This is a genomic window from Pseudomonas sp. B21-012 (assembly GCF_024749305.1).
In the GTDB taxonomy this organism is placed as follows: Bacteria; Pseudomonadota; Gammaproteobacteria; order Pseudomonadales; family Pseudomonadaceae; genus Aquipseudomonas.
The window spans coordinates 1,098,007-1,155,677 of record NZ_CP087197.1 but is presented as its reverse complement, the minus strand read 5'-3'; the positions used below and the strand labels follow the sequence as shown (position 1 = coordinate 1,155,677).

50 protein-coding genes and 1 pseudogene (2 of these 51 only partly in view) are annotated in these 57,671 nt (G+C 63.4%); 28 read left to right on the top strand and 23 right to left on the bottom strand.

Annotated features, from left to right (window positions below; all coding sequences use genetic code 11):
• The 3 genes in view from LOY37_RS05260 to zwf are tightly spaced (at most 17 nt apart) and all read right to left on the bottom strand, a layout consistent with a single transcriptional unit that may run on beyond the window.
• Positions 1–424, bottom strand: the 5' portion of a protein-coding gene (locus LOY37_RS05260) for a bifunctional 4-hydroxy-2-oxoglutarate aldolase/2-dehydro-3-deoxy-phosphogluconate aldolase (protein ID WP_258609616.1). Its footprint begins 251 nt before the window's first position; 424 of the gene's 675 nt are visible here — the first part of the coding sequence; it begins with the start codon at positions 422–424; its stop codon lies off the left edge, out of view.
• Positions 425–441: 17 nt separating this feature from the next.
• Positions 442–1,155: a 6-phosphogluconolactonase gene (pgl, locus tag LOY37_RS05255; RefSeq protein ID WP_258716409.1), complete on the bottom strand. Its 714-nt coding sequence runs from the start codon at positions 1,153–1,155 to the stop codon at positions 442–444.
• On the bottom strand, positions 1,142–2,611 hold the full coding sequence (gene zwf, locus LOY37_RS05250) for a glucose-6-phosphate dehydrogenase (protein WP_258716408.1): 1,470 nt from the start codon (positions 2,609–2,611) through the stop codon (positions 1,142–1,144). The genes pgl and zwf overlap by 14 nt, the downstream gene beginning before the upstream one ends.
• Before the next feature lie 213 nt (positions 2,612–2,824).
• On the opposite strand from zwf, the gene hexR reads away from it, so the two are divergent.
• A complete protein-coding gene (gene hexR / locus LOY37_RS05245) occupies positions 2,825–3,685 on the top strand; it encodes a DNA-binding transcriptional regulator HexR (protein ID WP_176794343.1) in 861 nt (286 codons plus the stop codon).
• On the opposite strand, the gene LOY37_RS05240 is transcribed toward hexR, so the two are convergent.
• The 10 genes from LOY37_RS05240 to edd form a co-directional block, all read right to left on the bottom strand.
• On the bottom strand, positions 3,678–4,532 hold the full coding sequence (locus LOY37_RS05240) for a D-hexose-6-phosphate mutarotase (RefSeq protein ID WP_045196451.1): 855 nt from the start codon (positions 4,530–4,532) through the stop codon (positions 3,678–3,680). The genes hexR and LOY37_RS05240 overlap by 8 nt on opposite strands.
• Positions 4,533–4,675: 143 nt before the next feature.
• The gene (locus LOY37_RS05235) at positions 4,676–6,022 is read right to left on the bottom strand and encodes a carbohydrate porin (protein ID WP_258716407.1); all 1,347 of its coding nucleotides are present in this window, start codon (positions 6,020–6,022) and stop codon (positions 4,676–4,678) included.
• Positions 6,023–6,076: 54 nt separating this feature from the next.
• Positions 6,077–7,231 carry an ABC transporter ATP-binding protein gene (locus tag LOY37_RS05230; protein WP_093387058.1) on the bottom strand — a complete coding sequence of 385 codons (1,155 nt, stop codon included), beginning with the start codon at positions 7,229–7,231 and terminating at the stop codon, positions 6,077–6,079.
• Between the two features lie 5 nt (positions 7,232–7,236).
• Positions 7,237–8,082 carry a carbohydrate ABC transporter permease gene (locus LOY37_RS05225; protein ID WP_045196445.1) on the bottom strand — a complete coding sequence of 282 codons (846 nt, stop codon included), beginning with the start codon at positions 8,080–8,082 and terminating at the stop codon, positions 7,237–7,239.
• The gene (locus LOY37_RS05220; RefSeq protein ID WP_045196443.1) at positions 8,075–8,983 is read right to left on the bottom strand and encodes a carbohydrate ABC transporter permease; all 909 of its coding nucleotides are present in this window, start codon (positions 8,981–8,983) and stop codon (positions 8,075–8,077) included. Before LOY37_RS05220 ends, LOY37_RS05225 begins: the two co-directional genes overlap by 8 nt.
• Before the next feature lie 89 nt (positions 8,984–9,072).
• Positions 9,073–10,332, bottom strand: coding sequence for an ABC transporter substrate-binding protein (locus LOY37_RS05215; RefSeq protein ID WP_258716406.1), 1,260 nt, complete (start codon positions 10,330–10,332; stop codon positions 9,073–9,075).
• A 145-nt stretch (positions 10,333–10,477) separates the two neighbouring features.
• Positions 10,478–11,935: an ATP-binding protein gene (locus LOY37_RS05210; protein ID WP_309475543.1), complete on the bottom strand. Its 1,458-nt coding sequence runs from the start codon at positions 11,933–11,935 to the stop codon at positions 10,478–10,480.
• Complete coding sequence (locus LOY37_RS05205) at positions 11,916–12,614, bottom strand: response regulator (protein WP_045196602.1); 699 nt, start codon at positions 12,612–12,614, stop codon at positions 11,916–11,918. Before LOY37_RS05205 ends, LOY37_RS05210 begins: the two co-directional genes overlap by 20 nt.
• A 40-nt stretch (positions 12,615–12,654) precedes the next feature.
• Entirely contained in the window at positions 12,655–13,608 is a 954-nt protein-coding gene (locus tag LOY37_RS05200; RefSeq protein WP_258716405.1) for a glucokinase, read from the bottom strand.
• Positions 13,605–15,431 carry a phosphogluconate dehydratase gene (gene edd, locus LOY37_RS05195; protein WP_195885750.1) on the bottom strand — a complete coding sequence of 609 codons (1,827 nt, stop codon included), beginning with the start codon at positions 15,429–15,431 and terminating at the stop codon, positions 13,605–13,607. Before edd ends, LOY37_RS05200 begins: the two co-directional genes overlap by 4 nt.
• A 269-nt stretch (positions 15,432–15,700) precedes the next feature.
• Here edd and gap point away from each other — a divergent pair, with 269 nt between their 5' ends.
• The 9 genes and pseudogenes from gap to LOY37_RS05155 all read left to right on the top strand — a co-directional run bounded on the left by gap (position 15,701) and on the right by LOY37_RS05155 (position 25,939).
• Positions 15,701–16,702: a type I glyceraldehyde-3-phosphate dehydrogenase gene (gap, locus tag LOY37_RS05190; protein ID WP_258664327.1), complete on the top strand. Its 1,002-nt coding sequence runs from the start codon at positions 15,701–15,703 to the stop codon at positions 16,700–16,702.
• 84 nt (positions 16,703–16,786) lie between these two features.
• Positions 16,787–17,299, top strand: a complete 513-nt coding sequence (locus tag LOY37_RS05185) for an RNA polymerase sigma factor (RefSeq protein WP_093387092.1) — start codon at positions 16,787–16,789, stop codon at positions 17,297–17,299.
• 93 nt (positions 17,300–17,392) lie between these two features.
• Positions 17,393–18,355, top strand: coding sequence for a FecR domain-containing protein (locus LOY37_RS05180; protein WP_093387096.1), 963 nt, complete (start codon positions 17,393–17,395; stop codon positions 18,353–18,355).
• Positions 18,356–18,474: 119 nt separating this feature from the next.
• A complete protein-coding gene (locus LOY37_RS05175; RefSeq protein WP_258716404.1) occupies positions 18,475–21,069 on the top strand; it encodes a TonB-dependent receptor in 2,595 nt (864 codons plus the stop codon).
• Positions 21,070–21,203: 134 nt separating this feature from the next.
• Positions 21,204–21,818 (top strand): biliverdin-producing heme oxygenase, encoded by a 615-nt coding sequence (locus tag LOY37_RS05170; protein WP_093387105.1) that lies wholly within the window; start codon positions 21,204–21,206, stop codon positions 21,816–21,818.
• 60 nt (positions 21,819–21,878) lie between these two features.
• A complete protein-coding gene (locus LOY37_RS05165) occupies positions 21,879–22,304 on the top strand; it encodes a YbaN family protein (RefSeq protein ID WP_045196600.1) in 426 nt (141 codons plus the stop codon).
• Positions 22,305–22,404: 100 nt separating this feature from the next.
• Positions 22,405–23,673 (top strand): annotated as a pseudogene (locus LOY37_RS27525) (HAMP domain-containing protein); the annotation flags it as partial.
• Positions 23,674–23,775: 102 nt separating this feature from the next.
• On the top strand, positions 23,776–24,531 hold the full coding sequence (locus LOY37_RS27520; RefSeq protein WP_371128687.1) for a methyl-accepting chemotaxis protein: 756 nt from the start codon (positions 23,776–23,778) through the stop codon (positions 24,529–24,531).
• Positions 24,532–24,580: 49 nt separating this feature from the next.
• Entirely contained in the window at positions 24,581–25,939 is a 1,359-nt protein-coding gene (locus tag LOY37_RS05155) for a CoA transferase (protein WP_258716403.1), read from the top strand.
• A 15-nt stretch (positions 25,940–25,954) separates the two neighbouring features.
• Here LOY37_RS05155 and arcD (LOY37_RS05150) read toward each other — a convergent pair whose 3' ends face one another.
• Positions 25,955–27,382: an arginine-ornithine antiporter gene (gene arcD, locus LOY37_RS05150; RefSeq protein ID WP_045196419.1), complete on the bottom strand. Its 1,428-nt coding sequence runs from the start codon at positions 27,380–27,382 to the stop codon at positions 25,955–25,957.
• A gap of 442 nt (positions 27,383–27,824) precedes the next feature.
• Here arcD (LOY37_RS05150) and arcD (LOY37_RS05145) point away from each other — a divergent pair, with 442 nt between their 5' ends.
• From arcD (LOY37_RS05145) to LOY37_RS05090, 12 genes are all read left to right on the top strand, one after another.
• The gene (gene arcD, locus LOY37_RS05145; protein ID WP_045196417.1) at positions 27,825–29,252 is read left to right on the top strand and encodes an arginine-ornithine antiporter; all 1,428 of its coding nucleotides are present in this window, start codon (positions 27,825–27,827) and stop codon (positions 29,250–29,252) included.
• Between the two features lie 33 nt (positions 29,253–29,285).
• On the top strand, positions 29,286–30,542 hold the full coding sequence (gene arcA / locus LOY37_RS05140; protein WP_045196415.1) for an arginine deiminase: 1,257 nt from the start codon (positions 29,286–29,288) through the stop codon (positions 30,540–30,542).
• A gap of 78 nt (positions 30,543–30,620) precedes the next feature.
• Entirely contained in the window at positions 30,621–31,631 is a 1,011-nt protein-coding gene (locus tag LOY37_RS05135; RefSeq protein ID WP_045196413.1) for an ornithine carbamoyltransferase, read from the top strand.
• A gap of 79 nt (positions 31,632–31,710) precedes the next feature.
• Positions 31,711–32,640: a carbamate kinase gene (gene arcC, locus LOY37_RS05130; protein ID WP_093387115.1), complete on the top strand. Its 930-nt coding sequence runs from the start codon at positions 31,711–31,713 to the stop codon at positions 32,638–32,640.
• A gap of 54 nt (positions 32,641–32,694) precedes the next feature.
• Positions 32,695–33,060: a DUF5064 family protein gene (locus LOY37_RS05125; RefSeq protein ID WP_213602313.1), complete on the top strand. Its 366-nt coding sequence runs from the start codon at positions 32,695–32,697 to the stop codon at positions 33,058–33,060.
• A 145-nt stretch (positions 33,061–33,205) separates the two neighbouring features.
• Complete coding sequence (locus tag LOY37_RS05120) at positions 33,206–34,714, top strand: sigma-54-dependent transcriptional regulator (RefSeq protein ID WP_093387118.1); 1,509 nt, start codon at positions 33,206–33,208, stop codon at positions 34,712–34,714.
• 274 nt (positions 34,715–34,988) lie between these two features.
• Entirely contained in the window at positions 34,989–35,372 is a 384-nt protein-coding gene (gene gcvH / locus LOY37_RS05115) for a glycine cleavage system protein GcvH (protein ID WP_045196405.1), read from the top strand.
• A gap of 9 nt (positions 35,373–35,381) precedes the next feature.
• A complete protein-coding gene (gene gcvP, locus LOY37_RS05110; RefSeq protein WP_258716402.1) occupies positions 35,382–38,237 on the top strand; it encodes an aminomethyl-transferring glycine dehydrogenase in 2,856 nt (951 codons plus the stop codon).
• Positions 38,238–38,337: 100 nt separating this feature from the next.
• Positions 38,338–39,714 (top strand): L-serine ammonia-lyase, encoded by a 1,377-nt coding sequence (locus LOY37_RS05105; protein WP_195885742.1) that lies wholly within the window; start codon positions 38,338–38,340, stop codon positions 39,712–39,714.
• A 28-nt stretch (positions 39,715–39,742) separates the two neighbouring features.
• Positions 39,743–40,867, top strand: a complete 1,125-nt coding sequence (gcvT, locus tag LOY37_RS05100; RefSeq protein WP_093387130.1) for a glycine cleavage system aminomethyltransferase GcvT — start codon at positions 39,743–39,745, stop codon at positions 40,865–40,867.
• Between the two features lie 348 nt (positions 40,868–41,215).
• Positions 41,216–41,428, top strand: a complete 213-nt coding sequence (locus LOY37_RS05095) for a cold-shock protein (protein ID WP_007931076.1) — start codon at positions 41,216–41,218, stop codon at positions 41,426–41,428.
• A 97-nt stretch (positions 41,429–41,525) separates the two neighbouring features.
• Positions 41,526–42,014: an RDD family protein gene (locus LOY37_RS05090; RefSeq protein ID WP_093387135.1), complete on the top strand. Its 489-nt coding sequence runs from the start codon at positions 41,526–41,528 to the stop codon at positions 42,012–42,014.
• 52 nt (positions 42,015–42,066) lie between these two features.
• On the opposite strand, the gene lptG is transcribed toward LOY37_RS05090, so the two are convergent.
• Positions 42,067–43,128 (bottom strand): LPS export ABC transporter permease LptG, encoded by a 1,062-nt coding sequence (lptG, locus tag LOY37_RS05085; RefSeq protein WP_045196392.1) that lies wholly within the window; start codon positions 43,126–43,128, stop codon positions 42,067–42,069.
• A complete protein-coding gene (gene lptF, locus LOY37_RS05080; RefSeq protein WP_045196390.1) occupies positions 43,121–44,236 on the bottom strand; it encodes an LPS export ABC transporter permease LptF in 1,116 nt (371 codons plus the stop codon). The genes lptG and lptF overlap by 8 nt, the downstream gene beginning before the upstream one ends.
• 280 nt (positions 44,237–44,516) lie before the next feature.
• Here lptF and LOY37_RS05075 point away from each other — a divergent pair, with 280 nt between their 5' ends.
• The 5 genes from LOY37_RS05075 to rlmF all read left to right on the top strand — a co-directional run bounded on the left by LOY37_RS05075 (position 44,517) and on the right by rlmF (position 51,186).
• Positions 44,517–46,010, top strand: coding sequence for a leucyl aminopeptidase (locus tag LOY37_RS05075; RefSeq protein ID WP_258716401.1), 1,494 nt, complete (start codon positions 44,517–44,519; stop codon positions 46,008–46,010).
• A 51-nt stretch (positions 46,011–46,061) separates the two neighbouring features.
• Positions 46,062–46,490 carry a DNA polymerase III subunit chi gene (locus LOY37_RS05070; RefSeq protein WP_258716400.1) on the top strand — a complete coding sequence of 143 codons (429 nt, stop codon included), beginning with the start codon at positions 46,062–46,064 and terminating at the stop codon, positions 46,488–46,490.
• Positions 46,491–46,495: 5 nt separating this feature from the next.
• Entirely contained in the window at positions 46,496–46,843 is a 348-nt protein-coding gene (locus LOY37_RS05065; protein ID WP_123565649.1) for a DNA polymerase III subunit chi, read from the top strand.
• 432 nt (positions 46,844–47,275) lie between these two features.
• Positions 47,276–50,122: a valine--tRNA ligase gene (locus tag LOY37_RS05060; RefSeq protein WP_045196381.1), complete on the top strand. Its 2,847-nt coding sequence runs from the start codon at positions 47,276–47,278 to the stop codon at positions 50,120–50,122.
• Positions 50,123–50,223: 101 nt separating this feature from the next.
• A complete protein-coding gene (gene rlmF, locus LOY37_RS05055; protein WP_258716399.1) occupies positions 50,224–51,186 on the top strand; it encodes a 23S rRNA (adenine(1618)-N(6))-methyltransferase RlmF in 963 nt (320 codons plus the stop codon).
• A gap of 51 nt (positions 51,187–51,237) precedes the next feature.
• On the opposite strand, the gene LOY37_RS05050 is transcribed toward rlmF, so the two are convergent.
• Positions 51,238–51,519 (bottom strand): HU family DNA-binding protein, encoded by a 282-nt coding sequence (locus LOY37_RS05050; RefSeq protein WP_009398256.1) that lies wholly within the window; start codon positions 51,517–51,519, stop codon positions 51,238–51,240.
• A gap of 408 nt (positions 51,520–51,927) precedes the next feature.
• On the opposite strand from LOY37_RS05050, the gene yejK reads away from it, so the two are divergent.
• On the top strand, positions 51,928–52,935 hold the full coding sequence (gene yejK / locus LOY37_RS05045; RefSeq protein WP_258716398.1) for a nucleoid-associated protein YejK: 1,008 nt from the start codon (positions 51,928–51,930) through the stop codon (positions 52,933–52,935).
• On the opposite strand, the gene LOY37_RS05040 is transcribed toward yejK, so the two are convergent.
• The 6 genes from LOY37_RS05040 to hisD form a co-directional block, all read right to left on the bottom strand.
• Positions 52,916–53,215, bottom strand: coding sequence for a GIY-YIG nuclease family protein (locus tag LOY37_RS05040; RefSeq protein ID WP_045196374.1), 300 nt, complete (start codon positions 53,213–53,215; stop codon positions 52,916–52,918). The two genes, yejK and LOY37_RS05040, sit on opposite strands and share 20 nt — an antisense overlap.
• A gap of 39 nt (positions 53,216–53,254) precedes the next feature.
• Positions 53,255–53,725 carry a nuclear transport factor 2 family protein gene (locus tag LOY37_RS05035; protein WP_258716397.1) on the bottom strand — a complete coding sequence of 157 codons (471 nt, stop codon included), beginning with the start codon at positions 53,723–53,725 and terminating at the stop codon, positions 53,255–53,257.
• Positions 53,726–53,813: 88 nt separating this feature from the next.
• Complete coding sequence (locus LOY37_RS05030; protein WP_093388192.1) at positions 53,814–55,097, bottom strand: MFS transporter; 1,284 nt, start codon at positions 55,095–55,097, stop codon at positions 53,814–53,816.
• 15 nt (positions 55,098–55,112) lie between these two features.
• Entirely contained in the window at positions 55,113–55,763 is a 651-nt protein-coding gene (locus LOY37_RS05025; protein WP_258716396.1) for a FadR/GntR family transcriptional regulator, read from the bottom strand.
• A gap of 145 nt (positions 55,764–55,908) precedes the next feature.
• Positions 55,909–56,955, bottom strand: a complete 1,047-nt coding sequence (hisC, locus tag LOY37_RS05020; RefSeq protein WP_093388186.1) for a histidinol-phosphate transaminase — start codon at positions 56,953–56,955, stop codon at positions 55,909–55,911.
• Positions 56,956–56,957: 2 nt separating this feature from the next.
• Positions 56,958–57,671, bottom strand: partial view of a histidinol dehydrogenase gene (gene hisD, locus LOY37_RS05015; protein WP_045196365.1) — the 3' portion only. It continues 612 nt past the right edge of the window; only the last 714 of its 1,326 coding nucleotides appear in the window; the start codon falls outside the window, past its right edge — the gene reads right to left on this strand; the stop codon is at positions 56,958–56,960.

Sequence of the window (57,671 nt, the reverse complement as noted above, 5' to 3'; positions counted from 1 at the left end):
GGTAGCCGAGGGCATAGCCCATCATGATTTCCGACGGCGTGCTGATACCTGGCAGCAGCGGGATGTCGCTGTCGACGCCGGCCTCGAGCAAATCCTGGGTGATGCCCGGGGTGACCACGAACTGCGCGCCGGCCGCTTGCACGGCGGCAAACATCTTGCGGTCCAGGACCGTGCCCGCGCCGATGCACAACTCGGGGCGCTGCTCGCGCAGGACCTGGATGGCCTTGAGGCCATGGGAGGAGCGCAGGGTCACTTCCAGGGTCTTGATACCACCGGCCGCCAGGGCGTCGGCCAGGGGCAGGATGTCTTCTTCGCGGGCGATGGTGATCACCGGCAGAATGCGCGCCTGGGTGCAGATCTGATCGATCCGGGCAATCTTGTCGGCCATGGAAGCTCCCGGCTGTTTCAGTTCATGCGTGGTCATAACGGCGGATCCTTGGCTCATGGGCACCAGTAAATATCCAGAGGGTCTTGTAAGAAGGCACGAATCGGCATCTCGGCCAGGTCATTGCCCGCCAGTGCGGCGCGCAGGGTAGCGAGTTTGCCCGCGCCTTGCACCGACAAGGCGGTAAAACCGGCGCTCGCCAGCAGCGCGCGGGTCATGCTCAGGCGTTGATGCGGCACGCTCGGCGCCAGCATCGGCAGACAACGGCGGGCGCTGTTCGGATCAAGACCTTCGGCAAGGTTCGGGCTGTTGGGGAACAGCGAGGCGGTATGGCCATCGTCGCCCATGCCCAGTACCAGAACGTCGATCCCTGGCAGTTCGGCCAGGGCCTGGTCGGCTTCCAGCGCTGCGGCGTCGAGACTGCCAGCAGCACGGTAGAGGCTGAGGAACCGCGTCTTGACAGCAGGGCCGGTCAACAAATGGCGCTTGAGCAGGCCGGCATTGCTGTCGGCATGTTCCACCGGTACCCAGCGTTCATCGGCAAGTGTCACCAGTACCTTCGACCAGTCCAGCGGCTGCTTGAGCAGTGCGGCGAAGAACGCCACCGGGCTGCGGCCGCCGGAGACGACCAAGGTAGCCTGGCCCTTGTCGGCAATCGTCGCATTCAGGCGAGCAGCCACATCCTTGGCCAAGCCTTCGGCCAACAGCGCAGGGGCAGTGAATTCATGTGCCGCGACGTTTGCCGGCAGTTGCAGTTCAGATATCGCCATACCAGGACCTCCCATCGCGGGTAATCAGTGCAATCGAGCTCATCGGCCCCCAGGAACCGGCGGCATAGGGCTTGGGCGCGTCGCCCGACTGCTTCCAGCCGGCGATCAGCTGATCGCACCACTTCCACGCGTATTCGATTTCGTCTTTGCGCACAAACAGGTTCTGATTGCCGCGCATCACTTCCAGCAACAATCGCTCGTAGGCATCGGGGATCCGCGCGCTACGCCAGGTGTCGGAAAAATTCAGCTGCAAGGGCCCGCTACGCAGCTGCATGCCTTTGTCCAGGCCCTGCTCCTTGGTCATCACCCGCAGCGAGATGCCTTCGTCCGGCTGCAGGCGGATGATCAGCTTGTTGCCGATCTGTAAGCGCTGTTCCGGGGCGAAGATGTAGTGCGGGGTTTCCTTGAAGTGGATGACGATCTGCGACAGCTTTTGCGGCATGCGCTTGCCGGTGCGCAGGTAGAACGGCACCCCCGCCCAGCGCCAGTTGCGGATATCGGCGCGCAGGGCGACGAAGGTTTCGGTGTCGCTCTGGGCGTTGGCGTTGTCTTCTTCCAGGTAGCCGGGCACCGGCTTGCCTTCGCTGTAGCCGGCAATGTACTGGCCGCGCACCACCTGGGTGCTCAGGCCCTCGCCCTTGATCGGCGCCAGGGCTTTGAGCACCTTGACCTTCTCGTCGCGGATGCTGTCGGCAGAGAGGTCACTGGGCGGGTCCATGGCAATCAGGCAAAGCAGCTGCAGCAGGTGATTCTGGATCATGTCGCGCAATTGCCCGGCCTTGTCGAAATAGCCCCAGCGCCCTTCGATGCCGACCTTTTCGGCAACGGTGATCTCCACGTGGGAGATCGAGTTCTGGTTCCACTGGGTTTCGAACAGGCTGTTGGCAAAGCGCAGGGCAATCAGGTTCTGCACCGTCTCCTTGCCCAGGTAATGGTCGATGCGGTAAACGCGGTTTTCCGGAAAGTACTGGGCCACGGCGTCGTTGACCCGCCGTGAAGACTCCAGGTCATGGCCGATGGGCTTTTCCAGCACCACCCGGGTACGGGCGCTAAGGCCGGCTTGGTCGAGGTTCTCGCAGATGCCGCCATACACCGCCGCGGGGGTGGCGAAATAGGCAATCAGCTGGCTATCGCTGCCAACCTGCTCAGCCAGCGCCTGGTAGTCCTCGGCTTTGAGAAAGTCCACGTGCAGGTAGCTAAGGCGGGCGAGAAAGCGCTGCAGTACCGGCGCCTCTATTTGCCCGGCAGGCACGAACTCCTGCAGGTGCGCCTCGATCGACGCCAGGTGCTCAGCGACACTGCCCGGCTCGCGAGCCAGGGCCAGCACCCGGGTATCAGCGTGCAGCAGGCCGGCCCGGTCGAGCTGGTAGAGCGCCGGGAACAGCTTGCGCAAGGCCAGGTCGCCAAGGGCGCCAAACAGGGCAAAGGTGCAGGGTTCAACGCTGATCGAAGCCATGATGTTGGTTCTTTTATCAAGTTGACGTAGAAATACCGTTTTCAATCGCAGTTTTCAAGGAATAATGTAGTAAAAACCACAACATTTTACCCAGTGGACAGATTCAAGTGGTGTGCCATCCATGCCATCAGTACGATAGGCCACCGTGTCAAAAGCCCGCTGCTGTCGCCAGCCGGCTGTCTCAACGACCCAAGGAAAACACCCATGGACCGCGTGCGAAACCTCCTGGAGCAGATCCAGGGCCGCCTCGAAGAGCTGAACAAGGCTGAGCGCAAAGTCGCCGAAGTCATCCTGCTCAACCCCCAGCAAGCCACCCGCTTCAGCATCGCCGCCCTGGCCCAGGCCGCCAAGGTCAGCGAGCCGACGGTCAACCGCTTCTGCCGCTCGTTCGGCGTCAGCGGCTACCCCGAGCTCAAGCTGCAACTGGCGCAGAGCCTGGCCAGTGGCGCCGCCTATGTCAGCCGGGCGGTAGAGGCCGATGATGATCCGGCCTCCTACACCCAAAAGATCTTCGGCAGCGCCATCGCCTCGTTGGACAGTGCCTGCCAGCAACTTGATCCACAGCTGGTCAGCCGCGCCGTCGACATGCTGATCCAGGCCCGGCAGATTCACTTCTTTGGCCTCGGCGCCTCGGCGCCGGTGGCGCTGGATGCCCAGCACAAATTCTTCCGTTTCAACCTGGCAGTGTCGGCCCATGCCGATGTGCTGATGCAACGCATGCTGGCCTCGGTGGCCCACACCGGCGAGCTGTTCGTGATCATCTCCTATACCGGGCGCACCCGCGAGCTGGTCGAAGTCGCGCGCCTGGCCCGGGAAAACGGCGCCTCGGTACTTGGCCTGACGGCCGCCGACTCGCCGCTGGCCAAGGCCAGCAGCCTGAGTCTGAACATCCCGCTGCCGGAAGACACCGACATCTATATGCCGATGACTTCGCGGATTATCCAGCTGACCGTGCTCGACGTGCTGGCCACCGGCATGACCCTGCGCCGCGGCGTCGACTTCCAGCCGCACCTGCGCAAGATCAAGGAAAGTCTCAACGCCAGCCGCTACCCGATCGACGACGAACTCAACTGAGCAAGTGCGCCTGCAGCCGCAGGTGTGCTTGCTCACCCGGCGCCAGGCTCAGGCTGTCACTGCTGCCGCTGGCCGCCTCGACACAGACGAAGCCCAGGGTTTCGCTGCCACTGACGCCCATCAACGGCCGGCTGCCGGGGTGCCAGACCACGGTGTCCTCGCTGTCACCGGTATCGATGCACAACTGGCGCTGCCAGGCCGGGTCGTGCAACTGCAGGGTCGCCGCATTGGGGAATACCCGCTGGCAACCACCATGGACCTTCAAGGCGCCCTTCTGCCGACAGGCCTGACGGTTCAAACGGTCGTAACCCTCAATGTTTTCTAGCCCAGACAGCGCTATCTCGGAAACGTCACTAATACGCCAATAGGCCAGCAGAGCATGACTCAACTGACAAGGCTGGCTGTCCTGGTGTTCGGTACTGAGCTGCAGCTCCATGCGCTTGCCCAGTTTGGCCAGCAGGTCAACCTGCCAGTCGCACAGCTGCAGGCGCCATTTGAGGGTCACGCCGTCTGCGTCTTCACTGCTGTCGATCAGCTTCCAGTCAAGCAGGCGCGCCCAGCCATGGGCCGGCCACATGTCTTCACTGGGGTGTCGGCCGTACCAGGGCCAGCACACCGGCACGCCGCCGCGGATGGCGCCGACTTGCGGCCACTGCGCCGCACACCACAGCCAGGGGCGCTCGCCCTGGGGCTGGAAGTGCAATAACTGCGCGCCCTGACGGCTGAATACTGCCTGGCATTGCGGGTGATCGATGATCAGCACATCGCGCTGCTGGTAACGCTCCCACTCAAAGGTCGGCCTGGGCCTCTGCGAAGTGAAGAAACGTTGTAGCGGGTGCTCTGGCATGGCGGGAAACTCTTGTTGTTAGTGAGGGCCTCATCGCGGATCAAGCCCGCTCCCACAGGTTCTGCGCAATCCATGTGGGAGCTGGCTTGCCAGCGATCGACCGCACAGCGGTCGCAATATGCGTAAATTTACAACATATCGCCTCAGAACGACGACTGAATCTTCAACCCGGCGACCAGCGCGTTATCCACCTCATCCACCCCGCCCGGGCTCTTGATGTACTGCAGGTTCGGCCGCACGGTCAGCCAGTTGGTAACGTGGAAGCCGTAGTACAGTTCGGCGTTGTACTCAGTCTTCTGGATCGGCACGAAATCGGCGTCGTTGTAATCCGCGATGCCGCTCTGCTGGTTGAGCAGTTTTGCCCTGTCCTGCACATCATCGTTGACGTGGATGCGCGCCACGCCAAAGCCGATGTCATCCTTAGGCCGGCCATCGAAGGCGCCCTTGTAGACCATGCCCACCTGCTGATAGTTGTCGACCACGTTGGTGGCCTTGTCGTGCACGGTGAAGTTGGCGAACAGGCTCAGGCCACGGTTGGCATCACCGTTGTGCGTAGTGACCTGCTGTTGGGCCACCACCCACCAGCCATGCTTGCTCGAATGCGACTTGAAGGCGGCGCCGGTCAATGCCTGGGGCTGGCCATTGAGGTCTTCATAGACGTCATCGGCCTTGGCCGTGCTGTAGTAGTAACCCAGGCGGTACTCGCCGGGCAGGCCGTTGACCTGCGGCGACCAGACCAGCTCCACCGGCAGGATCATGCCCTTGGTGCCGCTGCCGCTGAGCTTGAAGCCATTGCCGGTCTCAAGGTTGGAGGGGTTCTGCTCATACACGCCGACCTGGGCGAAGAACTCCGGGGTGATGTTGTACTTGAGCCGCATGGCCCACTGGCTGACCGGCCAGTTGTACCAGATGCCGCCAACCCAGTTACCCACCTGCGAGCCGCAGAACGCCAGGTTCTGGAAGTCGCAGGGGAAGCTGTTGAAATCCTCGCCTTCACCGAAACGGCCGACCTTGATATCCAGGGCGCCATCGAAATATTTCTGTTTGACCCACATCTGCGTCAGGCGCCAGGTCTGGCCACGGCCCCAGACTTCCTGCACCGAACTGAACTGGCCGGCGCGCGGGTCGCTGATGCGGTCGTTGGACAGGTTGCGCCCGCTACGCTCGGTGATCGCCAGCTTGAACTCGGCATCGTGCCAGCCGAAGATCTTCTCCAGGTCCAGATGCGCACCGAGCGCGAACTGGTCGCTGTAACGGGCAGTCTTGTCGTCGTTGTAGCCACCATTGAGGTTACCGGCCACCTCGCCGACGTAATCGAGGGTGAAGTCGTAACCCTTCTCCAGCAATTCGGTGCGGGTGCCGCCCCAGTCGCCGCTCATCCATTTCGACTCCGGGGCAAAGGCGCCGGCCGCCTGCGCCCCGCAACTGACGCCCAGGGCCGCCAGCAGGGTCAGCGGCGCCAGCGGCTTGATACGCTTGAAGTGATCCATCCCTTGTTTCCTCGTTTTATTGTTCTCGATGGGTTTCTACGTTCTATAACGAATTCAGCGGCCCTTGAATTGGGCGACATTGTCCTGACTTGTCTGCGCGGGTGCGGCAACACCCAGGCGCTCACCCGTGGCGGCATCGAACAGCAGCACCCGCGCCGGGTCGAACTGCAGGTTGAGGGTGTCGCCGACCTGGGTTGGCACATCCGGGGCCAGGCGGCAGCAGACTTTGGTCTGGTTGAGCGTGACGAACACCAGCAGGTCCGGCCCGGTGGGCTCGGTGATCTGCACTTCGGCACGAATGCTCGGCAAGCCGTTGGCCTGGGCCGGGGCCAGGGCGATCTGTTCGGGACGAATGCCGAGAATCACTTCACGCTCCTCCAGGCCCGCGACATTGAACCCCAAGGGTAGCTCGCAACGCGCCTGGCCACTGTCGAGCAGGGCCAGCAGGCGCCCGTCCTTGCGCTGCAGGCGCAGGGGAATGAAGTTCATCGGTGGCGAGCCGATGAAGCTTGCGACGAACAGGTTGGCCGGGTCGTTGTAGATCTGCTGTGGGGTGCCGAACTGCTGGATCAGCCCGTCTTTCATCACCGCCACCTTGTCGCCCAGGGTCATGGCCTCGATCTGGTCGTGGGTGACGTACACCGTGGTGGTCTTAAGGCGCTGGTGCATCAGCTTGATCTCGGTGCGCATCTCCACCCGCAGCTTGGCGTCGAGGTTGGACAGCGGCTCGTCGAACAGGTAGATCTTCGGCCGCCGCGCCAGCGCCCGGCCCATGGCCACGCGCTGCTGCTGGCCACCGGACAGCTGGCCAGGCTTGCGCGTCAGCAGGTGCTCGATCTGCAGCAGCTTGGCCACCCGCGCCACTTCTTCATCGATGGCGGCGGCGGGCATCTTGCGCATCTTCAGGCCGAAGGCGATGTTGTCGCGCACGTTCATGGTCGGGTACAGCGCGTAAGACTGAAACACCATGGCGATGTCGCGGTCCTTGGGGCTCATGCCACTGATGTCGGCATCATCCACCAGGATCGCCCCGCCGCTGATCTGTTCAAGGCCGGCGATGCAGTTCATCAGGGTCGACTTGCCGCAGCCGGACGGCCCGACCAGGATCAGGAACTCGCCGGAGTCGATCGACAGCTCGATGTTCTTCAGGGTGTCCGGCATGCCGCTGCCGTAGCTCTTGTTGACGTTGCGCAGTTCAAGCGTTGCCATTGTGTTTACCCCTTGACCGCGCCGGCCGTGAGCCCGCGCAGGAAATACTTGCCAGCCAGCACATAGACCAACAGGGTCGGTAACCCGGCGATCATCGCCGCCGCCATGTCGACGTTGTATTCCTTGACCCCGGTGCTGGTGTTGACCAGGTTGTTCAGGGCCACGGTGATCGGTTGCGCATCGCCACTGGCGAACACCACGCCGAAGAGAAAGTCGTTCCAGATCTGGGTGAACTGCCAGATCAGGCAGACCATGATGATCGGCACCGACATCGGCAGCAGGATGCGCCCGAAGATGGTGAAGAACCCCGCGCCATCGAGCCGCGCCGCGCGCACCAGCGCCTCCGGCACGCTGCAGTAGTAGTTGCGGAAAAACAGCGTGGTAAAGGCCAGCCCGTAGACGATATGCACCAGCACCAGGCCGCTGGTGGTGCTGGCCAGGCCCAGCTTGCCGAGGGTGAACGAGGCCGGCAGCAGCACGGTCTGGAACGGCAGGAAGCAGCCGAACAACAGCAATCCGAAGAACAGCTGCGAGCCCCGGAAGCGCCACATCGACAGCACGTAACCGTTCAACGCACCGAGCAGGGTCGAGATCACCACCGCCGGCACGGTGATCTTCACCGAGTTCCAGAAGTAGCCGCCGACCGTGTCCCAGGCCTTGATCCAGCCGATGCCGGTGATTACCTCGGGCCAGCTCAGCAGGTTGCCGGTACGGATGTCCTCCGGCGACTTGAAGCTGGTCAGCAGCATCACGACCAGCGGGATCAGGTACAGCGCGCAGGCCAGGATCAGGGTCGAGTAAATCGCCAGGCGGCTGAAACTCAACGAGCGGGGAGCGAGGGACCTAGTCATGGCGCTTGTTCCTCAGTTCCGAATACAGGTAAGGCACCAGGATCGACAGGATCGCGCCGAGCATCAGGATCGCGCTGGCCGAGCCCATGCCCATCTGCCCGCGGCTGAAGGTGAAGGAGTACATGAACATCGCCGGCAGGTCCGAGGCATAGCCCGGGCCGCCTGCGGTCATCGCCGCGACCAGGTCGAAGCTCTTGATGGCGATGTGCGCAAGGATCATCAGCGCGCTGAAAAACACCGGGCGCAAACTCGGTAAAACGATACGCAGGTAGATGCTCGGCAGGCTGGCGCCATCGACCTGCGCGGCGCGGATGATCGACTGATCGACGCCGCGCAGGCCGGCCAGGAACAACGCCATGACAAAGCCCGAGGCCTGCCACACGGCGGCGATCACCAGGCAGTAGACGACCCGGTCGGGGTCCACCAGCCAGTCCAGGCGAAAGCCTTCCCAGCCCCAGTCGCGAAGCATCTTGTCCAGGCCCAGGCCGGGGTTGAGCAGCCACTTCCAGGCGGTGCCGGTGACGATCATCGACAGCGCCATGGGGTACAGGTAAATGGTGCGAATGAAGCCTTCGCGGCGGATGCGCTGGTCGAGCAGCACCGCCAGCAGCACGCCGATCACCAGGCTGATGGCGATGAACATGCCGCCGAACAGCAGCAGGTTCTTGCTCGCCACCCACCAGCGGTCGTTCTCCATCAGCCGTGCGTACTGCGCAAGGCCCACCCATTTGTAGCTGGGCATGAAGCTTGAGTTGGTGAAGGACAGGACGAAGGTCCAGAGGATGTAGCCGTAAAAGCCCACCAGGACGATCAGCATGCTTGGCGCCAGCACCAGTTTCGGTAACCAGCGCTGCAGGGCGTCCAGGGGTGAGGCCTTGTTGAGTGTGGCAACAGTGCTCATCAGGATATCTCGTGTGGAGGCAATCGCGGGTATTGTGGGAGCGGGCTTGCCCCGCGAAGGGCCCGAAAGGCCGCCCCCACATCAGCCCATCACTTGGCCGACTTGATCGCCGAACTCAGCTGCTTGACCGCTGTCGCCGGGTCGGCTTTGGGGTCGTTGAAGAAGTTGGTGACGACATCGAAGATCGCCCCCTGCACCGCCAGCGAAGTCGCCATGTTGTGGGCCATGCTCGGTTGCAGGCCGTCGCCTTTTTCCGCTTCCTTGAAGTCCACCGCCGACTTTTGCGTACAGGCGTCGAACTGGCTCATGTCCATGTCCTGGCGTACCGGCAGGGAGCCCTTGTTCTGGTTGAACACGGTCTGGAACTGCGGCTCCAGGGCGACCTTGGCCAGGTCGTTCTGAGCCTTGATGTCGTCCTCGTTCTTGAGCTTGAACATCGCCAGCGAGTCGATGTTGTAGGCAAAGCTGCCCTGGGTGCCGGGGAAGGCCACGCACTGGTAGTCCTTGCCCGCCACCTTGCCGGCGGCGGTCCACTCGCTCTTGGCCCAGTCGCCCATGATCTGCATGCCGGCCTTGCCGTTGATGACCTCGGCGGCGGCAATGTTCCAGTCACGCCCGGCGCGGTTGGGGTCCATGTAGGTGCCCAGGCGTTGCAGGGTCTTGAATACCTCGACCATCTGCACACCGGTCAGGGTGTCTTCATCCAACTCAACGAAGGCTTGGTGATAACCCTTGGGCCCGAGAATGCTCAGTACCAGGTCTTCGAACACAGTGCTGTCCTGCCACGGCTGGCCGCCATGGGCCAGCGGGATGAAACCGGCCGCCTTGAGCTTGTCGGCGGCAACGAACAGTTCATCGAGAGTGGTCGGCACCTTGGCCCCGGCCTTGTCGAACACCTGCGGATTGATCCACAGCCAGTTGACCCGGTGAATGTTCACCGGCACCGCCACATAGTGGCCGTCGTACTGCATGATCTGCGCGACTTTCTTCGGCAGCAGGGCATCCCAGTTGTTGGCCTTGGCGACATCGTCGAGTTCAGTGAGCAGGCCCAGCGCGCCCCATTCCTGGATGTCCGGGCCCTTGATCTGGGCGGCGCCCGGCGGGTTGCCGGCCACGGCGCGGCTTTTCAGTACGGTCATGGCCGCGGCGCCACCGCCACCGGCGACGGCGTTGTCCTTCCAGGTGAAGCCGTCTTTCTCGACTTGTTCCTTGAGGGTTTTCACCGCTGCGGCTTCACCACCGGAAGTCCACCAATGAGTGACTTCAACGGTACCGTTGGCGGCAATTGCACTGAGGGGCAACAAGGAGGCGAGGGAAATGACAGCGGCGAGGCGATTGATCGCATTCATCGAGAGAAACCTTTTCTTGTTGTTATGCAGGTGCAAGTCGTGGTGCTTGCGCTTGCATCGGAGTCTAACCAGCGGCACGGGGGCTGCAGGTAACGAAGGGATGCGCGAATGTCACCAGTTGGTGACATTCGCCTGAATGAGGGTGTCAGTCACTGCTGCGCGGCAGGCTCAAGGTCACCCGCAGGCCCCCTTCACGCAGGTTGCGCAGGCTCACCTCGCCGCCGTGGCTGTGGGCGATGTTGCGCGCAATACCCAGGCCCAGGCCATAGCCCTGCTGCTGCCCGGCCAGGCGAAAGTGCGGCTCGAACACCTGCTCCTGGCGCTGCTCGGGCACGCCCGGGCCTTCGTCATCGACCTGCAGGACGAAGCCGCTGTCGCTGTCGATGATGCGCAGGTGGGCGCGCTCGCCGTACTTCAAGGCGTTGTCGATCAGGTTGCCGATGCAGCGTTTGAGCGCCAGCGGCTTGCCCGGATACGGCGCCAGGGCCCGGCCTTCGAGGGTGATCTGGCCACTGCCCAAGTACGGCTCGACCAGACATTCGAGCACCTGATTGAGGTCGATTCGCTCGATGTTCTCGTGGATGTCGGTGTCCTTCACGCACTGCAGCGCGCCCTTGACCAGCATCTCCAGCTCATCGAGGTCGCGGCCGAACTTGGCCTGCAACGGCTCGTCATCGAGCAGCTCGACCCGCAAGCGCAAGCGCGTGATCGGTGTGCGCAGGTCGTGGGAGATGGCGCTGAACAACTGGCTGCGCTCAGTCAGGTAGCGGCTGATGCGTTCGCGCATGGCGTTGAAGGCGCGGCCCACCTCCTCCACTTCGCTGCCGCCGCCTTCGGTCACCGGCTCGACGTCCGCGCCCAGCGACATCTCCCGTGCAGCCAGGGCCAGGCGCTTGAGCGGGCGGCTCTGCCAGTGCACCAGCAGGCCGATGAACAGCAGCAGGAATGAACTGGTGAGGACGATGAACCACAGCTGCTGGTTGGGCAGGCCCTGCTCTTCGAGGCTGGTATAGGGCTCGGGCAACAGCGATGCGATGTACAGCCATTCGTCTTCGGCGAGGTGGATCTGGGTCACCAGCACTGGCGGGTTGATCGGCTCCAGGGTCAGCGCATAGTGGGCCCAGGAGCGCGGCAGCTCATCGAGTTTCAGGCCGCTGTTGAAGATTCGCAGGTCTTGCGGGCTGACGAACTGGATGGAAATTTCCAGCTGCGCCCCCAGGCGCTGGTGCAGCACCTCGCCGACGGCATCGATCACCGCGGCCTTGCGCGGCGTGGCGGGCAGTACCTGCATGTCCAGGGGTTTATCGTTGAGGGACACGACGAAACGGGTGCCGCCCATGCTGCGCAACTGGTCGAGCACCATCGGCCGGTACGCTACCGGCAGCGAACGAAAATAGCTGACGCTGGCACTCATCGAATGGGCCAGGCTACGGGCGCTGGCAACCAGGCCTTGCATCTGGCTGGCGCGCAGTTGCGACAGCCAGATCAGGCTCGAGAGCGCTTGCGCCAGCAGCACTACCAGCAAGGTCAACAGCAGCATGCGCCCCAGCAGCGAGCGCGGCAGCGGCAGGCGCCAGCGCCCGTCAGTGCGCAGGCGCAACATTGGCCGCCAGCAAGTATCCACTGCCGCGCACGGTACGAATCAAGCGTGGCGGCTTTTCGGTGTCACGCAGGCGCTGGCGCAGGCGGCTGACCGCCATGTCGACGATGCGGTCCAGCGGCATCGGCTCGCGGCCACGGGTGGCGTTGCCAATGGTGTCGCGGTCGAGGATCTGTTGCGGGTGATCGAGGAACAGCTTGAGCAAGGCAAAATCGGCGCCGGACAGAATCACCTCTTCACCGTCACGGTGGAACAGCCGATGGCTGATGGTATCCAGGCGCCAGTCATCGAAGGCCAGCACGTCACCGCCACTGCGCTCCTGGCCAAAACCGGCACGGCGCAGCAACGCCTTGATCCGCGCCTGCAGTTCGCGCGGGCTGAAGGGTTTGCCCAGGTAATCATCGGCGCCCAGTTCCAGGCCGATAACCCGGTCGGCTTCGTCGGAGCTGGCAGTGAGCATGATGATCGGCACCTGCGCCAGGCGCGGATGCTGGCGCACCCAGCGACACAGGCTGAAGCCATCTTCGTCGGGCAGCATCACGTCGAGGATCACCAGGTCGCAGTCGCTGGCGTCCAGGGCCTGGCGAAAGCCACGGCCGTCGGCCACCGCCTGGACGCTGAAACCGGCGCGGCTCAGGTAGGCCTGCAGCAGTTCACGGATGTCCTGGTCGTCGTCGACCATCAGTATCGACTTGCTCACGAATCACTCCTTGCTCCACCGCTCAACCGGCTTGTTGCAACGCCACGCCGGCCCCGAGCAAGCCGGAGAATTCGGCGGTCACCAACCATACCGGGACATCCTTGAAGTAGCCACTCATGCAGCCCTTGTCGGCAAAACTGGCGGCAAAGCCGCTGGCCAGGAACAGCTCGGCAAAGCGCGGAATGATGCCGCCGACGATAAACACCCCGCCTCGCGCGCCAAGGGTCAGCACGTTGTTGCCCGCCACCCGGCCAAGGAACCGGCAGAACTGCTCGATCACCGCCAGGGCAACCGGCTCGCCGGCCAGCGCCGCGTCGGTGATCGCCGCCGGGCTCTGCAATGGCGCAGGCTGGCCATCGAGGGCGCAGATGGCCTGGTACAAGCGCAACAGGCCGCCGCCGCTGAGCACGGTCTCGGCGCTGACATGGCCGATTTCGTTGGCGATCTGCTGATGTATCTGCGCTTCGCGGGCATTACCCACCGGCAGGTCGACATGCCCGCCCTCGCCCGGCAGCGCCATCCAGCGCTCGTCACCCAGGCTCAGCAAAGTGCCGACGCCAAGGCCGGTGCCTGGGCCGATCACCAGCGCCGGGCGGCCTGGATCCGGCGCGCCTTGGCAGACACTGCGGTACTCGCCCGCCTGCAGGCGGGTCATGCCCAGGGCCATGGCAGTGAAATCGTTGATCAACAGCAAGCGCTCGACCTGCAAGGTGTTGCAGAACGCCTCGCGGCTGAGGCGCCAGTGGTTGTTGGTAAAGCGAAACTCGTCGCCATCGACCGGCCCGGCCACCGCCAGGCACACTGCGCCCAGCTCGCCGCGGGCCAGGCCCTGGGCGGCCAGATAAGCGCCGATGGCCTGTTCCGGGCTGGTGTAGTCGGCCGTGGCAAAGACCTGCACCGCGTGCATGCGGTTGTCTTGCCAAAGGGCAAAGCGTGCATTGGTGCCGCCGATATCGCCGACCAGTGCGCGCTTCATTTGAGCGTCTCCAGCGCCGAGGTGAAGGCGCTGGCGCCCTTCTCGGCCGGGCTCAGGGCGGTCCGCAGGAAGCCGAACAGCTCACGGCCGCAACCCAGGTCGTTGCCGGTCGGCGCGGCGGGCAGTTGCCGATCGGCCAGCTCTGCGGCACTGAGTTTCACCGTCAGGGTGCCGGCGACGCCATCGACGCGGACGATATCGCCGTCACGCAAGCGCGCCAGCGGGCCGCCGTCGAAGGCTTCGGGGCAGACGTGAATGGCTGCGGGGATTTTCCCCGAGGCGCCGGACATGCGCCCGTCAGTCACCAGCGCGACCTTGAAGCCCCGGTCCTGCAGCACACCGAGGAACGGGGTCATCTTGTGCAGCTCGGGCATGCCGTTGCAGCGCGGGCCCTGGAAGCGCATCACGGCGACGAAGTCACGCTCAAGCTGGCCGGCCTGGAAGGCATCGGCCAGCGCCTGCTGGTCATGGAACACCAGTGCCGGGGCTTCGACCACCTGGTGCTCGGCGGCGACGGCAGACACCTTCATCACCCCGCGACCGAGGTTGCCTTCCATCACCCGCAGACCGCCTTCGGGCGAGAACGCCCGGGCCACCGGGCGCAGGATCGCCTCGTCGAGACTTGCCTGCGGGCCTTCGCGCCAGACCAGTTTGCCGGCCTCAAGGAACGGCTCCCGGGTGTAGCGGCGCAGGCCGTGGCCAGCGACGGTGTTGACGTCTTCGTGGAGCAAGCCGGCATCGAGCAGTTCGCGGATCAGGAAGGCCATGCCACCGGCAGCCTGGAAGTGGTTGATATCGGCCTTGCCGTTCGGATAGACGTGGGACAGGGTCGGCACCACTTCCGAAAGCTCGGCCATGTCCTGCCAGGTCAACTGGATGCCGGCGGCCTGGGCAATCGCCGGCATGTGCAGGGTGTGGTTGGTCGAGCCGCCGGTGGCGTGCAGGGCCACGATGGAGTTGACCAGGGATTTTTCGTCGACGATCTCGCCCAGCGGCATGAAGCTGCCACTGGCCTTGGTCATGCGCGTGACTTGCTGCGCAGCCTCGACAGTGAGGGCATCGCGCAGCGGCGTGTAGGGGTTGACGAAGGAGGCGCCCGGCAGGTGCAGGCCCATCACTTCCATCAACAGCTGGTTGGTGTTGGCGGTGCCGTAGAAGGTGCAGGTGCCGGGGCTGTGGTAGGACTTCATCTCCGATTCCAGCAGCTCTTCGCGGCTGGCCTTGCCTTCGGCGTAGCGCTGGCGCACATCGGCTTTCTCCTTGTTGGAGATGCCCGACGGCATCGGCCCGCCGGGGACGAAAACGGTCGGCAGGTGGCCAAAGCGCAGCGCGCCCATCAGCAGGCCGGGGACGATCTTGTCGCAGATGCCGAGCATCAGCGCCGCGTCGAACATGTTGTGCGACAGGGCGATGGCGGTGGACATGGCGATCACTTCGCGGCTGGCGATGCCCAGCTCCATGCCCGGCTCACCCTGGGTGACGCCGTCGCACATGGCCGGCACGCCGCCGGCGAACTGGCCGACCGAGCCGATTTCGCGCAGCGCCTGTTTGATCTGTTCGGGGTAATGCTCGTAGGGCTGGTGCGCCGAGAGCATGTCGTTGTAGGCGGAGACGATGGCGACGTTGGCCGCGTTCATCATCCGCAGGCTGTCTTTGTCCTGGCTGCCACAACCGGCGACACCGTGAGCGAAGTTGGCGCATTGCAGCTTGGCGCGCATCGGCCCGTCGCTGGCGGCCCCGCGAATCAGCTCAAGGTAGCGTTCACGGGTGGGGCGACTGCGGGCGATCAGCCGTTGGGTGACCTCAAGAATGCGCGGATGCATGTACTGGACTCCAGGCTATCGGTGGTTGCGACCTCTGCGGCGGTTTCCCTTATCAACGATCGCGACCTAGGCTCAAGGGCAGGGGCGATGCGTTGCGGGAGGGACGGCTTGGCCGATCGCTCGTTGTAGATTGAATAAAATATTGCCAGCAAAAAGGCTTGTTTTCTATTTTTTTACGAATAATCTTGTAATTCCAACAACAAAATCAGATGCAGTGAAGCAAAACTTCAATTGCCACAGGCTTCACCCGGTCTGCCAGAGGTAGCTCCATGACCCTTCGTATCGCAATCAATGGCTTTGGCCGCATCGGCCGCAACATCCTTCGCGCACTCTATACCCAAGGCTACCGTCAGGACCTGCAGGTCGTCGCCATCAACGACCTGGGCGACAGCGCGATCAATGCCCATCTGCTCAAATACGACAGCGTCCACGGCAGCTTTGCTGCCACGGTTGAATCCGATCACGAGAGTATTACCGTCAACGGCGACCGCATCGCCGTCAGCGCCATCCGCAACCCGGCGGAACTGCCGTGGAAAGCCGAAGCCGTCGATGTGGTGTTCGAATGCACCGGGTTGTTCACCGAACGCGCCAAGGCCGCCGCCCATCTTACTGCCGGGGCCGGCAAAGTCATTATCTCGGCGCCGGCCAAGGGCGCGGATGCCACCGTGGTGTACGGGGTCAACCATGACATCCTGCGCCCTTCGCACCAGATCATCTCCAGCGCTTCGTGCACCACCAACTGCCTGGCGCCGCTGGCCCAGGTGCTGCACCGCGAGTTCGGCATCGAGCAGGGGCTGATGACCACCATCCACGCCTATACCAACGACCAGAGCCTCACTGACGTTTACCACAGCGACCCGTACCGCGCCCGGGCGGCAACCCAGTCGATGATCCCGAGCAAGACCGGCGCCGCCGAAGCCGTGGGCCTGGTGCTGCCGGAACTGGCCGGCAAGCTCACCGGCATGGCCGTGCGGGTGCCGGTGATCAACGTGTCGCTGGTCGACCTGACCGTCAATCTTGAGCGCGAGGCCACGGCCGAGGCCGTCAACGCGCTGTTCAAGGAGGCCAGCCGGCACTCCAAGGTACTGGGCTACAACAGCCTGCCGCTGGTGTCCTGCGACTTCAACCACAACCCGCTGTCGTCGATTTTCGACGCCAACCACACCCGCGCCAACGGGCGCATGCTCAAGGTACTGGCCTGGTACGACAACGAATGGGGCTTCTCCAACCGCATGCTGGATAACTGCCTGGCACTGTGCAACGCCCGCTAGGATCACAACCTCGCAGGAGGCAGTACTTGACCAAAGCGTTGATGATAAGCATTATCATTCGCCACGCCATGGTCGGGTACCGCTGTGAGTCAGTCCCAGTTCAACGTCGTTTTCCTCGCCCAGCGGGTCAGCCTGCTGCGCACCCTGCAGCGCATGGTGGATAACCCCAGCACTGCCGAAGACCTGTTGCAGGAGACTTACCTGCGGGTTACCCGTGCCCTTGGCGAACGCCCCATCGAGCACCTGGAACCCTTCGTTTTCCAGACTGCACGCAACCTCGCCCTTGATCACTTGCGCGCGCGCCGGGCGCAGTCGCGCAACCTGGTCGAGGACGTGCCCGAGCAAATTCTGCACAACGTCGCCGCGCCCAGCAGCAGCGCCGAAGACGCCGCCCACGCCGAACAACTGCTCAAGCGCCTGAGCGTCAGCCTCGCCCAGTTGACCGAGCGCCAGCAACGCATCTTCATCCTCAGCCGCCTGCACGGCGCCAGTTACCTGGAAATCGCCGAACAGTTGAAAGTATCGGCAAGCACGGTTCAGAAGGAACTGAAACTGATCATGGCCATCTGTGTAGGGGTAGCCGACCGGCTGAAGTAAACAGCCCGTCGTGGATCGCAGCTAAAACCTTGCCATCCCCATGGATACCCCGGATCATTCGCAAAAAGCGCCAGCCCCGCCAAGGACCCACCCGTGACCGACAGTCCCCCTCCTCGCCCCGCGCCGCCTGGCCAAGCTGCCAGTGACCAGGCCATGGACCAGGCCCTGGACTGGCTGATCCGCCTGCAATGTGCCAGCGCTGAAGACACCCAGGCCTTCGAAGCCTGGCTCGAGGCTGACCCGGCCAATGCCCGCGCCTATGTCGAGGCCGAGGCCATCTGGAACGGCGCGCCTTTGCGCCAGGCAGCCGGGCAACTGCACCAGGTGCAGCGTCGCAGCCTGCGCTCACGCATCCGCCCGCACTACAAGCCCCTGGCCGCAGCCGCTGTGCTGCTGGTGGGGATTTTCACCGTCGGCAACCTGCCGGTGCGCCTGCAGGCCGATCACCTGACCGTGGTCGGTGAACGCCAGCGCTTGCAACTGGACGACGGCTCCAAGGTGTTGCTCAACACCAATTCGGCCTTTGCCAGCGACCTGCGCGATAACCGCCAGGTTGCCCGGCTGCTGCAGGGCGAGGCCTATTTCGAGATTCCCGCTGGCGCCCAGCCGCCCCTGGAGCTGCAAGCCGGCCCGTTGCGCGCCAGTGTGCGCGACACCGACTTTGCTGTGCGCTACCTCAACGGCGAAGCCCAGGTGCGGGTGCAACGCGGCGATGTCGACCTGCAGGCCAGCAGCGACCAGCGCATTCGCCTGTCGGCGGGCGACAGCATCAGCGTCGGCCCTAATGGTTTTGGCCAGCGCGGGCGTCTGGATGCGCAAAAAGACCTGGCCTGGGTCCAGGGCCGGCTGGTGTTCGAAAACTGCCCGCTGAACCAGGTACTGGCCGAATTGCGCCGCTACTACCCGGGGTGGATCATCAACGGCAACGAACAGCTGGCGAACGTCGCGGTCACCGGCAACTACCGCCTCGACCAGCCGCTGGAAACCCTGCGCGCCCTGGCCCACATCACCTCGGCGCAGTTGCATGAGTACCCGGCGCTGGTGATTCTCAACTGAGGCAAAAGTTTTTTTACGCGATCCCTGACGCTGTTACGTCTCGTTATAGCCAATGCAACTGATTCTTATTTTTGAATCAGCCAGCACCTATAACATTTGCGCGACAGGGAGCGCTTTCGATGTCCACTGGTTTCACTCGTCGATCTTCAGCCACTTCACGTACCCCCGGCCTGCAGCGTTGCACGCTCTCCCTGTTGACCCTGGCCATGCTCGCCAGCGGCGCCTGCAGCCTGCCGGCGCTGGCCGCGGAGCCGGCCCAGGCCAGTGCCCCGCGCATGGGCGACTATCGCTTCGCCATCGGCCAGCAGCCGCTGGTGTCGGCGCTCAATGCCTTTACCTCGGTCACCGGCTGGCAAGTGGGCTTCTCTGCCGAACTGGCCGATGGCGTCGCCTCGCCGGGCGTGCATGGCTCGCTGAAACCTGAAGCCGCCCTGCAGCGCCTGCTGGCCGGCACCGGCCTGAGCTACCGCACCTTAAGCAGCGCCAACGTGGTAATCGAACGCAGCGCCGGCAAGGCCATCGCCCTGCAGCAGATCACCGTCAGCGCCACCCGCAGCGCCCAGGACGTCAGCCAGGTGCCGAGCACCGTCAGCGTGCAGACCCGCGAGCAGCTCGACCGCCAGAACGTCAACAACATCAAGGAACTGGTGCGTTACGAGCCTGGCGTTTCGGTCAGCGGCACCGGCCAGCGCAGCGGCCTGAACGGCTACAACATCCGCGGTATCGACGGCGAGCGGGTGCTGACCCAGATCGACGGCGTGTCGATCCCCGACAGCTTCTTCTTCGGCCCCTACGCCCAGACCCAGCGCAACTACGTCGACCCTGAAATCGTCAAGCGCGTGGAGATCCTCCGTGGCCCGGCCTCGGTGCTGTACGGCAGCAACGCCATTGGCGGCGCGGTCAGCTACTTCACCCTCGACCCCGACGACATCATCAAGCCCGGCCAGGACGTCGGCGCACGCCTGAAGACTGGCTACAGCTCGGCAGATGAGAGCTGGCTGAACTCGGCCACCGTTGCCGGCCGCCAGGGCGAGTTCGACGGCCTGCTGCACCTGAGCCAGCGCAACGGCCATGAAACCGAGTCCTACAGCAGCCACGGCGGCACCGGCCTGGCGCGCACCGCCGCCAACCCGGAAGATGTGCGCACCACCAACATCCTCGCCAAGGCCGGCTGGAACTACGCCGACGACGCACGCCTGACCTTCACCTATGAAAACTACAAGGACGACCGCGACCTCAAACAGAAAAGCGCCGTGGGCGGGCCGTTCATTCCTGGCTTCGGCGCGATGAACTCGTACCGCGACCGCACCGGCAACGACACCGTGACCCGCGAGCGCTTCGGTATCAACCACGAATTCGCACTCGGTAGCGTGCTGGCCGACAACATGAAGTGGAGCCTGAACTACCAGATTGGCAAGACCGACCAGCGTACCGAAGAGCTCTACTTCGCCTCCGGCCGCCAGGTGTTCCGTGACCGCCAGACCACCTACAAGGACCGCCAGTGGGTGTTCGACGCCCAGCTGGACAAGACCTTCAGCATCGGCGCCACCGAGCACCTGCTGACCTACGGCACCACCCTCAAGCACCAGAAGGTCACCGGTTCGCGCAGCGGCACCGGCACCTGCCTGAACGTCGGCGGCGCCTGCCGCTTCATCGGCCAGATCAGCGCCAGTGACAGCCAGGCACTGGTCAGCGACTTCCCTGACCCGACCGTCAACACCTACAGCCTGTTCGCCCAGGATGAAATCCGCTGGAACCAGTGGACCTTCCTGCCGGGCGCGCGCTACGACTACACCGAACTCAAGCCGCACATGACCGACGAGTTCCTGCGTGGGGTTGGCGCCAGCCCTACCGACCCGGTTGATGACGATGCGAAGAAATGGCATCGGGTTTCGCCCAAGTTCGGCCTGACCTACGCCTTCAACGACAACTACACCTGGTATGGCCAGTACGCCGAAGGCTTCCGCACGCCGACCGCCAAGGCGCTGTATGGCCGCTTCGAAAACCCGGGCCTGGGCTACAGCGTGCGCGGCAACTCCAACCTCGAACCGGAAAAGAGCAAGAGCTACGAGACCGGCCTGCGCGGTAACTTCGAAGCGGGTAACTTCGATGTCGCGGTGTTCTACAACAAGTACCGCGACTTCATCAACGAAGACGCCGTGCAGGGCAGCAACCTCGGCCAGACCTTCGAAGCCAACAACATCAAGCACGCCACCATCAAGGGTGCCGAGTTCAAGGGCCGCCTGAACCTCGACGCCTTCGGTGCGCCGCACGGCCTCTACACCCAGGGCTCGCTGGCCTACGCCCATGGCCGCAACGACGACACCGGCCAGCCGCTCAACAGCGTCAACCCGCTGACCACGGTGATGGGCCTGGGTTACGAGCAAGAGCAATACGGCGCGCTGCTGAGCTGGACCCTGGTCAAGCGCAAGGATCGCGTCGACGACACCACCTTCTTCGCCCCCGACGGCACCAGCAAGCAGTTCCGCACCCCGGGTTACGGCGTACTCGACTTGACCGGGTTCTACAAGGTCAGCGATGACATCACCGTCAACGCCGGCCTCTACAACCTGACCGACAAGAAGTACTGGCAGTGGGATGACGTGCGCGGCTACGACGGCCTCGGTGAAGCGGCGGTGACCGCCCCCGCCAACCTCGACCGCCTGACCATGCCGGGCCGTAATTTCGCCATCAACCTGGTCTGGGACATCTGACCGCGAACCTGTGGGAGCGGGCTAGACCCGCGATGGGCTGCAAATGCAGCCCCCCCACAGGTGAGGTTTTTTTACTGTCCCGCGTCTTCTCATTCGTCTAGTCATCAGGCACGCCCATTTCGCAAGGAATCACCATGACCGCCGCTACCACCGCCGAACGCGCCAGCCTGCGTTCGCAACGCTTGAACCAGCTGACCCACGCCCCGCACACCGAGCTCGACGCCCTGGTCAAATCCCACGCGCCGTTCGAAACCCGCGAGAGCTTCGCCCGCTTCGTGGTTGCCCAGTACCTGTTCCAGTCCGAGCTCAAGGCGCTGTACACCGACCCGGCGCTGATCGCCATCGTCCCTGACCTCGCCGCACGCTGCCGCGCCGAACAGGCCGGCCTGGACCTGGCTGACCTGAACACCGAGATCCCCGCCGACTTCGCCGGCGCCCTGCAAAACCCCAGCCTGGGTGAAGCCATGGGCTGGATCTTCGTCTCCGAAGGCTCCAAGCTCGGCGCCGCCTTCCTGATCAAGCGTGCCGTCGGCCTGGGCCTGTCGGACAGCTTCGGTGCCCGTCACCTGGGCGAGCCGGCCGGTGGCCGCGCTGAAGGCTGGAAGCAGTTCACGCGTATCCTCGACGGCCTGGAACTGAGCGCCGAAGAAGAAGCCAAGGCCGAGCAAGGCGCCGTGGCCGCCTTCGAGCGTTTCACCGAGCTGCTCAAACACGCTTACGCAACTGCGCCTAAAGCCGAACTGGCCTGATGCGCCGTACCCGGTTACCCTCGTGGTAACCGGGCCTTGCCCGTGCACACCGACAAGCCCATGACCCGCCCAGCCGCTTCAAAACTCTCGCGCCTGCTCTTCGGCCTGCTGGCTTACGTAAGCCTGGGCATCGGCCTGGTAGCGATCGTGATTCCCGGCCTGCCCACCACCGAGTTCATCCTCCTCGCCGCCTGGGCCGCCACCCGCAGCTCGCCGCGCCTGAGCGCCTGGCTGGAAAACCACCGGCTGTTCGGGCCGATCCTCAGCAACTGGCGCAACGGCAAGGTAATCCAGCGCCGGGCCAAGGTCAGCGCCACTGTCAGCATGCTGCTGTGCGCTGGCCTGATGCTGGTGTTTCTCGAGCACCGCTGGCCGGTGTTTCTCGCCATCGCCGGCATGAGCCTGGGTAACCTGTGGATCTGGTCGCGGCCAGAAACCGCGCCCTTGAGCCTTGCCGACCGTTCATCGGCGAGCACTCATGGCTAAGGCTATAAGGCCGATGAACTGTTATCGCTAAAAGGATGTAGCGAATCGAGCCCGCCCGTGGCTCGGTCCTCTACCGGCCTGCCTTTTAGCGAGTACGTCCATGTTCGACACGCTCTCGATCCGCCTGAAAATCGTCCTGCTCTCCGGCCTCTGCCTGCTTGGCGTGGTCGCACTCGTCGTCGGTATCAACCTGTATCAATCGCACCAGAGCGATGAGCTGGTCGGCGACGCCAGCACCACCATGCTCACCCGCAATGTCCAGGCCCTGCTGCAGGCCCGCGCCGGCGAAAAGGCCGAGATGCTGCGGCGTACTTTCAGCGACAGCCAGACCGTCATCACCGCCCTCGCCGACCAGGTCCAGGACTTGCAGCAACTGGCTCGCGAGCGCGGCCTGAGCGCTGGCGACCTGCGTGAAGCGATCAACCAGAGCCTGGCCACCAGCTTCAAGCGCAACCCCGACGTGCTGGGCGTGTGGCTGGCCTTCGAGGCCGACGGCCTGGACGGCGGCGACAGTGCCTTTGCCAACGACGCCAAACGCCTGAGCAACGAGAGCGGGCGCTTTGCCAGCTACTGGAGCCGCGCCCAGGGTCAGGCCCTGAACACGGTGATCAGCGATGTCGACCTGAACAAGACCGAGATCAACCTCAGCGGCACGCCCTACAACGTCTGGTACACCTGCTCACGCAACAGCGCGCGCTCCTGCCTGCTTGAGCCCTACTCCGACACCGTCGGCGGCAAGCAGATGCTGATGACCAGCATCACCATGCCGCTGCTGCACAACGGCAAAGTGATCGCCGTGGCCGGTGTGGATATTTCTCTCGATGCCCTGCAGGCGGCTGCCGCCAAGGCCCAGCAGGAGCTGTTCAACGGCGCCGGCCACCTGATGATCGTCGCCCCCAGCGGCTTGCTGGCGGCCAACAGCAATGATGCCGGCAAGGTCGGCAAGGCCATCGACCAGGACGGCCAGCAGGCGCTGCAGAAGCTCGCCGGCAACCAGCCACTGATCCTTGAACAAGGCGATACCATCCGCGCCGTCAATCCGGTGCAGCCGATTGCCGACAGCAAACCCTGGGGCATCCTTATCGACCTGCCCAAGCAGGTGCTGCTGGCCGACGCCATCAGCCTGCAGGCGACCCTTGAAGAGGCCCGCACCAGCGGTACCCTCAAAGTGGTGCTGTTCGCCACCCTGGCCGGCCTCGGCGGCCTGCTGCTGATGTGGCTGACCGCCACCGGCGTGACCCGCCCGCTCAACAGCGTAGCGAGCATGCTCGAAGACATCGCCAGCGGCGACGGCGACCTCACCCAGCGCCTGCGCTATGCGCGCAAGGACGAGCTGGGGCGGCTGACCGGCGGCTTCAACCGCTTCCTCGACAAGCTGCAGCCGACCATCGCCCAGATCAAACAGAGCATCACCCAGGCCCGGGCTACGGCTGATCAGTCTTCGGCAATTGCCCAGCGCACCAGTGAAGGCATGCAGGTGCAGTTTCGCGAGATCGACCAGGTGGCCACCGCCTCCAACGAGATGAGCGCCACCGCCCACGACGTTGCCAACAGCGCCGCCAGTGCCGCCGACGCCGCCCGCGGTGCCGACCGTTCGGCCAAGGACGGCATGGCGATCATCGAGCGCAGCACCCGCGACATCACCGTACTCGCCGAACAGGTCAGCAAAGCCGTTGGCGAAGTGGAAACCCTGGCGCAGAACAGCGAACAGATCGGCTCGGTATTGGAGGTGATCCGCAGCATTGCCGAGCAGACCAACCTGCTGGCGCTCAACGCCGCGATCGAGGCCGCCCGCGCCGGTGAGAGCGGCCGTGGTTTTGCCGTGGTTGCCGACGAAGTACGCAACCTGGCGCGCCGTACCCAGGACTCGGTCGAAGAAATCCGCCAGGTGATCGAGCGCATCCAGAGCAACACCCGCGAGGTGGTGGCGACCATGCATTCGAGCCACGGCAAGGCCCAGGAAAACGCCGGGCAGATCCACCAGGCGGTGCAGGCGCTGGACAAGATCAGCGAGGCGGTCACGGTGATCAGCGACATGAACCTGCAGATCGCCAGTGCCGCCGAACAGCAGAGCGCGGTGGCCGAAGAGGTCAACCGCAACGTCTCGGCGATCCGCGGGGTAACCGAAACCCTGACCGGCCAGGCCGCGGAATCGGCGCAGGTGAGCAGCCAGCTCAACACCCTGTCGTCGCAGCAGATGGCCTTGATGGATCAGTTCCGGGTTTGACCTGGCGCCGCTGATGGTCTGCAATGGCCCTTCTGCTGGAGGGCCATTGATGACCGCGCTACTCGACACCCTTGTCGCCGAACTGCAGCTGCCAACGGCACTGCGCAATAGCCTGCGCTTTCGCGGCAACGGCGCCCTGCCTTCGACTTTCGCCGTCACCGAGCTTGCCAGCAGCAGCATTGCCGCCTGTGGCCTGGCAATCGCCGAACTGCTGCAGCGCCAGCTTGAGCAACAGCCTGGCGTTGAAGTTGACCGCCGCCTGAGCTCGTTCTGGTTCGCCACCAGCCTGCGCCCGCAAGGCTGGAGCACACCGCCCTTGTGGGACCCGATTGCCGGTGACTACCGCGCCGAGGATGGCTGGATTCGCCTGCATACCAACGCAGCTCATCATCGCGCCGCCGCCCAGCAGGTAGTGGGCCGTGTGGCTGACCGCGCACACATGGCTGATCTGGTTGCGCGCTGGCGCGCTCATGAGCTGGAAAGCGCGATAGTCACCGCTGGCGGTTGCGCCGCGCAAATGCGCAACTGGTCCGAATGGTCGGCCCATCCTCAGGGCCTGGCAGTGAATGCCGAGCCGTTGATTCATCACCAACGGGCTCCGGCCTTTACAAAAAGACGCTGGACCGGTAACGCCGTCCGACCTCTGGCCGGGGTCAAGGTGCTGGACCTGACCCGCATCCTCGCCGGCCCCACAGCCAGCCGCCTGCTGGCAGGCTTCGGCGCGCAGGTGCTGCGGATCGACCCGCCAGGCTGGGAGGAACCGGCGGTGGTTGCCGAGGTGACCCTGGGTAAACGTTGTGCGCGCCTGGACTTGCACGATGGGGATGATCGACGGGTGTTTGAACGCCTGCTCAGTGAAGCCGATATTCTCCTGCATGGTTACCGCGCCGATGCCCTCGAACGACTGGGGTATGCCAGCGAACAGCGCCGCCAGCTCAACCCCGGGCTGATCGATGTGAGCCTCAACGCCTACGGCTGGAGCGGCCCCTGGCAACAGCGCCGGGGCTTCGACAGCCTGGTACAGATGAGCTGCGGCATCGCTTGTGAAGGCATGCGCTGGCAACAGGCCGACAAGCCCGTGCCGTTGCCGGTGCAGGCATTGGACCATGGCACCGGGTACCTGATGGCGGCTGCGGCGATCAAGGCCTACAGCGAACGCCTGGGCAGCGGTTGCGGGGCAACCCTGCGCCTGTCGCTGGCGCGCACGGCAAAGCTGTTGATCGATCAGGGGACGCTGGCAGCGGATTTGCCGTTACAGGCTGAGACGGCAGCGGATCTGAACCCGCAGCTGGAGCAGACGCCCTGGGGGCTGGCGCAGCGGCTGAAGGCGCCGCTGCTGGTCGAAGGGGCACCGTTGGATTGGCAGCAGGGGGCTTGTGAGCTGGGTTCTGCTGCTGCCTGTTGGTGAATGTGCCGGCACTGATTAAAGGCTCAACATCCCGCTGTACAAGCCATAGGCCGCCAACCCCGCGCCCACCAGCACGGCGGCGAAGATCAGCTTCTCCCAGGTGGTAAACAGCGCCTGGCCCTGCTCGTGCTTGGCCCGGGCAAACAGGATCACCCCCGGCGCGTACAGCAGCGCCGACAGCAGCAGGTACTTCAGCCCACCGGCATACAGCAGCCAGATCGCATAGATCAGCGCGATACCGGCAATCAGCAGGTCCTTGCGCCGTGCGCCGGGGTGGCCTTCATACGACTCGCCGCGCACCGCCAGCAACACCGCATAGGCTGCCGACCACAGGTACGGCACGAGGATCATCGACGAGGCCAGGTAGATCAGGCTGGTGTAGGTCCCGGCGGAAAACAGGGTGATCAGCAGGAACAGCTGAATCATCACGTTGGTCAGCCACAGCGCATTGGCCGGCACGTGATTGGCGTTTTCCCTGGCCAGAAAGCGCGGCATGGTCTGGTCGCGGGCGGTGGCGAAGAGGATCTCGGCGCACAGCAAGGCCCATGACAGCAGCGCCCCCAGCAGCGATACCGCCAGGCCGATACTGATCAGCAAGGCGCCCCAGGGCCCGACGATATGTTCGAGCACCGACGCCAGTGACGGGTTCTGCAAGGCCGCCAGCTCCGGCTGGGTCATCACCCCCAGCGACAGCACGTTGACCAGCACCAGCAAGGCCAGCACGCCGATAAAGCCGATCACCGTGGCCTTGCCGACGTCCGAGCGCTTCGCCGCCCGCCCGGAGTAGACGCTGGCGCCCTCGATGCCGATGAACACGAACACCGTCACCAGCATCATGTTGCGCACCTGGTCGAGCACGCCGCCGAATTTCGGGTTGCTCAGGCCCCAGATGTCCCGGGTAAAAATGTCGGCGCGAAAGGCCACCGCGGCGATGACGATGAACATCACCAACGGCACGATCTTGGCCACGGTGGTCACCTGGTTGATGAACGCCGCCTCCTTGATGCCGCGCAGCACCAAAAAGTGTACGGCCCACAACAGCAGCGAGGCACAGGCGATGGCGATCGGCGTATTGCCCTCGCCAAACACCGGGAAGTAGAAGCCCAGGGTGCTGAACAACAGCACGAAGTAGCCGACGTTGCCCAGCCAGGCGCTGATCCAGTAGCCCCAAGCCGAAGAAAAGCCCATGTACTCGCCAAACCCGGCCTTGGCATAGGCATACACGCCGGAGTCGAGTTCCGGCTTGCGGTTGGCCAGGGTCTGGAACACAAAGGCGAGGGCCAGCATGCCCACCGCGGTGATGCCCCAGCCGATCAGTACGGCGCCGACGTCGGCGCGCGCAGCCATGTTTTGCGGCAGCGAAAAGATCCCGCCGCCGATCATCGAGCCGACCACCAAGGCGATCAACGCCCCCAGGCGTAATTTCTGTCCAGGTTCGGACATGCAGATCCCCTTCTGTCTCGTGTTTGTAACGCCAGTGGTACACCCTGAGTTAAATATAATCTGACTCTAAGCGTCTATATATATTAAACCACTAAGCGCTTTCTGCTCATAACTAGCGCGTCTATGCCTGACGAACTAAATGGTGAGTTTTGTGCACAATTCGCGCTTCTTCAAGCTAATAAGAAAAATTCTCAGGGAAAATTTGCGATTCGCCCAAAACGGACTAGCTTCAATTCTCGCAGCCCCGCAAGAGCGATTGCTCTAAAACGCCATGGAGGTGCCAGTTGACAAGGCTTGCAGTACTGCGATCGGCAGACTCCGGGAGGCTGTTTCAGTCATTGATCTGCAATGGAATGTCCTCATGAACTGACCTGAATCAGCTAATGACTTCGCCGCTGGATTTATTCTAGCGTCATCTCTTCTCCTGGTACGGAGTTATTCAATGTCAGACGCTCCCGGAAAACTACGACTTGGTGCGCTGGTTGCACTTGTTGTCGGCTCGATGATCGGCGGCGGGATCTTTTCGCTGCCGCAAAACATGGCCGCAAGTGCTGATGTAGGCGCTGTTCTGATCGGTTGGGGCATCACCGCCATCGGCATGCTGACCCTGGCTTTCGTGTTCCAGACCCTGGCCAATCGCAAGCCTGACCTGGACGGCGGGGTATACGCCTACGCCAAGGCCGGTTTCGGCGATTACATGGGCTTTTCTTCAGCCTGGGGCTACTGGATCAGTGCCTGGCTGGGCAACGTCGGTTACTTCGTGTTGCTGTTCAGCACCCTCGGCTATTTCTTCCCGATCTTTGGCGAGGGCAACACTCCGGCAGCCGTCATTGGCGCCTCGGTGCTGCTCTGGGCCGTGCACTTTCTGGTATTGCGCGGGATCAAGGAAGCGGCCTTCATCAACCTGGTCACCACCGTAGCCAAGGTCGTACCGCTGGCGCTGTTCGTGCTGATCGCCCTGTTCGCCTTCAAGCTGGATATCTTCACCGCTGACATCTGGGGCTCGATGAACCCGGACCTGGGCAGCGTGATGAACCAGGTGCGCAACATGATGCTGGTCACCGTCTGGGTGTTCATCGGCATCGAGGGCGCGAGCATCTTCTCGGCCCGGGCAGAAAAACGCTCGGACGTCGGCAAGGCCACGGTCATCGGCTTCATCACCGTGCTGCTGTTCCTGGTGCTGGTCAACGTGCTGTCGCTGGGCATCATGACCCAACCGGAGCTGGCCAAGCTGCAGAACCCGTCGATGGCCGCCGTGCTTGAGCACGTGGTTGGCCACTGGGGTGCGGTGCTGATCAGCGTCGGCCTGATCATCTCGCTGCTCGGGGCTCTGCTGTCGTGGGTACTGCTGTGCGCCGAGATCATGTTCGCCGCCGCCAAAGACCACACCATGCCGGAGTTCCTGCGCCGCGAGAACGCCAACCACGTGCCGGCCAACGCCCTGTGGCTGACCAACGCCATGGTGCAGATCTTCCTGGTCATCACCCTGTTCTCGGCCAGTACCTACCTGTCGCTGATCTACCTCGCCACCTCGATGATCCTGGTGCCTTACCTGTGGTCGGCGGCCTATGCCTTCCTGCTCGCGGTACGCAGCGAAACCTACGAACAGGCCCTGGCCGAACGCAAGAAAGACCTGGTCATCGGCGCCATCGCCCTGCTCTACGCGGTCTGGCTGCTGTATGCCGGCGGCGTCAAATACCTGCTGCTCTCGGCCCTGCTGTATGCCCCTGGCGTGATCCTGTTCGCCAAGGCCAAGCGCGAGGTCGGCCAACCGATTTTTACCAACGTGGAGAAGCTGATCTTCGCCGCCGTAGTCATTGGCGCCCTGGTGGCTGCCTATGGCCTGTACGACGGCTTCCTGACTCTGTAACCACCCGTTTTCGCAACTTGGAGGAAATGAACCATGTCCACGGATAAAGTTAAGTACGGCGTACATTCCGAAGCCGGCAAACTGCGCAAAGTGATGGTCTGCTCCCCTGGCCTGGCGCACCAGCGCCTGACCCCGAGCAACTGCGACGAACTGCTGTTCGATGACGTTATCTGGGTCAACCAGGCCAAACGCGACCACTTCGACTTCGTCACCAAAATGCGTGAGCGCGGCATCGAAGTGCTGGAAATGCACAACCTGCTGACCGAGACCATCCAGAACCCCGAAGCGCTGAAATGGATCCTCGACCGCAAGATCACCCCGGACACCGTCGGTGTCGGCCTGACCAACGAAGTGCGCAGCTGGCTCGAAGGCCTGGAGCCGCGCAAACTGGCCGAATTCCTGATCGGCGGCGTGGCCGGTGAAGACCTGCCGGAAAGTGAAGGCGCCGGCGTGATCAAGATGTACCGCGACTACCTGGGCCACTCAAGCTTCCTGCTCGACCCACTGCCCAACACCCAGTTCACTCGCGACACCACCTGCTGGATCTACGGCGGCGTGACCCTCAACCCGATGTACTGGCCGGCGCGACGTCAGGAAACCCTGCTGACCACCGCCATCTACAAGTTCCACCCCGAGTTCACCGCGGCCGACTTTGAAATCTGGTACGGCGATCCGGACCAGGACCACGGCAAGGCCACCCTGGAAGGCGGCGACGTCATGCCGATCGGCAATGGCGTGGTCCTGATCGGCATGGGCGAGCGCACCTCGCGCCAGGCCATCGGCCAACTGGCGCAATCGCTGTTTGCCAAAGGCGCGGTGGAAAAAGTGGTGGTCGCCGGCCTGCCGAAATCCCGTGCAGCGATGCACCTGGACACCGTGTTCAGCTTCTGCGACCGCGACCTGGTCACGGTCTTCCCGGAAGTGGTCAAGGAAATCGTGCCGTTCGTCATTCGCCCGGACAGCAGCAAGCCATACGGCCTGGACGTGCGCCGCGAGAACAAGACGTTCCTCGACGTGGTCGCCGAATCGCTGAACCTGAAGAAACTGCGCGTGGTCGAGACCGGTGGCAACAGCTTCGCCGCCGAACGCGAGCAGTGGGACGACGGCAACAACGTGGTGGCGGTTGAACCAGGCGTGGTCATCGGCTACGACCGCAACACCTACACCAACACCCTGCTGCGCAAGGCCGGGGTCGAAGTCATCACCATCAGCGCCGGCGAACTGGGCCGTGGCCGCGGCGGCGGTCACTGCATGACCTGCCCGATCGTGCGCGACCCTATCGACTATTAATCGACCATCAACCGCCTGCACCCACAGGTGCAGGCGGGCCGATCACCGCTTTCCGTTCACACGAACAGGAGAAACATCATGGCGTTCAACATCCACAACCGTAACCTGCTGAGCCTGGAACACCACACCCCTCGCGAGTTGCGCTACCTGCTGGACCTGTCCCGCGACCTGAAACGTGCCAAGTACACCGGCACCGAGCAGCAGCACCTCAAAGGCAACAACATTGCGCTGATCTTCGAGAAGACCTCGACCCGCACCCGTTGCGCCTTCGAAGTGGCTGCCTATGACCAGGGCGCCAACGTCACCTACATCGACCCGAACTCCTCGCAGATCGGCCACAAGGAAAGCATGAAGGACACCGCCCGGGTACTCGGGCGCATGTATGACGCCATCGAATACCGTGGCTTCAAGCAGGAAATCGTCGAAGAGCTGGCGAAGTTCGCCGGCGTACCGGTGTTCAACGGCCTGACCGACGAATACCACCCGACCCAGATGATCGCCGACGTGCTGACCATGCGTGAGCACGCCGACAAGCCGATCCACGAGATCAGCTACGCCTACCTGGGCGATGCGCGCAACAACATGGGCAACTCGCTGCTGCTGGTCGGCTCCAAGCTTGGCATGGACGTGCGCATCTGCGCGCCGAAAGCCCTGTGGCCGCACGACGACCTGGTCGCCCGGTGCAAGAAATACGCGGAAGAAAGCGGCGCGCGCATCACCCTGACCGAAGACCCGAAAGCTGCGGTCAAGGGCGTCGACTTCATTCACACCGACGTCTGGGTATCGATGGGCGAGCCGGTTGAAGCCTGGGGCGAACGCATCCAGCAACTGCTGCCGTACCAGGTCAACGCTGAGCTGATGAAAGCCACCGGCAACCCACGGACCAAGTTCATGCACTGCCTGCCGGCGTTCCACAACTCCGACACCAAGGTCGGCAAACAGATCGCCGAGCAGTACCCGAACCTGGCCAACGGCATTGAAGTGACCGACGACGTGTTCGAGTCGCCAGCCTGCATCGCCTTCGAGCAAGCGGAAAACCGCATGCACACCATCAAGGCGATCCTGGTGTCGACCCTGGCTGACCTGTAATCCAGCTGCCAGTCTCTGTGGGAGCGGGCTTGCCCCGCTCCAGCAGGGTGGCATCTCCCTTTCCTAGAAGGACATCATCATGCGTATCGTTGTTGCATTGGGCGGCAACGCCCTGCTGCGCCGTGGCGAACCCATGACTGCAGACAATCAGCGCGCCAATATCCGCATCGCCGCCGAGCAGATCGCCAAGATCCATCCGGGCAACGAGCTGGTCATCGCCCACGGCAATGGCCCGCAAGTCGGCCTGCTGTCGTTGCAGGCGCAATCCTACAAGCCCGACGAAGCCTACCCGCTGGACGTGCTTGGCGCCGAGACCGAAGGCATGATCGGCTACATCATCGAGCAGGAGCTGGGCAACCTGCTGGACTTCGAAGTACCGTTCGCCACCCTCCTGACCCAGGTTGAGGTGGACGCCAACGACCCGGCCTTCAAGGACCCGACCAAGTTCATCGGCCCGGTCTACAGCAAGGAAGACGCCGAGCGCCTGGCCAAGGAAAAAGGCTGGGTGGTCAAGGCCGACGGCGACAAATACCGCCGTGTGGTCGCCAGCCCGAAACCCAAGCGCATCTTCGAGATCCGCCCAATCAAATGGCTGCTGGAAAAGAGCAGCATCGTCATCTGCGCCGGCGGTGGCGGTATCCCGACCATGTATGACGCCGACCGCAAGCTCAAGGGCATCGAGGCGGTGATCGACAAAGACCTGTGCTCGGCGCTACTGGCCGAACAGCTCGAAGCCGACCTGCTGGTGATCGCCACCGACGTCAACGCGGCGTTCATCGACTATGGCAAGCCAAGCCAGAAGGCGATTGCCCAGGCACACCCGGACGAGCTCGAACGCCTGGGCTTTGCCGCAGGCTCCATGGGCCCGAAAGTCCAGGCCGCTTGCGACTTTGCGCGCCACACCGGCAAAGTGGCGGTCATCGGTTCGCTGGCCGACATCGAGGATATCGTCAAGGGTACGGCCGGTACCCGGGTTTCCACCGCCAAGCCGGGAATCAGCTACCGTTGAATGCAGTTGGCGGGCCCAGGGCCCGCCGTTTTCACCTTTGCGGAGGATTCCATCATGGCCCAGTTCAAACCCGGTCACGTGCATATCGAGCGCACTGCGCTGAACAAGGCTGATCACAGCTACGACCTGAATATCGAGTACGCAGTAGTCCGGGAAGCCAACAAACACGGCATTGATTTCCACATGCATGGGAGCATCGAAGGCAAGACCGTGGAGGAAAAGTTCTTCCTGAGCAAGGAAGAGGTACTGCCAAGCTTCCTGAGTGTTGCCACGCGCAAGGCGCAGAGCTACATGCCGTCGCCGAAGAAATTCGAGAGCCTGGGCTCAGGGCACAAGATCTACGACCTGATGTTCGAGGACATTCGCGAGAAGCTGGAGGTGAAGTCGGGCGACCCGGTCAATCCCGAGCACTTCGAATAGCCCTACCGGCCTCATCGCCGGGCAAGTCGGTTCGCCGCACCGCCGCTCTCACCCAGGTAGGAGCGGCGGTGCGGCGAACCGACTTGCCCCGCGATTGCGCTGAACAGCATACTGGCCGCCTTCGGCAGCCTTGACCCCCTCCCCCATGCGCATCCACGTCAGTTTCATCGACCGTGTCGGTATCACCCAGGAAGTGCTGGCCCTGCTCGGCGCCCGCAACCTCAACCTGGACGCCGTGGAGATGGTGCCGCCGAACGTCTACATCGACGCCCCGACCCTCAGCCCCCACGTGCTCGAAGAGCTGCACGACGCGCTGTTCAACGTGCAGGGCGTGCAAACCGTACAAGTGGTCGACATCCTCCCCGGCCAGCGCCGTCACCTGCAGCTCGATGCCCTGCTCGCGGCCATGAGCGACCCGGTGCTGGCCCTGGACAGCGCCGGCCACGTGCTGCTGGCCAACCCGGCGCTGGTGGCGTTGTGCGGGCAGGAACCGTCCGACCGTTCGGTGGCCGACCTGTTTGGCGACCCGGGCTTGCTCGAAGCGCTGATCGAACAGGGCTTCCACCTGCCCCTGCGCGAAGTGACCCTCAACGGCCAGACCCTGCTGCTCGACGCCACGCCGATCACCAACGCCGGCGCCCTGCTGACCCTGTACCAGCCCAACCGCATCGGCGAACGGCTGTCGGCGCTGCACCATGACCATGCCGAGGGCTTCGATGCCCTGCTCGGCGACTCCCCGCCGATCCGCACCCTCAAGGCCCGCGCCCTGCGCGTTGCAGCTCTGGACGCGCCGCTGCTGATCAACGGTGAAACCGGCACCGGCAAGGAGCTGGTGGCCCGCGCCTGTCACGCTATCAGCAGCCGTCACAGTGCGCCCTTCCTGGCCCTCAACTGTGCGGCGCTGCCGGAGAACCTGGCCGAAAGCGAGCTGTTCGGTTACGCCCCCGGCGCCTTTACCGGCGCGCAACGTGGCGGCAAGCCGGGGCTGATGGAACTGGCCAACCAGGGCACGGTATTCCTCGACGAGATCGGCGAGATGTCACCGTACCTGCAGGCCAAGCTGCTGCGTTTTCTCAACGATGGCAGCTTTCGCCGGGTCGGCGGTGATCGCGAGGTCAAGGTCAATGTACGGATCCTCAGCGCCACCCACCGCGACCTGGAAAAAATGGTCGCCGAGGGCACCTTTCGCGAAGACCTGTTCTACCGCCTGAACGTGCTCAACCTGCAGGTGCCACCGTTGCGCGAACGTGGCCAGGACATCCTCCTGCTGGCGCGCTACTTCATGCAGCAGGCCTGCACCCAGATCCAGCGCCCGCTGTGCCGCCTGGCCCCGGCCACTTACCCGGCGCTACTGGGCAACCGCTGGCCGGGCAACGTGCGCCAGCTGCAGAACGTGATCTTCCGCGCCGCGGCCATCAGCGAAAGCAGCCTGGTGGACATCGGCGACCTGGACATTGCCGGCACCTCGGTGGCTCGCGGCCATGACGCTGAAGTCGACAGCCTTGAACAGGCCGTGGAAGACTTCGAGCGCAACCTGCTGGAAAAGCTCTACAGCAGCTACCCCTCGACCCGCCAGCTAGCCAGCCGCCTGCAAACCTCGCACACCGCCATCGCCCATCGCCTGCGCAAGTACGGCATCCCGGCCAAGCCCTGAACAGCTGTAGCGAAATCACTACATCGTAACGATATCGATACAGCACAGTTTCAGGGCCACAGTGCAAGGTTCTGATCCACTTGAGCTTTTTTTCTCACCCCTAGGTGTAGCGATTTCGCTACACCGGTTATTTATTCTCCTGCTGGAAATTATCTAACTATTTGTTTTAAAACGATATTTTAGATATGGCCGCAATATTGCTATGGCATTACCCATCCCTGGGCTCACCTGAGCCATGCCCACAGCCGTCCCCTGCGGCCCTTGAGGAGTTTCCATGAGCGAGTTGCGTTTTACCGAAGATCACGAATGGCTGCGTAGCGAAGCTGACGGCAGCGTCACCGTCGGGATCACCGCCTTCGCCCAGAACGCCCTGGGCGATGTGGTCTACGTGCAACTGCCAGAGCTGCAACGCTACGAGCAAGGCGCCGAAGCCTCGACCGTCGAATCGGTCAAGGCTGCCAGCGGCGTGTACATGCCGCTGACCGGCGAAGTGGTAGCGGTCAACGACCAGCTCGAAGGCAACCCCGAACGGGTCAACGAAGACCCGCTGGGTGAAGGCTGGTTCTTCCGTTTCATCCCCGCCGACGCCGGCGCCGTCGCGCAACTGCTCGACCAGGACGCCTACGACCGCCTGATCAAAGCCAACGCTGACGCCTGAGGAACCGCCATGACCATCAACCTCGGCACTGCCAACGAATTCATCGCCCGCCACATCGGCCCGCGCCAGCACGACGAGCAGCACATGCTCGCCACCCTCGGTTTTGACTCGCTGGAGGCCATGAGCGCCGCGGTCATCCCCGACAGCATCAAGGGCACCAGCGTCCTTGAGCTGGGCGCCGGGCAAAGCGAAGCCCAGGCGCTGGCCTCGCTCAAGGCCATCGCCGGCAACAACCAGCTGTTCAAGAGTTTCATCGGCCAGGGTTACTACAACTGCCACACGCCGGCGCCGATCCTGCGCAACCTGCTGGAAAACCCGGCCTGGTACACCGCCTACACCCCTTACCAGCCAGAGATTTCCCAGGGCCGCCTGGAAGCGCTGCTGAACTTCCAGACCCTGATCAGCGACCTCACCGGCCTGCCGATCGCCAACGCCTCCCTGCTCGACGAAGCCACTGCCGCTGCCGAAGCCATGACCTTCTGCAAACGCCTGAGCAAGAACAAGGGCAGCCACGCCTTCTTCGCCTCGGTGCATTGCCACCCGCAAACCCTGGACGTGCTGCGCACCCGTGCCGAGCCGCTGGGTATCGAGGTTGTCGTCGGCGACGAGCGTGAGCTGAGCGATGTCAGCGCCTTCTTCGGCGCCCTGCTGCAATACCCGGCCAGCAGTGGTGAAGTCTTCGACTACCGCGAGCTGGTCGAGCGCTTCCACGCGGCCAATGCCCTGGTCGCCGTGGCGGCCGACCTGCTGGCCCTGACCCTGCTGACCCCGCCGGGCGAATTCGGCGCCGACGTGGCCATCGGCAGCGCCCAGCGCTTTGGTGTACCGCTGGGCTTCGGTGGCCCGCATGCCGCCTTCTTCTCGACCCGCGATGCATTCAAGCGCGACATGCCCGGCCGCCTGGTCGGCGTGTCGATCGACCGCTTCGGCAAGACCGCACTGCGCCTGGCCATGCAGACCCGCGAGCAACATATCCGCCGCGAGAAAGCCACCAGCAACATCTGCACTGCCCAGGTACTGCTGGCCAACATCGCCAGCATGTACGCCGTATACCACGGACCTCAGGGCCTGAAGCAGATCGCCGAGCGTACCCACGCGCTGACCGCGATCCTCAAGGCCGGCCTGCAACAGTTGGGTGTACAGGTCGAAGTGGAACACTTCTTCGACACCCTGACCCTGGCCACCGGCAGCAGCACCGCCGCCCTGCACGACCAGGCCCGCAGCCAACGCCTGAACCTGCGCCAGATCGACGCCCAGCGCCTGGGCCTGTCGCTGGATGAAACCAGCACCCAGGCCGACGTCGAAGCCCTGTGGCAGCTGTTCGCCGCTGGCAAGGCCAGCCCGGACTTCGCCACCCTCGCTGCCAGCGTTCAGGCACAACTGCCACGCACGCTGCTGCGCCAGTCGGCGATTCTCGAGCACCCGGTGTTCAACCGTTACCACAGCGAAACCGAGCTGATGCGCTACTTGCGCCGCCTGGCTGACAAGGACCTGGCGCTGGACCGCACCATGATCCCGCTGGGCTCGTGCACCATGAAGCTCAACGCCGCCAGCGAAATGATCCCGGTGACCTGGGCCGAGTTCGGCAGCCTGCACCCGTTCGCCCCGGCCGCGCAGAGCCAGGGTTACCAGCAACTGACCAGCGAGCTGGAAGCCATGCTCTGCGCCGCCACCGGCTACGACGCCGTGTCGCTGCAGCCCAACGCCGGCTCCCAGGGCGAATACGCCGGCCTGCTGGCGATTCGCGCCTATCACCAGAGCCGCGGCGAAGCGCGTCGCGACATCTGCCTGATCCCGTCCTCGGCCCACGGCACCAACCCCGCTACCGCACACATGGCCGGCATGCGCGTTGTAGTCACCGCCTGTGACGCCCGCGGCAACGTCGACATCGACGACCTGCGTGCCAAGGCCATCGAACACCGCGAACACCTTGCCGCGCTGATGATCACCTACCCCTCGACCCATGGCGTGTTCGAAGAAGCCATTGGCGAGATCTGCGCGATCATCCATGACAACGGCGGCCAGGTGTACATCGACGGCGCCAACATGAACGCCATGGTCGGCCTCTGCGCCCCGGGCAAGTTCGGCGGCGACGTTTCGCACCTGAACCTGCACAAGACCTTCTGCATCCCCCACGGCGGTGGCGGCCCGGGCGTCGGCCCGATCGGCGTCAAATCGCACCTGGCGCCGTTCCTGCCGGGCCATGCGCACATGGACAACAAGCAGGGCGCGGTTTGCGCCGCACCGTTCGGCAGCGCCAGCATCCTGCCGATCACCTGGATGTACATCCGCATGATGGGTGGCGCCGGGCTCAAGCGTGCCTCGCAAATGGCCATCCTCAACGCCAACTACATCGCCCGCCGCCTGGAAGAGCACTATCCTGTGTTGTACACCGGCAGCAATGGCCTGGTGGCGCACGAGTGCATCCTCGACCTGCGCCCGATCAAGGACAGCAGCGGCATCAGCGTCGATGACGTGGCAAAACGCCTGATCGACTTCGGCTTCCACGCCCCGACCATGTCGTTCCCGGTGGCCGGCACGCTGATGATCGAACCGACCGAAAGCGAGTCTAAAGAAGAACTGGACCGCTTCTGCGAGGCGATGATCCGCATCCGCGAAGAGATTCGCGCAGTCGAAAGCGGCAGCCTGGACAAGGACGACAACCCGCTGAAGAACGCCCCGCACACTGCCGCCGAAATCGCCGGTGAGTGGAGCCACCCGTACAGCCGCGAGCAGGCGGTGTATCCGCTGACCTCGCTGGTCGAAGGCAAGTACTGGCCCCCGGTCGGCCGCGTTGACAACGTGTTTGGCGACCGCAACCTGGTGTGTGCCTGCCCGTCGATCGAGAGCTATCAGGACGTCTGAGGCCTCTTCGCGGGGCAAGCCCGCTCCCACAGTGAGACCCTCATTCCCTGTGGGAGCGGGCTTGCCCCGCGATAGCCTTCATCACAACGAGGGTACGACCATGTCACTAAGCGTCTTCGACCTGTTCAAGATCGGCATCGGCCCCTCCAGTTCCCATACCGTAGGCCCTATGCGCGCCGCTGCGCGTTTTGCTGAAGGCCTGCGTCGCGACGGCCTGCTGGCCGCTACAGTCAGCGTCAAGGCCGAGCTCTATGGCTCGCTCGGCGCCACCGGCAAAGGCCACGGCAGCGACAAGGCCGTGCTGCTCGGCCTTGAAGGCGAACACCCGGACAGCGTCGACACCGAAAGCATCCCCGCACGCCTGCAGGCCATCCGCAGCAGCGGCCGGCTCAACCTGCTCGGCGAGCATGCCATCGACTTCGTTGAAAAGCAGCACCTGGCGATGATCCGCAAACCCCTGGCCTTCCATCCCAACGGCATGATCTTCCGTGCCTTTGACGCCGCCGGCTTGCAGATTCGCAGCCGCGAGTACTACTCGGTGGGCGGTGGTTTCGTGGTCGACGAGGACGCCGCCGGCGCCGATCGCATCGTCGAAGACAGCACCGTGCTGCCCTACCCGTTCAAGACCGCCAAGGAGCTGCTTGGCCACTGTACCGCGCAGCACCTGTCGATCAGCCAGGTCATGCTGGCCAACGAAGCCGCCTGGCGCCCGGAAAGCGACACCCGCAGCGGCCTGTTGCACATCTGGCAGGTCATGCAGGACTGCGTGTCTGCCGGTTGTCGCAACGAAGGTATCTTGCCTGGCGGGCTCAAGGTCAAACGCCGCGCCGCCGCACTGTACCGCCAGCTGTGCAGCAACCCGGAGGCGAGCCTGCGCGACGCGCTGTCGGTGCTCGACTGGGTCAACCTCTACGCCCTGGCCGTCAACGAAGAAAACGCCTTTGGCGGGCGCGTGGTCACCGCGCCGACCAATGGCGCCGCCGGCATCGTCCCGGCAGTGTTGCACTACTACATGCGTTTTATCCCGGGCGCCAATGACGACGGCGTGGTGCGTTTTCTGCTCACCGCCGCCGCCATCGGCATCCTCTATAAAGAGAACGCCTCGATCTCCGGTGCCGAAGTCGGCTGCCAGGGCGAAGTCGGCGTTGCCTGCTCGATGGCCGCCGGAGCCCTGTGCGAGGTGATGGGCGGCACGGTGCAGCAGGTCGAGAACGCCGCCGAAATCGGCATGGAACACAACCTGGGCCTGACCTGCGACCCGATCGGCGGGCTAGTCCAGGTGCCCTGCATCGAGCGTAACGCCATGGGTTCGGTCAAGGCCATCAACGCGGTGCGCATGGCCCTGCGCGGTGACGGGCAGCACTTCGTCTCGCTGGATAAGGTCATCCGCACCATGCGCCAGACCGGCGCCGACATGAAAAGCAAATACAAGGAGACCGCCCGCGGCGGTCTGGCCGTCAACATCATCGAATGCTGACACCCTCTCAAGCCCCAAGGAGTCATCAATGTCCACCGAAACACTGCTCAAGACCCCGCTGCACGCCCTGCACCTGGAACTGGGCGCCCGCATGGTGCCTTTCGCCGGATACGACATGCCGGTCCAGTACCCGCTGGGAGTGATGAAAGAACACCTGCACAGCCGCGAGCAGGCCGGCCTGTTCGACGTTTCGCACATGGGCCAGATCCGCCTGAGCGGCGCCGCTGCAGCCAAGGCCCTGGAAACCCTGGTGCCGGTCGACATCATCGACCTGCCGGTGGGCATGCAGCGCTATGCCATGTTCACCAACGAACACGGCGGCATCCTCGATGACCTGATGGTCGCCAACCTGGGCAACGACGAACTGTTCCTGGTGGTCAACGCGGCCTGCAAAGAGCAAGACCTGGCCCATTTGCGCAAACATATCGGCGATCAGTGCCAGATCCAGCCACTGTTCGAGGAGCGCGCCCTGCTGGCCCTGCAGGGGCCGGCGGCGGTGAAGGTGCTCGAGCGCCTGGCACCCGTCGTGACGAAGATGACTTTCATGCAGTTCCAGCCGGTACAACTGCTGGGCGCAGACTGTTTTGTCAGCCGCTCGGGCTACACCGGTGAGGACGGTTTCGAGATTTCGGTGCCGGCCGGGAAAGCCGAAGAGCTGGCGCGCCGCCTGCTGGCCGAACCCGAAGTCCAGGCTATCGGCCTGGGCGCACGCGACTCGCTGCGCCTGGAGGCCGGCCTGTGCCTGTATGGCCACGACATGAACACCCAGACCACGCCCATCGAAGCCAGCCTGCTCTGGGCCATCTCCAAGGTGCGCCGTGCCGATGGCCAGCGCGCCGGCGGCTTCCCCGGTGCCGAGGCGATCTTCGCCCAGCAGCAAAGCGGGGTTGCGCGCAAGCGCGTGGGCCTGTTGCCGCAGGAGCGCACACCGGTGCGCGAAGGCGCCGAGATCGTTGACGAGTCAGGCACGGTTATCGGCAGCATCTGCAGTGGCGGCTTTGGCCCGACATTGAATGCGCCGGTGGCGATGGGGTACCTCGATGCCGCGTACAGCGCACTGGAAACCCCAGTGTGGGCGATCGTGCGCGGCAAGCGCGTGGCGATGAAAGTGAGCAAGATGCCCTTCGTTGCCCAACGCTATTATCGCGGCTGAATCGATACTTGAAACAACGTGTCATGAAGCGTTCGGATTTTCGAATTCGAACGCTTTTTATAACTTTCGAAAAGCGTTGCGACAATGCTTGGAATGAGCCGGAAAAAATCGACCGAACGGCGGCTAAAAGGCACAGCGGCGGCGGTCTGCAGGGCTTGTTTTTGTCTTCAAAGTTAGCGTATTGTCTGTGCACTGTGTTTGCATGGGTCGCTATGGTTCGTGACCTGGGCAGTAGCTCTGATGTTTGCTACACCCGTTCGACGTCTCTTACTTTCCTGCAACCCAGCCCAGTACTCTTTCATTTGGAAGAAGCTGTTACTAATTCTAAGTTTCAAAGGAAATAAGACAATGTCCCAACGTCAGAGCGGTACCGTCAAGTGGTTTAACGACGAGAAAGGTTTTGGTTTCATCACTCCAGAAAGCGGTCCGGATCTGTTCGTGCACTTCCGCGCTATTCAGGGTAACGGCTTCAAGAGCCTGAAAGAAGGTCAGAAAGTCACCTTCATCGCCGTGCAGGGCCAGAAAGGCATGCAGGCTGACGAAGTTCAAGCCGAAGGCTGATCTTCATCAACAAAGAAGCCTCTGCTGGCGACAGCAGGGGCTTTTTTGTGCGCGCAATTCCGTAGAATGGGCGTTTTGCGCAAGGAGGGCCTCGCCAGTGCCCAAGCAGCTGTTACAGCCCGAAGGTGAATTTCCCCCTGTCGACCTTGGCCGCCGCCTGGCCGCCATGTTCTATGACTTTTTGCTGTGCACCGCGTTGCTGATCGTCACCGCCGGTGCCTACAAGATGATCCAGATGGCTTTTATCGGGGAAGCGCGCATGCGCGAGTTGACCGAGGCCGGCGCCCTGGATGGCGACCCGTTGCTGTCGACCATCCTGCTGTTCGCCCTGTTCGGCTTTTTCGCCAAGTTCTGGACCCACGGCGGCCAGACCCTGGGTATGCAGGTATGGGGCATCCGTGTGCAAAATGCCGACGGCAGCGCCATCAGCCTGTGGCAGGCGCTGCTGCGTTTTGTCGTATCGATCGGCTCGTGGTTGTGCTTGGGCCTGGGTTTTATCTGGGCGTTGTTCGACAAGCGCAAGCGCAGCTGGCACGACATCTACTCCGACACTCAACTGGTGCGAATTCCCAAGCGCAAAAAATAACCGCGCACAAAAAAGCCGACCCTGAGGTCGGCTTTTTCTTGTCTGCGGCAATTTATCCGGCGCGCCGCAACATCCACAACCCGGCCACCGCACAGATCGCCGCCGGCAGCACCACCGCCAGCAACGGCGGGAAGCCGAACACCTGGCTGGAAGGCCCGAGCAGGTCCTGGGCGATGCGGAACACAAAACCCACCAGCACCCCGGTGAACACCCGCTGACCAAGGGTCACCGAGCGCAGCGGGCCGAAGATGAAGGAAATGGCCATCAGCACCAGCGCCGCGGTGACCATCGGCTGCAGCACCTTGGTCCAGAATGCCAGCCAGTACCGGGCGTTGTTCAGGCCCTGGTCGGACAGGTAGTGGATGTAATCCCAAAGACCGGTGATCGACAGTGATTCTGGTGCGACCACTACGGTATTGAGCAACTGCGGGGTGACCGACACGTCCCAGCGTTCTTCAGGCGTTTTGATGACTTCGGTGTGATCGCCGCGGAAATAGGTGGTGGTCACGTCGCTGAGCAGCCAGTGATCTTCCTTGTACTGGGCACGACGGGCAAAGCTCGAGGTCTGCATGTGCCGCTCGTTGTCGAAGCGATAGCGGGTCACGCCGTACAGCAAACCGTTGGGCTGCACCGAGTTGATGTGCACGAACTCGTCACCCTGGCGGTGCCACATGCCGCGCTTGGAGCTCTGCGCCTCACCACCGCCCTGGGCCAGGGAACGGTCGGCCTGGGCCTTGTTCTCGGTGACCGGGGCCAGGTACTCGCCAATCAGGATACCGGCCAGCATCAGCACCAGCATCGGCTTCATCACCGCCCAGACGATCCGCCCGATCGACACGCCGGCGGCGCGCATGATGGTCAGCTCGCTGCTGCTGGCCAGGCTCCCCAGGCCGATCAGGCAGCCGATCAGGGCAGCCATCGGCAGCATGTCGTAGAGCCGCCGCGGTGCGGTGAGCAAGACGAAATTGCCGGCGTCCATCAGCGTGTAGGTGTCGGTGATGTCACCCATCTCGTCGATGAAGGCGAACAGCGAAGCCAGGCCCAGAATGATCCCCAGTACGGCGAGGATCGCCATCAGCACACTTTTGCCGATGTAACTGTCGAGCTTAACCATGGGCCACCTCCGCACGGCGAGCGGCGCGCTTGAGACGCAACGGCTCCCAGTACATCAGCCCCAGGCCGATCAACAGGAACAGGCCATGGACCCACCAGATACCCAGGCCGATCGGCAGCTTGCCTTTCTCCAGGGCGCCACGCACGGCAATCAGCATTGTCAGGTACGCCATATACAGAAGAATCGCCGGCAGCAGTTTGAGGAAACGGCCCTGGCGCGGGTTGACCCGCGACAGTGGCACCGCCAGCAGGGTGACGATGAACACCAGCAACGGCAGCGACAGGCGCCACTGCAGCTCGGCACGCTCGCGCAGGCCCTTGCTGCCAATCAGTTGCGAGGTCGGGATGGCTTCACGCTCGGTGATCTCTTCACTGACTTCAGGCTTGGGCAACAGCACGCCGTAGGTGTCGTACTTGATTGCGCGATAATCAGCCTGGCCAGGGTTACCGTCATAGCGGTAGCCGTTTTCCAGGATCAGGTAGCGGTTGCCATCGGGGTTGACCTGCTGGTGGCCTTTTTCCGCCACCAGTACCGACGGACCGCGGTCCTTGGTCTTGTCCTGGTTGAAGCGCTTCTCGGAAATGAACACACCGCCAAGGTTTACCCGATCTTCCGACAGTTGCTCGGTATAGGTAACCCGCGAACCATCGCGCAGGGTCTGGAAGCGGCCCGGCACCAGGGTGTCGAACTCGGTCAGGGCGTCCTGCTGGTTGATGATCTGTGCGACCTGGGTAACGCCCTGGGGCGCCAGGCTCAGGCTCAGCCAGGCTACCAGCAAGGCCACCAGTGCCGCCGGCGCCATGGTCATGCCCAGCAGCCGCTGCTGGCTCATGCCGGTGGCCGAAAGCACGGTCATCTCGCTTTCCAGGTACAAACGGCCATAGGCCAGGAGGATACCGAGGAACAGCCCCAGGGGCAGGATCAACTGCAGGAAGCCCGGCAGGCGGTAGCCCATGATCAGGAACAGCACGCTCGGGTCGAGCACGCCCTGGGCCGCCTGGGCCAGGTATTTGATGAAGCGCCCACTCATGATGATGACCAGCAGCACAGCGCTGACGGCACTCAAGGTCACCAGGACCTCGCGGGACAGATAACGAAAGACGATCAAACCAGACACTCCTGGGTTGTCAGGCTCGGACAGCCGAACAAGAAATCCATAACAGCCAAGATAGTAGCCCGCTCGCCAGAGCGAACCCGGGTAAAAGTTGGCGCATTATCCTGTGATTGGCCGTGCCTGTCACTTGGCGCCGCACAATGCTTCATCTCGGGGTTGTCAGGGCGGGCGAAGCAGGCTCAAACTGGGGGCTTTAGCACTGGTACGCGACCACGCGGCCACGACCGCGCCTGCATAGACAACGCGCATCGACAGATCATTCGGGGAACCTGACATGGAACTGGTTGTAAAAAGCGTAGCCGCAGCATCCTTGAAAACCGCCACCCTGGTCCTGCCCGTGGCTGAAGGCGGCAAACTCGGCGCCATCGCCAAAACCATCGACGAAGCCACCGGCGGTGCCCTGGCCGGCGTGCTCAAGCGCGGCGACCTGGCCGGCAAGGTCGGCCAGACCCTGCTGTTGCACAGCCTGCCAAACCTCAAGGCCGAGCGCGTGCTGCTGGTGGGTACCGGCAAGGATGCCGAGCTGGGTGATCGCAGCTGGCGCAAGGTCGTTGCCGCCGTGCTGGCAGTGCTCAAGGGCTTGAACGGCAGCGACGCAGCACTGGCCCTGGACGACGTCAAGGTTGCCGGCCGCGATGCTTTCTATGGCAAGACCCGCCTGCTGGCCGAGAGCCTGCTCGATGACCAGTACGTGTTCGACCAGTTCAAGAGCAAGAAAGCCGAACCTCGCGCCCTGAAAAAAATCACCCTGCTCAGCGCCAAGGCCGGTGCCAGCGATGTCGAACGCGCGGTCAAGCACGCCGTTGCCATCGCTAACGGCATGGGCTTCACCCGCGATCTGGGCAACCTGCCACCGAACGTCTGCCACCCAAGCTACCTGGCCGAACAGGCCAAGGCCCTGGGCAAGGAATTCAAGGGCCTCAAGGTCGAGGTGCTGGACGAGAAGAAGATCAAGGACCTGGGCATGGGCGCCTTCTACGCCGTCGGCCAGGGCAGCGACCAGCCGCCACGCCTGATCGTGCTCAACTACCAGGGCGGCAAAAAGAGCGAGAAGCCTTTCGTGCTGGTGGGCAAGGGCATCACCTTCGACACCGGTGGCATCAGCCTCAAGCCCGGCGCCGGCATGGATGAAATGAAGTTCGACATGGGCGGCGCCGCCAGCGTCTTCGGCACCCTGCGCGCCGTGCTCGAGCTGCAACTGCCGATCAACCTGGTGTGCCTGCTGGCCTGCGCCGAGAACATGCCGAGCGGCGGCGCCACCCGTCCTGGCGACATCGTCACGACCATGAGCGGGCAGACCGTCGAGATCCTCAACACCGACGCCGAAGGCCGCCTGGTGCTGTGCGACACCCTGACCTACGCCGAGCGCTTCAAGCCTCAGGCAGTGATCGACATCGCCACCCTGACCGGCGCCTGCATCGTCGCCCTGGGCAGCCACACCTCGGGCCTGATGGGCAACAACGACGACCTGGTCGGGCAACTGCTCGATGCCGGCAAGCGCGCCGACGACCGCGCCTGGCAGCTACCGCTGTTCGACGAATACCAGGAACAGCTCGACAGCCCGTTCGCCGACATCGCCAACATCGGCGGGCCAAAAGCCGGCACCATCACCGCCGGTTGCTTCCTGTCGCGCTTTGCCAAGGCCTACAACTGGGCTCACCTGGACATCGCCGGCACCGCCTGGATCAGCGGCGGCAAGGACAAGGGTGCCACTGGCCGCCCGGTTCCACTGCTGACCCAGTACCTGCTCGATCGCGCCAACGCCTGAGGCGACGCTGGCCGTCTGCGCCTTGGGGCGTAGCCGGCCGGCAGGCAGACCATGAGCAAAGTCGATTTCTACATATTGCCCAGCGCCGCGCCCTCGGCGCGCCTGGATTTCGCCTGCAAGCTGTGCGACAAGGCCTGGCGCCTGGGGCACCAGGTTTACCTGCATTGCAGCGACGCCGCCCAGCGCGATGAACTGGACGCGCGCCTGTGGGCGTTCAAGGGCGAGGCCTTCGTGCCCCACGACGCGGCTGAAGACAACCCGCAGGGCAGCGTCGCTCTGGGCCTTGGCGATGATGCCGGCAGCCACCAGGACCTGCTGATCAACCTTGACCTCAAGGTACCGGCGTTCGCTTCCCGCTTTGCCCGGATCGCCGAGATCGTGGTCGAAGAGCCGGCGATTCGTCAGGCGGCCCGAGAGAGTTTCCGTTTCTACCGCGAACAGGGCTATGCTCTGCAAGATCACCGCTTACAGCGACTCTGAAGACGATGGACAAACCCACTCCCCTGCCCCAATCCGCGCACCTGCTGGACGACCTGGAGTCGATCCGCCAGCTGCTTGGCGATGCATCCCTTGAGCCGCCGCTGTTGACCGACACCGTCGAGGAGCAGATCCCGCTGCTGCTCGAAGAGGCCGAAGCAGCGCCGCAGCCGGCGCCTGAAGCGCCAGCCGACCCGCAGGCCAGGCGCCAGGAAACCCTGCTGCACCTGGACGCCGAGCTACGCGCGGCGGCCCAGTTGATCATGCAGGACGTGATCAACGATTTCGCCCCGCATATCGAAAGCGAAATCAAGCGCCGCCTCGATGCCAGGCTCGAGCGCCTGCTCAATCAATAAAAAGCAGTTACAAGCTTCAAGCGACAAGCTGCAAGAGCCGTGCGGCGCTCTGAGCTTGCAGCTTGTCGCTTGAAGCTTGCCCCCGTATAACGAAAGCGAAATCAAGCGCCGCCTCGATGCCAAGCCTGAGCGCATGCTTAACCAATAAAAAGCAGTTACAAGCTTCAAGCGACAAGCTGCAAGAGCCGTGTGGCGCTCTGAGCTTGCAGCTTGTCGCTTGAAGCTTGCCCCCCGTATAACGAAAGCGAAATCAAGCGCCGCCTGGATGCCCGGCTCGAGCGCCTGCTCAACCAATAAAAAGCAGTAACAAGCTTCAAGCGACAAGCTGCAAGAGCCGTGTGGCGCTCTGAGCTTGCAGCTTGTCGCTTGAAGCTTGCGGCTTCGTTATACTCTCCGGCTTTCCTGAATAAATGCCTAAGGGTCCCGCCGCGCATGGATAAGACCTACCAGCCGCACGCCATTGAAACTTCCTGGTACAACACCTGGGAGTCCGAGAATTATTTCGCTCCGCAAGGCGCGGGCGATTCCTACACCATCATGATCCCGCCGCCGAACGTCACCGGCAGCCTGCACATGGGTCATGGCTTCAACAACGCGATCATGGACGCCCTGATCCGTTTCCGCCGCATGCAGGGCCGCAACACCCTGTGGCAGCCAGGTACCGACCACGCCGGTATCGCCACGCAGATGCTGGTCGAGCGTCAACTCGAAGCCAAAGGCCAGAACCGTCACGACCTGGGTCGCGAGAAGTTCCTGGAAAAGGTCTGGGAATGGAAAGATCAGTCCGGTGGCAACATCAGCCGCCAGATTCGCCGCCTGGGCTCGTCGGTCGACTGGAGCCGCGAGCGTTTCACCATGGACGACGGCCTCTCGGAAGCAGTGAAAGAAGCCTTCGTGCGCCTGCATGAAGACGGCCTGATCTACCGCGGCAAGCGCCTGGTCAACTGGGACACCAAGCTGCACACGGCGATCTCCGACCTCGAAGTGGAAAACCACGACGAGAAGGGTCACCTGTGGAACCTGCGCTACCCGCTGGCTGACGGCGCCAAAACTGCCGACGGCAAGGACTACCTGATCGTCGCCACCACGCGCCCGGAAACCATGCTCGGCGACGCCGCCGTTGCCGTGAACCCGGAAGACGAGCGTTACAAGGCGCTGATCGGCAAGTTCGTCGAGCTGCCGCTGGTTGGCCGCCGTATCCCGATCATCGCCGACGACTATTGCGACCCTGAGTTCGGTACCGGCTGTGTGAAAATCACCCCGGCCCACGACTTCAACGACTATGAAGTCGGCAAGCGCCACAACCTGCCGCTGCTGAACATCTTCGACAAGAACGCCTTCGTCCTGCCGGCCGCCCAGGTGTTCAACCTCGACGGCAGCGTCAACGACAGCATCGACGCGACCCTGCCGGCCCAGTATGCAGGCCTCGACCGCTTCGTTGCGCGCAAGCAGATCGTTGCCGATTTCGACGCCGCCGGCCTGTTGGTCAGCGTCGACGACCACGCCCTGAAAGTGCCGAAAGGCGACCGCTCGGGCACCGTCATCGAGCCGTGGCTGACCGACCAGTGGTACGTGTCGACCAAGCCGCTGGCAGAGCCTGCGATTGCTGCCGTCGAAGACGGCCGCATTCAGTTCGTGCCCAAACAGTACGAAAACATGTACTTCTCGTGGATGCGCGACATCCAGGACTGGTGCATCAGCCGTCAGCTGTGGTGGGGTCACCGTATTCCGGCCTGGTATGACGAATCCGGCAAGGTCTATGTCGGCCGTAGCGAAGAAGAGGTGCGCAGCAAGCACAACCTCGGCGCCGACGTGGTCCTGAACCAGGACAACGACGTGCTCGACACCTGGTTCAGCTCGGGCCTGTGGACCTTCTCGACCCTGGGCTGGCCACAGCAGACCGAATTCCTCAAGAAGTTCCACTCCACCGACGTGCTGGTCACCGGCTTCGACATCATTTTCTTCTGGGTTGCCCGGATGATCATGCTGACCATGCACCTGGTGAAGAACGAGGACGGCACCCCGCAGGTACCGTTCAAGACCGTGTATGTGCACGGTCTGGTGCGCGATGGCCAGGGCCAGAAGATGTCCAAGTCCAAGGGCAACGTCCTTGACCCGCTGGACATCGTCGACGGCATCACCCTGGACGAACTGCTGGAAAAACGCACCAGCGGCATGATGCAGCCAAAGCTTGCCGAGAAGATCGCCAAGCAGACCAAGGCCGAGTTCCCGGAAGGCATCGCCAGCTACGGCACCGACGCCCTGCGCTTCACCTTCTGCTCGCTGGCGTCCACCGGTCGCGACATCAAGTTCGACATGGGCCGCGTCGAAGGCTACCGCAACTTCTGCAACAAGATCTGGAACGCTGCGCGCTATGTTCTGGACAAGGGCGAAGACTGCGGCCAGAACGGCGAAGCCTACGAGCTCTCGCTGGCTGATCGCTGGATCATCTCGCAACTGCAGCGCACCGAAGCCGAAGTCACCCGCCAGCTCGACCAGTTCCGCTTCGACCTGGCCGCCCAGGCGCTCTACGAGTTCATCTGGAACCAGTATTGCGACTGGTACCTGGAGCTGTCCAAGCCGGTCCTGTGGGACGAAAACGCCCCGGTCGAACGCGCCCGTGGTACTCGCCGCACCCTGGTCCGGGTACTGGAAGTGGCACTGCGCCTGGCCCATCCGTTCATGCCGTTCATCACCGAAGAAATCTGGCAGCGCCTGGCGCCGCTGGCCGGCGCGCAAGGCAAGACCATCATGCTGCAGCCATGGCCAGTGGCCAATGAAAGCCGCATCGATGCCGCTGCCGAAGGCGATATCGAATGGCTCAAGGAGCTGATGCTCGGCGTGCGCAACATCCGCGGCGAAATGAACATCGGCCCGGGCAAGCCACTGCAACTGTTCCTGAAAAACGCCAGCGCCGAAGACCAGCGCCGCCTGCAGGAAAACGAAGCGCTGCTGAAAAAGCTGGCGAAGATCGAATCCTTCACCGTGCTCGGCGAACAGGACGAAGCGCCGCTGAGCGCCACCGCCCTGGTCGGCGATCTGCAAGTACTGGTGCCGATGGCCGGGCTGATCGACAAGGACGCCGAGCTGGCTCGCCTGAACAAGGAAATCCAGCGTCTGCAGGGCGAAGTCCAGCGCGTCGGCGGCAAGCTGTCCAACGCCGCCTTCGTCGACAAGGCACCGCCTGCGGTGATCGACAAGGAACGCGCCAAGCTGGCTGAAGCCGAACAGGCCCTGGCCAACTTCACCGAGCAGCATGCGCGGATTGCCGCCTTGTAACGATCGCTGACCTCAGTGATGCCATCGCGGGTCAAGCCTGCTCCCACAGAAGTCTCTGTAGGAGCGGGCTTGACCCGCGATGCTTTGCACCGGACCTCAACATGACCACAACCAACAAACCGACCCTGCACCCGCGCAACCGCCACCAGGGCCGCTACGACTTCCCCCAGTTGATCAAGAGCAGCCCGCAGCTGGGCCAGTACATGATCACCAACCCCCACGGCAAGCCGAGCATCGACTTCGCCAACCCGGATGCCGTCAGGGTCTTCAACCGCGCCCTGCTCAAGGCCCAGTACGGTATCCAGCACTGGGACATCCCGGCTGACTACCTGTGCCCGCCAATCCCCGGCCGGGCCGACTACGTACACGTGCTGGCCGACTTGCTGGCAGACGAAAATGGCGGCGAAATACCCCGTGGCGCGCAGGTCCAGGCCCTGGACATCGGCGTCGGTGCCAATTGCATCTACCCGTTGCTGGGCAACAGCGATTACCGCTGGCGCTTCCTCGGTTCAGACATCGACGCCACGGCACTGGCTGCGGCCGGCGCCATCGTCCAGGCCAACGGCCTGGGCAAGGCCATCAGCCTGCGCCAGCAAGGCAACTGCAAGCACATCCTGCTGGGGCTGCTCAAAAGCGACGAGCGCTTCGACCTGACCCTGTGCAACCCGCCCTTCCACGCCTCACGCGAAGAAGCCACCCGCGGCAGCCAGCGCAAATGGCGGGCACTGGGCAAGGCCGATCCCAAGCGCAAGCTGCCGGTGCTGAACTTTGGCGGGCAGAACAACGAACTGTGGTGCGAAGGCGGCGAGATCCGCTTCGTCAGCCAGCTGGTGGCCGAGAGCGTCAGCCTGAGCCAGCAGGTGCTGTGGTTCACCAGCCTGGTATCGAAAGCCTCCAACCTGCCCGGCATTCAGGCCGCGCTGAAAAAGGCCGGGGCGGCCGAACAGCGGGTGGTGGAGATGGGCCAGGGGCAGAAACAGAGCCGCATGATCGCCTGGACCTTCCAGGACGCCGCAGCGCGCCAGGCTTGGCGCCAGCAGCGCTGGAGCAAAACCCAGGGATAAAAAAACCGCGTCCGGGCAACCCGGACGCGGCTTTTGTCGAGCTGTTTACAATTACTTGTTTACAGCGTCGGTCAGCACTTTGGCTGGTACGAACTTGACGACTTTCTTGGCAGCGATTTCGATGGCAGCGCCAGTCGAAGGGTTGCGGCCGGTACGGGCAGGACGCTCGGTGATTTTCAGTTTGCCGATGCCTGGCAGGGTGATTTCGCTGCCATTTTCCAGTTGATCAGCAACGATCTGGCCCAGTTGCTCCAGAGCGTTACGCGCGGTGGTTTTTGGCGCGTCGATAGCTTCAGCGATATCGGCGATCAGTTGGTCTTTGGTCAATGCCATGGTGGTGTTCCTTCCCTATCAAATTCAGTGAGTATGCAGAGTGCTACGTCAGTCATCGAGCCAGACCTGCGGGGGATCCGGCGGTCCGGTGTTACAGCCACGTCAATCGCGTATGTAGATACGTAAAACGACGTTTGGTTCGACGTGACGCGAGCGGTCTGCCAGCAATGCGCCACACACGGGGCGCAAGACCGGGCAAAACTACCACAGGAATAGATAAATATCCGCCTCCCACAGGGCAAATGTGCAGGTTTTTCGGGGGTTTGCGCGAAAAAACGCAAAAATTTGAACAAAAAATAAACAACCGACATATCTGCCAACATCTGGCCGCTGAATCACCCCTGTGCTGAGGTACACTTGGCGACTTTGCAACGCGGCCAGCACCGCCCATTTTCAACCGAGAATCCCATGCCGATCCGTCATTGCATCGTCCACCTGATCGACAAGAAACCCGATGGCAGCCCCGCCGTGCTGCACGCCCGCGACTCGGAACTGGCCGAGTCGGGTGCCATCGAAAACCTTCTGGCCGACCTCAACGATAGCTACAACGCCAAACAGGGCAAAGCCTGGGGCTTCTTCCACGCAGAATCCGGCGCCCACCCGTTCAGCGGCTGGCTCAAGGAATACCTCGACGAAGGCAGCACCTTCACGGCCTTCAGCCGCGTCGCCGTCGAGCACCTGCAAAAGCTGATGGAAGAGTCCAACCTGTCGGTCGGCGGCCACGTGTTGTTCGCCCACTATCAGCAAGGCATGACCGACTACCTGGTGATCGCCCTGCTGCACCACAGCGAAGGCGTGGCGGTAAACGCCGAGCTGGACGTGACCCCGTCGCGCCACCTGGACCTGGGCCAGCTGCACCTGGCCGCGCGCATCAACCTTTCCGAGTGGCAGAACAACAAGGCCTCCAAGCAGTACATCTCGTTCATCAAGGGCAAGAACGGCAAGAAAGTCTCGGAGTACTTCCGCGACTTCATCGGCTGCCAGGAAGGCGTCGACGGCCCGGGCGAGACCCGCACCCTGCTCAAGGCTTTCAGCGATTTTGTCGAAAGCGAAGACCTGCCCGAAGAAGCCGCCCGCGAGAAGACCCAGACCCTGGTCGACTACGCCACCAGCCAGACCAAGGCCGGCGAGCCAGTAACCCTCGAGGAGCTCTCAGGGCTGATCGATGAAGAGCGCCCACGGGCCTTCTACGAACATATTCGCAACAAGGACTACGGCCTGTCGCCGGAAATCCCCGCCGATAAGCGCACGCTCAACCAGTTCCGTCGCTTCACCGGCCGTGCCGAAGGGCTGTCGATCAGCTTTGAAGCGCACTTGCTGGGCTCGAAGGTCGAGTACGACGAGGAAGCCGGCACCCTGATCATCAAAGGCCTGCCGACGCAACTGACCGATCAGCTCAAGCGTCGCAAGGACTGAGCCCCGCCCAGGAGGCCACCAGCGCCTCCTTGGCACTCTTGCGCAGCTTTTTCACCAGCCGCTCCTGTTGCAGCGCCTTGGTTTTGTCGGGCCAGGCCTCGACATAGACCAAAGCCACTGCCGGGCTGGTGCTGAAGTAGCGTGCCCCCTGGCCCTTCTGGTGGGCCTGGAAGCGCCGCTCCGGGTTGTCGCTGATCCCGCAGTACAGCGAGCCATTGGCGGCGCGTACCAGGTAGACGTACCAGGGTTTGTTCGGTGGTTGGGCAATGGGCTCGGACACGTTAGTGACTATCAACGGCAAAGCGCACAGCTTAGCGCCTCAGCGCCCCGCCTGAAACGCCCGCAGGCCTTTCTGCGCCTGGGCGCGCACCTTGCCCTGGACCAGCGGCGACCAGCCCAGCAGCACCCCCGTGGTGCCCAAGGCCTGACGTGCCCAGCGCCACAGGTCGAAACTGTCGTGGTGCTCGCAGATCTTGCCGTCCCGAAACACAAAGCGTGCCTGGATGTCGTTGACCACGGTGCGGCCGGTCTGGCTGAACAGGTAGCGGGCGACCCAGCGGGCGCTGCCAGCGCGCTCGTCGGCGCGCACACTGTCGAAGGTCAGGGTAAAGTCCTTGGCGCGGGTGGTGAGCATGCGCCACATGTCACCGGCATCCTTGCCGCGCAAAGTACCGAAGACCGGGTCACTGAAAACGATATCGTCGCTGTAACAGGCGACCATGGCTTCGGCGTCCAGGCGCTGGAAAGCCTGGTAGAAGCGGGTGATCAGGGCAGTATTGGCGTCGCTCATGGTGCAGGTCCGGTTCATGGCAATAGACCTGCACCATAGTCCGTCGAAGTGGCAAAAAGCTATGGGCATTTGCCTGGCGAATGTCTGCTCAAACCCGCTCGCTGACCACCTGCACATGCAGGTTACGCCCGGCCTTGAGGCCAAAGCCGATGGCGCCGATGCCCAGCACGGCAAAGATCCAGCCCACCGCGTTCCAGCCGCCGGTCAGGTCATGCACCAGGCCGACCGCGAACGGCCCCATCGATGCCAGGGTGTAACCGATGCCCTGGGCCATGCTCGACAGGTTGGCGGCGACGTGAGCGTCTTTGGAACGCAGCACGATCAGGGTCAATGCCAGGGCGAAGGTACCGCCCTGCCCCAGCCCCAGGACAATAGCCCAGCCCCACAGGCCTTCCAGCGGCGCATACAGGCAGCCGAACAAGCCGGCCAGGGCCATGAGCATGACCACCACAATGGCCAGGCGCTGGTCCTTGCCACGGGTCGCCAGCCACGGCGCGCTGAGCGAACTGAGCAACTGCACGATCACCGAGCCGGACAACACCAGCCCGGCCTGGGTCGGGCTCAGGCCGCGACCGATGAGGATCGACGGCAGCCAGCCGAAAACGATATAGGCCAGCGACGATTGCAGGCCCATGTACAGGGTGACCTGCCAGGCCAGCGGATCGCGCAGCAGGCCGCGTACACGGTAGGCCACATTGTGGGCGCCGTGGCCCTGGCGGGCCTGGGGCAGCCAGATCAGCGCCGCCAGCAAGGCCGGGATCAACCAGAAGCCCAGGCCCAGCGACCAGCTGTCGCCCAGGCGCTCGCTCAGGGGCACGGTGGCGCCCGCAGCCATTGCCGCGCCCAGGCACAAGGCCATGGTGTAGACGCCGGTCAGGGTCCCGGCATGCTTGGGGAAGTCGCGCTTGACGATGCCCGGCAACAGCACGCCGATCACACCGATGCTAGCCCCGGCCATGATACTGCCGACGAATACCCCGGTGCTGCCAAAGGCGCTGCGCACGGCAATCCCCGCAGCCAGTACCAGAAGGATGCCGAGAATGACCCGCTCACTGCCAAAACGTCGCGCCAACACCGGCGCCAGTGGCGCGAACAAGCCCAGGCAAAGCACCGGCAAGGTGGTCAGCAGGCCCGCCTGGGAAGCGCTCAAGCCGAGGTTGTCGCTGACCTGACCCAGCAGCGGCGCCATGCTCGACAACGCCGGACGCAGGTTCAGCGCCACCAGCACCAGGCCGAGCAGCAACAGCCACGGGCGCTTGAGCAGCACCGGTTGCTGTTGCACTTGTTCGTCGTCGGCTTCGGCGTCGATCAGCAGTTCTTCCAGCTCCGGCCCGTTGGCCGGCGCCGCAGTTCGGGTTGTTTCATCGCCCATGGCAGTCTCGCAAGGTCAGGATTCGTTGATCAGGGTCCGGCTCAGGGCCTTGGCCTTGTCCGGATCGCGTTGTTCGATGGCATCGAGAATCTGCCCGTGCAGGTCGAACACAAGCTGGCAGCGGGGAGCGTGGCTCAGGTTGTGATGCAAGGTGGCCGCCACCACCCCGGAAAAGTAGCGATACAACTCGCTCAGCGCCGGGTTATGCGCGGCATCCACCAGGCGCTGGTGGAACACCAGATCGCAACCGATGTATTGCTCCAGGTCGTCGTGAAAATGCGCACTGCTGTGCTTGAGGGCCTCTCGTAGCCCTTGCAGGTCTTCTTCGCTGCGGCGCAGCGCGGCCAGGCCAATGGCCTCGGCTTCAAGGAGATGGCGGGTTTCCCGCGCCTGCTCCAGGTCGCAGCGTGACAGCGCCTGAAGGGCCTGCAACGGGTCGACGGCGGTACGCAGGTAACTGCCATCGCCCTGGCGAACTTCGACCAGGCCACTGAAAGCCAGCACACGCATGGCTTCGCGCACCGTGTTGCGGCTGATGCCGAGCTCAGCAGCCAGTTCCGGCTCGGTGGGCAGGCGCTGGCCCACCGTCCAGGCGCCGCTGGCGACGCGCTGGCGCAGTTGCTCGACGGCTTGTTCGACCAGGGAGCGTTTGATCAATAACGTCATGACATCCAATCATCGGATGAATTCAGAAGGGAAAGATTACCGGTAACAAGCATCGCGGGGCAAGTCGAGGCGTCGCACCGCCGCTCCCACAGTGGGAGCGGCGGTGCGACGCCTCGACTTGCCCCGCGATAAGGATTGAGAAGTTTCAGTTCAGCGCATCAAGCAACGCCTGATTCTGCTCCGGGGTACCAATGGTGATGCGCAGGAACTGGGCGATCCGCGCCTGTTTGAAGTGACGCACGATCACCCCCTGCTCGCGCAGGCGCGCTGCCAGTTCGGCGGCATCCTGCTGCGGGTGCCGGGCAAAGATGAAGTTGGCTGCCGAGGGCAGTACTTCAAAGCCACGGGCAGTGAGTTCAGCTACCACCTTCTCGCGACTGTCGATCACCTTGCGGCAGGTTTCTTCAAAGTAAGCACGGTCCTCGAACGCCGCCGCCGCACCCACAATCGCCATACGGTCCAGTGGATAGGAGTTGAAGCTGTTCTTGATCCGCTCCAGCGCCTCGATCAGGTCCGGATGGCCGACCGCCAGGCCTACCCGCAGGCCGGCCAGCGAGCGCGACTTGGACAGGGTCTGGGTGACCAGCAGGTTGTCGTAGCGATCCACCAGGCTGATGGCGGTCTGGCCGCCAAAGTCGATGTAGGCTTCATCGACCACCACCACCGAGTCGGGGTTGGCCTCGAGCAGTTGCTCGATGGCCTCCAGGGCCAGCAGGCAACCGGTCGGCGCGTTGGGGTTGGGGAAGATGATCCCGCCGTTGGCCTTGCGGTAGTCAGCGACCCGGATCTGGAACTGCTCGTCCAGCGCCACTGCTTCAAACGGGATGCCGTACAGGCCGCAGTAGACCGGGTAGAAGCTGTAGCTGATGTCCGGGAACAGCAATGGCGCATCGTGCTGGAACAGGCCATGGAAGATGTGCGCCAGCACTTCATCCGAACCGTTGCCGAGGAACACCTGGTTGCCCTGCACACCGTAGTAGTCCGCTACCGCCTGCTTTAGCAGGTCGCTGTTGGGGTCCGGGTACAGGCGCAGGTTGTCGTTGAGTTCGCCGCGCATGGCTTCCAGCGCCTTGGGCGACGGGCCGTAGGGGTTCTCGTTGGTGTTGAGCTTGACCAGCCTGGCCAGCTTTGGCTGCTCGCCCGGCACGTAAGGCACCAGGTCCTTGACGAAGGGGCTCCAGAATTTACTCATGTTCAGTTCCCCTTCTTGTCGGCAAGGATGCGGTATTCGGCGCTGCGGGCGTGGGCGGTCAGCGACTCGCCACGGGCCAGTACCGAGGCAGTGTGGCCGAGCTCGGAAGCGCCCTGCTCGGAGCAGAAGATGATCGACGAACGCTTCTGGAAGTCATACACCCCCAGCGGCGACGAGAAGCGCGCGGTGCCGGAAGTCGGCAGTACGTGGTTGGGGCCTGCGCAGTAATCGCCCAGGGCTTCGCTGGTGTGGCGGCCCATAAAGATCGCGCCGGCGTGGCGAATCTGCGGCAGCCAGGCCTGCGGGTCGGCGACCGACAGCTCCAGGTGCTCAGGGGCAATGCGGTTGGCAACGTCCATGGCCTGCTGCATGTCGCGCACCTGGATCAGCGCACCACGGCCGTTGATCGAGGTCTTGATGATCTCGGCGCGCTCCATGGTCGGCAGCAACTTGTCGATGCTGGCTGCGACCTTGTCGAGGAATTCGGCGTCGGGGCTGACCAGAATCGCCTGGGCGTCTTCGTCGTGCTCGGCCTGGGAGAACAGGTCCATGGCGATCCAGTCCGGATCGGTCTGGCCGTCACAGACCACGAGAATCTCCGACGGGCCGGCAATCATGTCGATACCGACCTGACCGAACACATGGCGCTTGGCGGTGGCGACATAAATGTTGCCCGGGCCGACCACCTTGTCGACCTGCGGCACGCTTTCGGTGCC

Coding starts and splice junctions, on each gene's coding strand:
- LOY37_RS05125 (WP_213602313.1), top strand. CDS start 32,695: ATGGCCCAGTTCAAACCCGGTCACGTGCATATCGAGCGCACTGCGCTG.
- LOY37_RS05170 (WP_093387105.1), top strand. CDS start 21,204: ATGACCGCCGCTACCACCGCCGAACGCGCCAGCCTGCGTTCGCAACGC.
- LOY37_RS05175 (WP_258716404.1), top strand. CDS start 18,475: ATGTCCACTGGTTTCACTCGTCGATCTTCAGCCACTTCACGTACCCCC.
- LOY37_RS05050 (WP_009398256.1), bottom strand. CDS start 51,519: ATGGCATTGACCAAAGACCAACTGATCGCCGATATCGCTGAAGCTATC.
- LOY37_RS05065 (WP_123565649.1), top strand. CDS start 46,496: ATGGACAAACCCACTCCCCTGCCCCAATCCGCGCACCTGCTGGACGAC.
- arcD (WP_045196417.1), top strand. CDS start 27,825: ATGTCAGACGCTCCCGGAAAACTACGACTTGGTGCGCTGGTTGCACTT.
- LOY37_RS05095 (WP_007931076.1), top strand. CDS start 41,216: ATGTCCCAACGTCAGAGCGGTACCGTCAAGTGGTTTAACGACGAGAAA.
- pgl (WP_258716409.1), bottom strand. CDS start 1,155: ATGGCGATATCTGAACTGCAACTGCCGGCAAACGTCGCGGCACATGAA.
- LOY37_RS05240 (WP_045196451.1), bottom strand. CDS start 4,532: ATGCCAGAGCACCCGCTACAACGTTTCTTCACTTCGCAGAGGCCCAGG.
- gcvT (WP_093387130.1), top strand. CDS start 39,743: ATGTCCACCGAAACACTGCTCAAGACCCCGCTGCACGCCCTGCACCTG.
- LOY37_RS05210 (WP_309475543.1), bottom strand. CDS start 11,935: ATGTTGCGCCTGCGCACTGACGGGCGCTGGCGCCTGCCGCTGCCGCGC.
- yejK (WP_258716398.1), top strand. CDS start 51,928: ATGCCGATCCGTCATTGCATCGTCCACCTGATCGACAAGAAACCCGAT.
- LOY37_RS05165 (WP_045196600.1), top strand. CDS start 21,879: ATGACCCGCCCAGCCGCTTCAAAACTCTCGCGCCTGCTCTTCGGCCTG.
- arcC (WP_093387115.1), top strand. CDS start 31,711: ATGCGTATCGTTGTTGCATTGGGCGGCAACGCCCTGCTGCGCCGTGGC.
- LOY37_RS05105 (WP_195885742.1), top strand. CDS start 38,338: ATGTCACTAAGCGTCTTCGACCTGTTCAAGATCGGCATCGGCCCCTCC.
- LOY37_RS05035 (WP_258716397.1), bottom strand. CDS start 53,725: ATGAGCGACGCCAATACTGCCCTGATCACCCGCTTCTACCAGGCTTTC.
- LOY37_RS05235 (WP_258716407.1), bottom strand. CDS start 6,022: ATGGATCACTTCAAGCGTATCAAGCCGCTGGCGCCGCTGACCCTGCTG.
- LOY37_RS05025 (WP_258716396.1), bottom strand. CDS start 55,763: ATGACGTTATTGATCAAACGCTCCCTGGTCGAACAAGCCGTCGAGCAA.
- LOY37_RS05135 (WP_045196413.1), top strand. CDS start 30,621: ATGGCGTTCAACATCCACAACCGTAACCTGCTGAGCCTGGAACACCAC.
- hisC (WP_093388186.1), bottom strand. CDS start 56,955: ATGAGTAAATTCTGGAGCCCCTTCGTCAAGGACCTGGTGCCTTACGTG.
- arcA (WP_045196415.1), top strand. CDS start 29,286: ATGTCCACGGATAAAGTTAAGTACGGCGTACATTCCGAAGCCGGCAAA.
- LOY37_RS05205 (WP_045196602.1), bottom strand. CDS start 12,614: ATGGTCGACGACGACCAGGACATCCGTGAACTGCTGCAGGCCTACCTG.
- LOY37_RS05120 (WP_093387118.1), top strand. CDS start 33,206: ATGCGCATCCACGTCAGTTTCATCGACCGTGTCGGTATCACCCAGGAA.
- LOY37_RS27520 (WP_371128687.1), top strand. CDS start 23,776: ATGCAGGTGCAGTTTCGCGAGATCGACCAGGTGGCCACCGCCTCCAAC.
- zwf (WP_258716408.1), bottom strand. CDS start 2,611: ATGGCTTCGATCAGCGTTGAACCCTGCACCTTTGCCCTGTTTGGCGCC.
- LOY37_RS05060 (WP_045196381.1), top strand. CDS start 47,276: ATGGATAAGACCTACCAGCCGCACGCCATTGAAACTTCCTGGTACAAC.
- LOY37_RS05155 (WP_258716403.1), top strand. CDS start 24,581: ATGACCGCGCTACTCGACACCCTTGTCGCCGAACTGCAGCTGCCAACG.
- LOY37_RS05070 (WP_258716400.1), top strand. CDS start 46,062: ATGAGCAAAGTCGATTTCTACATATTGCCCAGCGCCGCGCCCTCGGCG.
- edd (WP_195885750.1), bottom strand. CDS start 15,431: ATGCATCCGCGCATTCTTGAGGTCACCCAACGGCTGATCGCCCGCAGT.
- arcD (WP_045196419.1), bottom strand. CDS start 27,382: ATGTCCGAACCTGGACAGAAATTACGCCTGGGGGCGTTGATCGCCTTG.
- LOY37_RS05030 (WP_093388192.1), bottom strand. CDS start 55,097: ATGGGCGATGAAACAACCCGAACTGCGGCGCCGGCCAACGGGCCGGAG.
- gcvH (WP_045196405.1), top strand. CDS start 34,989: ATGAGCGAGTTGCGTTTTACCGAAGATCACGAATGGCTGCGTAGCGAA.
- gap (WP_258664327.1), top strand. CDS start 15,701: ATGACCCTTCGTATCGCAATCAATGGCTTTGGCCGCATCGGCCGCAAC.
- lptG (WP_045196392.1), bottom strand. CDS start 43,128: ATGGTTAAGCTCGACAGTTACATCGGCAAAAGTGTGCTGATGGCGATC.
- LOY37_RS05220 (WP_045196443.1), bottom strand. CDS start 8,983: ATGAGCACTGTTGCCACACTCAACAAGGCCTCACCCCTGGACGCCCTG.
- LOY37_RS05225 (WP_045196445.1), bottom strand. CDS start 8,082: ATGACTAGGTCCCTCGCTCCCCGCTCGTTGAGTTTCAGCCGCCTGGCG.
- gcvP (WP_258716402.1), top strand. CDS start 35,382: ATGACCATCAACCTCGGCACTGCCAACGAATTCATCGCCCGCCACATC.
- LOY37_RS05230 (WP_093387058.1), bottom strand. CDS start 7,231: ATGGCAACGCTTGAACTGCGCAACGTCAACAAGAGCTACGGCAGCGGC.
- LOY37_RS05215 (WP_258716406.1), bottom strand. CDS start 10,332: ATGAATGCGATCAATCGCCTCGCCGCTGTCATTTCCCTCGCCTCCTTG.
- rlmF (WP_258716399.1), top strand. CDS start 50,224: ATGACCACAACCAACAAACCGACCCTGCACCCGCGCAACCGCCACCAG.
- LOY37_RS05075 (WP_258716401.1), top strand. CDS start 44,517: ATGGAACTGGTTGTAAAAAGCGTAGCCGCAGCATCCTTGAAAACCGCC.
- LOY37_RS05200 (WP_258716405.1), bottom strand. CDS start 13,608: ATGAAGCGCGCACTGGTCGGCGATATCGGCGGCACCAATGCACGCTTT.